The 57,055-nt window shown below is 61.8% G+C and carries 51 protein-coding genes and 1 riboswitch (2 of these 52 only partly in view); of the genes, 33 read left to right on the forward strand and 18 right to left on the reverse strand.

What is annotated here, in order from left to right:
* Positions 1-216 carry the 3' end of an NCS1 family nucleobase:cation symporter-1 gene (locus tag LIY36_RS04685; RefSeq protein ID WP_226454957.1) on the forward strand. Its footprint begins 1,227 nt before the window's first position, so 216 of the gene's 1,443 nt are visible here — the last part of the coding sequence; the start codon falls outside the window, past its left edge; its stop codon occupies positions 214-216.
* On the opposite strand, the gene LIY36_RS04690 is transcribed toward LIY36_RS04685, so the two are convergent.
* Positions 128-1,324 (reverse strand): MFS transporter, encoded by a 1,197-nt coding sequence (locus tag LIY36_RS04690; RefSeq protein ID WP_226454958.1) that lies wholly within the window; start codon positions 1,322-1,324, stop codon positions 128-130. The two genes, LIY36_RS04685 and LIY36_RS04690, sit on opposite strands and share 89 nt — an antisense overlap.
* Positions 1,325-1,426: 102 nt before the next feature.
* Between LIY36_RS04690 and ptrR the strand changes: the two genes are divergently transcribed.
* Both ptrR and LIY36_RS27665 read left to right on the forward strand, forming a co-directional pair.
* Positions 1,427-2,320, forward strand: a complete 894-nt coding sequence (ptrR, locus tag LIY36_RS04695; protein ID WP_192297077.1) for a putrescine utilization regulator PtrR — start codon at positions 1,427-1,429, stop codon at positions 2,318-2,320.
* Positions 2,321-2,462: 142 nt separating this feature from the next.
* Positions 2,463-2,585: a PA1414 family protein gene (locus tag LIY36_RS27665; protein ID WP_003193089.1), complete on the forward strand. Its 123-nt coding sequence runs from the start codon at positions 2,463-2,465 to the stop codon at positions 2,583-2,585.
* Between the two features lie 353 nt (positions 2,586-2,938).
* Here the strand turns inward: LIY36_RS27665 and LIY36_RS04700 are convergent, their stop codons facing one another.
* From LIY36_RS04700 to speB, 4 genes are read right to left on the reverse strand one after another with little or no spacing between them, the layout of a single operon-like run.
* Complete coding sequence (locus LIY36_RS04700; protein ID WP_192297076.1) at positions 2,939-4,321, reverse strand: sodium:solute symporter; 1,383 nt, start codon at positions 4,319-4,321, stop codon at positions 2,939-2,941.
* Positions 4,322-4,341: 20 nt separating this feature from the next.
* A complete protein-coding gene (locus tag LIY36_RS04705) occupies positions 4,342-5,913 on the reverse strand; it encodes a purine-cytosine permease family protein (protein ID WP_226454959.1) in 1,572 nt (523 codons plus the stop codon).
* Positions 5,914-5,934: 21 nt separating this feature from the next.
* Positions 5,935-6,357 carry a YybH family protein gene (locus LIY36_RS04710; protein ID WP_226454960.1) on the reverse strand — a complete coding sequence of 141 codons (423 nt, stop codon included), beginning with the start codon at positions 6,355-6,357 and terminating at the stop codon, positions 5,935-5,937.
* Positions 6,357-7,307, reverse strand: coding sequence for an agmatinase (speB, locus tag LIY36_RS04715; protein ID WP_003175388.1), 951 nt, complete (start codon positions 7,305-7,307; stop codon positions 6,357-6,359). The genes LIY36_RS04710 and speB overlap by 1 nt, the downstream gene beginning before the upstream one ends.
* A 179-nt stretch (positions 7,308-7,486) precedes the next feature.
* Here speB and LIY36_RS04720 point away from each other — a divergent pair, with 179 nt between their 5' ends.
* From LIY36_RS04720 to LIY36_RS04755, 8 genes are all read left to right on the forward strand, one after another.
* The gene (locus LIY36_RS04720; protein WP_226454961.1) at positions 7,487-8,380 is read left to right on the forward strand and encodes a LysR family transcriptional regulator; all 894 of its coding nucleotides are present in this window, start codon (positions 7,487-7,489) and stop codon (positions 8,378-8,380) included.
* 4 nt (positions 8,381-8,384) lie between these two features.
* Positions 8,385-8,975 carry a tRNA-uridine aminocarboxypropyltransferase gene (locus LIY36_RS04725; RefSeq protein WP_192297073.1) on the forward strand — a complete coding sequence of 197 codons (591 nt, stop codon included), beginning with the start codon at positions 8,385-8,387 and terminating at the stop codon, positions 8,973-8,975.
* Between the two features lie 72 nt (positions 8,976-9,047).
* Positions 9,048-14,969 carry an NEL-type E3 ubiquitin ligase domain-containing protein gene (locus LIY36_RS04730; protein WP_226454962.1) on the forward strand — a complete coding sequence of 1,974 codons (5,922 nt, stop codon included), beginning with the start codon at positions 9,048-9,050 and terminating at the stop codon, positions 14,967-14,969.
* 80 nt (positions 14,970-15,049) lie between these two features.
* Entirely contained in the window at positions 15,050-15,952 is a 903-nt protein-coding gene (gene cysM, locus LIY36_RS04735; RefSeq protein WP_192297071.1) for a cysteine synthase CysM, read from the forward strand.
* Entirely contained in the window at positions 15,952-17,304 is a 1,353-nt protein-coding gene (gene rlmD, locus LIY36_RS04740) for a 23S rRNA (uracil(1939)-C(5))-methyltransferase RlmD (protein ID WP_226454963.1), read from the forward strand. The genes cysM and rlmD overlap by 1 nt, the downstream gene beginning before the upstream one ends.
* A gap of 120 nt (positions 17,305-17,424) precedes the next feature.
* On the forward strand, positions 17,425-19,668 hold the full coding sequence (gene relA, locus LIY36_RS04745; protein WP_192297069.1) for a GTP diphosphokinase: 2,244 nt from the start codon (positions 17,425-17,427) through the stop codon (positions 19,666-19,668).
* Between the two features lie 167 nt (positions 19,669-19,835).
* On the forward strand, positions 19,836-20,669 hold the full coding sequence (gene mazG, locus LIY36_RS04750) for a nucleoside triphosphate pyrophosphohydrolase (protein ID WP_226454964.1): 834 nt from the start codon (positions 19,836-19,838) through the stop codon (positions 20,667-20,669).
* 25 nt (positions 20,670-20,694) lie between these two features.
* Positions 20,695-21,240 (forward strand): DUF2058 domain-containing protein, encoded by a 546-nt coding sequence (locus tag LIY36_RS04755; protein ID WP_105694808.1) that lies wholly within the window; start codon positions 20,695-20,697, stop codon positions 21,238-21,240.
* A gap of 94 nt (positions 21,241-21,334) precedes the next feature.
* Here LIY36_RS04755 and LIY36_RS04760 read toward each other — a convergent pair whose 3' ends face one another.
* The 4 genes from LIY36_RS04760 to purM form a co-directional block, all read right to left on the reverse strand.
* The gene (locus LIY36_RS04760; protein ID WP_017734626.1) at positions 21,335-21,523 is read right to left on the reverse strand and encodes a hypothetical protein; all 189 of its coding nucleotides are present in this window, start codon (positions 21,521-21,523) and stop codon (positions 21,335-21,337) included.
* Positions 21,524-21,878: 355 nt separating this feature from the next.
* Complete coding sequence (locus LIY36_RS04765) at positions 21,879-22,592, reverse strand: DUF3108 domain-containing protein (protein WP_192297067.1); 714 nt, start codon at positions 22,590-22,592, stop codon at positions 21,879-21,881.
* Positions 22,593-22,600: 8 nt separating this feature from the next.
* Complete coding sequence (purN, locus tag LIY36_RS04770; RefSeq protein ID WP_192297066.1) at positions 22,601-23,251, reverse strand: phosphoribosylglycinamide formyltransferase; 651 nt, start codon at positions 23,249-23,251, stop codon at positions 22,601-22,603.
* Positions 23,251-24,309, reverse strand: coding sequence for a phosphoribosylformylglycinamidine cyclo-ligase (gene purM, locus LIY36_RS04775; RefSeq protein ID WP_192297065.1), 1,059 nt, complete (start codon positions 24,307-24,309; stop codon positions 23,251-23,253). The genes purN and purM overlap by 1 nt, the downstream gene beginning before the upstream one ends.
* 340 nt (positions 24,310-24,649) lie before the next feature.
* On the opposite strand from purM, the gene LIY36_RS04780 reads away from it, so the two are divergent.
* From LIY36_RS04780 to LIY36_RS04800, 5 genes are all read left to right on the forward strand, one after another.
* Entirely contained in the window at positions 24,650-25,654 is a 1,005-nt protein-coding gene (locus tag LIY36_RS04780) for a DUF2066 domain-containing protein (RefSeq protein WP_226454965.1), read from the forward strand.
* A gap of 35 nt (positions 25,655-25,689) precedes the next feature.
* Positions 25,690-26,763 carry an AI-2E family transporter gene (locus LIY36_RS04785; protein WP_192297063.1) on the forward strand — a complete coding sequence of 358 codons (1,074 nt, stop codon included), beginning with the start codon at positions 25,690-25,692 and terminating at the stop codon, positions 26,761-26,763.
* Between the two features lie 203 nt (positions 26,764-26,966).
* A complete protein-coding gene (hda, locus tag LIY36_RS04790; protein ID WP_058422138.1) occupies positions 26,967-27,671 on the forward strand; it encodes a DnaA regulatory inactivator Hda in 705 nt (234 codons plus the stop codon).
* A 213-nt stretch (positions 27,672-27,884) separates the two neighbouring features.
* Positions 27,885-28,514: a C40 family peptidase gene (locus tag LIY36_RS04795; RefSeq protein WP_192297061.1), complete on the forward strand. Its 630-nt coding sequence runs from the start codon at positions 27,885-27,887 to the stop codon at positions 28,512-28,514.
* A gap of 144 nt (positions 28,515-28,658) precedes the next feature.
* Positions 28,659-29,195 (forward strand): C40 family peptidase, encoded by a 537-nt coding sequence (locus LIY36_RS04800; RefSeq protein WP_226454966.1) that lies wholly within the window; start codon positions 28,659-28,661, stop codon positions 29,193-29,195.
* Between the two features lie 149 nt (positions 29,196-29,344).
* On the opposite strand, the gene LIY36_RS04805 is transcribed toward LIY36_RS04800, so the two are convergent.
* The gene (locus LIY36_RS04805; protein ID WP_226454967.1) at positions 29,345-30,658 is read right to left on the reverse strand and encodes a PQQ-dependent sugar dehydrogenase; all 1,314 of its coding nucleotides are present in this window, start codon (positions 30,656-30,658) and stop codon (positions 29,345-29,347) included.
* Positions 30,659-30,757: 99 nt separating this feature from the next.
* Positions 30,758-30,992: riboswitch (cobalamin riboswitch) on the forward strand.
* Positions 30,993-31,072: 80 nt separating this feature from the next.
* Here LIY36_RS04805 and cobO point away from each other — a divergent pair.
* The 13 genes from cobO (at position 31,073) to LIY36_RS04870 (ending at position 42,390) form a co-directional block, all read left to right on the forward strand.
* On the forward strand, positions 31,073-31,684 hold the full coding sequence (cobO, locus tag LIY36_RS04810) for a cob(I)yrinic acid a,c-diamide adenosyltransferase (RefSeq protein ID WP_192297058.1): 612 nt from the start codon (positions 31,073-31,075) through the stop codon (positions 31,682-31,684).
* A complete protein-coding gene (locus LIY36_RS04815; RefSeq protein WP_226454968.1) occupies positions 31,681-33,072 on the forward strand; it encodes a cobyrinate a,c-diamide synthase in 1,392 nt (463 codons plus the stop codon). The genes cobO and LIY36_RS04815 overlap by 4 nt, the downstream gene beginning before the upstream one ends.
* The gene (gene bluB / locus LIY36_RS04820) at positions 33,069-33,719 is read left to right on the forward strand and encodes a 5,6-dimethylbenzimidazole synthase (RefSeq protein WP_192297056.1); all 651 of its coding nucleotides are present in this window, start codon (positions 33,069-33,071) and stop codon (positions 33,717-33,719) included. Before LIY36_RS04815 ends, bluB begins: the two co-directional genes overlap by 4 nt.
* A complete protein-coding gene (gene cbiB / locus LIY36_RS04825; RefSeq protein ID WP_192297055.1) occupies positions 33,716-34,624 on the forward strand; it encodes an adenosylcobinamide-phosphate synthase CbiB in 909 nt (302 codons plus the stop codon). Before bluB ends, cbiB begins: the two co-directional genes overlap by 4 nt.
* Positions 34,617-35,606, forward strand: coding sequence for a threonine-phosphate decarboxylase CobD (cobD, locus tag LIY36_RS04830; protein ID WP_226454969.1), 990 nt, complete (start codon positions 34,617-34,619; stop codon positions 35,604-35,606). The genes cbiB and cobD overlap by 8 nt, the downstream gene beginning before the upstream one ends.
* A complete protein-coding gene (locus tag LIY36_RS04835; RefSeq protein WP_226454970.1) occupies positions 35,603-37,054 on the forward strand; it encodes a cobyric acid synthase in 1,452 nt (483 codons plus the stop codon). The genes cobD and LIY36_RS04835 overlap by 4 nt, the downstream gene beginning before the upstream one ends.
* 51 nt (positions 37,055-37,105) lie before the next feature.
* On the forward strand, positions 37,106-37,627 hold the full coding sequence (gene cobU / locus LIY36_RS04840) for a bifunctional adenosylcobinamide kinase/adenosylcobinamide-phosphate guanylyltransferase (protein ID WP_226454971.1): 522 nt from the start codon (positions 37,106-37,108) through the stop codon (positions 37,625-37,627).
* Positions 37,624-38,679, forward strand: coding sequence for a nicotinate-nucleotide--dimethylbenzimidazole phosphoribosyltransferase (gene cobT / locus LIY36_RS04845; RefSeq protein WP_226454972.1), 1,056 nt, complete (start codon positions 37,624-37,626; stop codon positions 38,677-38,679). The genes cobU and cobT overlap by 4 nt, the downstream gene beginning before the upstream one ends.
* Entirely contained in the window at positions 38,676-39,251 is a 576-nt protein-coding gene (gene cobC, locus LIY36_RS04850; protein ID WP_226454973.1) for an alpha-ribazole phosphatase family protein, read from the forward strand. The genes cobT and cobC overlap by 4 nt, the downstream gene beginning before the upstream one ends.
* 2 nt (positions 39,252-39,253) lie before the next feature.
* Entirely contained in the window at positions 39,254-39,982 is a 729-nt protein-coding gene (locus LIY36_RS04855) for an adenosylcobinamide-GDP ribazoletransferase (RefSeq protein WP_226454974.1), read from the forward strand.
* Positions 39,983-40,024: 42 nt separating this feature from the next.
* Positions 40,025-40,429 carry a MarR family winged helix-turn-helix transcriptional regulator gene (locus LIY36_RS04860; protein WP_192297048.1) on the forward strand — a complete coding sequence of 135 codons (405 nt, stop codon included), beginning with the start codon at positions 40,025-40,027 and terminating at the stop codon, positions 40,427-40,429.
* A gap of 63 nt (positions 40,430-40,492) precedes the next feature.
* Positions 40,493-41,692 (forward strand): MFS transporter, encoded by a 1,200-nt coding sequence (locus tag LIY36_RS04865; RefSeq protein ID WP_226455219.1) that lies wholly within the window; start codon positions 40,493-40,495, stop codon positions 41,690-41,692.
* 149 nt (positions 41,693-41,841) lie between these two features.
* On the forward strand, positions 41,842-42,390 hold the full coding sequence (locus LIY36_RS04870) for a glutathione peroxidase (RefSeq protein WP_226454975.1): 549 nt from the start codon (positions 41,842-41,844) through the stop codon (positions 42,388-42,390).
* Between the two features lie 64 nt (positions 42,391-42,454).
* On the opposite strand, the gene LIY36_RS04875 is transcribed toward LIY36_RS04870, so the two are convergent.
* From LIY36_RS04875 to LIY36_RS04890, 4 genes are all read right to left on the reverse strand, one after another.
* On the reverse strand, positions 42,455-43,759 hold the full coding sequence (locus LIY36_RS04875; RefSeq protein ID WP_226454976.1) for an OmpP1/FadL family transporter: 1,305 nt from the start codon (positions 43,757-43,759) through the stop codon (positions 42,455-42,457).
* Between the two features lie 146 nt (positions 43,760-43,905).
* The gene (locus tag LIY36_RS04880; protein ID WP_192297045.1) at positions 43,906-44,388 is read right to left on the reverse strand and encodes a hypothetical protein; all 483 of its coding nucleotides are present in this window, start codon (positions 44,386-44,388) and stop codon (positions 43,906-43,908) included.
* 283 nt (positions 44,389-44,671) lie between these two features.
* Complete coding sequence (locus tag LIY36_RS04885) at positions 44,672-44,896, reverse strand: hypothetical protein (RefSeq protein WP_005790139.1); 225 nt, start codon at positions 44,894-44,896, stop codon at positions 44,672-44,674.
* A gap of 443 nt (positions 44,897-45,339) precedes the next feature.
* Positions 45,340-45,645 (reverse strand): hypothetical protein, encoded by a 306-nt coding sequence (locus LIY36_RS04890; protein ID WP_226454977.1) that lies wholly within the window; start codon positions 45,643-45,645, stop codon positions 45,340-45,342.
* Between the two features lie 457 nt (positions 45,646-46,102).
* Between LIY36_RS04890 and LIY36_RS04895 the strand changes: the two genes are divergently transcribed.
* Together LIY36_RS04895 and rmuC are read left to right on the forward strand one after the other, a co-directional pair.
* Entirely contained in the window at positions 46,103-46,426 is a 324-nt protein-coding gene (locus tag LIY36_RS04895; protein ID WP_192297043.1) for a sel1 repeat family protein, read from the forward strand.
* Positions 46,427-46,487: 61 nt separating this feature from the next.
* A complete protein-coding gene (gene rmuC / locus LIY36_RS04900) occupies positions 46,488-47,966 on the forward strand; it encodes a DNA recombination protein RmuC (RefSeq protein ID WP_412547860.1) in 1,479 nt (492 codons plus the stop codon).
* A gap of 140 nt (positions 47,967-48,106) precedes the next feature.
* On the opposite strand, the gene LIY36_RS04905 is transcribed toward rmuC, so the two are convergent.
* From LIY36_RS04905 to LIY36_RS04915, 3 genes are all read right to left on the reverse strand, one after another.
* The gene (locus LIY36_RS04905) at positions 48,107-51,577 is read right to left on the reverse strand and encodes a hybrid sensor histidine kinase/response regulator (protein ID WP_226454978.1); all 3,471 of its coding nucleotides are present in this window, start codon (positions 51,575-51,577) and stop codon (positions 48,107-48,109) included.
* A 119-nt stretch (positions 51,578-51,696) separates the two neighbouring features.
* The gene (locus LIY36_RS04910; protein ID WP_192297041.1) at positions 51,697-52,080 is read right to left on the reverse strand and encodes a YbaN family protein; all 384 of its coding nucleotides are present in this window, start codon (positions 52,078-52,080) and stop codon (positions 51,697-51,699) included.
* A 20-nt stretch (positions 52,081-52,100) separates the two neighbouring features.
* Entirely contained in the window at positions 52,101-52,688 is a 588-nt protein-coding gene (locus tag LIY36_RS04915; RefSeq protein ID WP_192297040.1) for a UPF0149 family protein, read from the reverse strand.
* A gap of 265 nt (positions 52,689-52,953) precedes the next feature.
* Here LIY36_RS04915 and recQ point away from each other — a divergent pair, with 265 nt between their 5' ends.
* Complete coding sequence (gene recQ / locus LIY36_RS04920) at positions 52,954-55,080, forward strand: DNA helicase RecQ (RefSeq protein ID WP_226454979.1); 2,127 nt, start codon at positions 52,954-52,956, stop codon at positions 55,078-55,080.
* Positions 55,081-55,201: 121 nt separating this feature from the next.
* Positions 55,202-55,636 (forward strand): MarR family transcriptional regulator, encoded by a 435-nt coding sequence (locus LIY36_RS04925; protein WP_192297038.1) that lies wholly within the window; start codon positions 55,202-55,204, stop codon positions 55,634-55,636.
* Positions 55,637-55,773: 137 nt separating this feature from the next.
* On the opposite strand, the gene LIY36_RS04930 is transcribed toward LIY36_RS04925, so the two are convergent.
* Positions 55,774-57,055 carry the 3' portion of a patatin-like phospholipase family protein gene (locus tag LIY36_RS04930; protein ID WP_226454980.1) on the reverse strand. 908 nt of this gene lie beyond the right edge of the window, so only the last 1,282 of its 2,190 coding nucleotides appear in the window; its start codon lies off the right edge, out of view; the stop codon is at positions 55,774-55,776.

The following is a 57,055-nucleotide window of genomic DNA, read 5'->3' on the forward strand; positions in this document are numbered from 1 at the left end:
GGCGGTCGTTATTACTTCGATGGCGGCGTGAACTGGACGGCGGTCAAGGCGCTGGTGCCAGCGACATTGGTCGGTGTCGCGATCACCTTCACCCCGGCGTTGCAAGGCATGGCCAACTTCGCCTGGTTCACCGGGTGCTTCCTGGGTGGGCTGTTCTTCCTGGTGCTGGCGCGTCGTGAACAGCTTCGTGTGCCTGTGCCCCTGGTTGCCGGCTGAGCAGCGCACCTGCCACCAGCAGGCCGCATCCGGCGATCACCAACGCCGGGTGCAGGCCGCCGCTCAGATGACTGCTCACCGAAGCCAGCAACGGCCCGCTCAACTGGCCCATGGCAAAACTGGCAGTCAGCAAACCGGTGCTGCGCTGGTAGCCGTGGGGCGCGATTTCTCTCAAGCGCGCCATTACCAATTGCATACACGCCAGGAACGGCGCACCACACAGCGACACGCCCAGCGCCAGACCCCAGCCATTGCCCAGCAAGCAGGCGAACACACCGGCACCCTGTAGCCACAGCGTGGTCATCAGCCAGCGCCGCGTGGTGTTCGGGTCCTTGCGGCGCAGGCTGGCGACAACCACGCCTAGCGCTGCTGCCAGGCCGAAACACGGCCAGAACAGATCGGCCTGCCAGGCGCCGCTGAACTGCGCACTGGCCATCTGTGACAGAAAGGTCGCCGGGATGATGTAGCCCAAGCCGAACAGAAAGTAGATCCAGCCCAAGTGGGCGATGCTCTGGTTGCGGCCAGCACTGGCAGTGGGTGCAGAGGTGGCTGTCGGCCGGGGCAGGTAGGGCAGCACGGCGAGCAACATCACCAGCGCCACGGCCCCATACACCAGCCACAAGGTGGCGCTATCCTGTCCCAGCAGGTTCGAAACCAGTGCCAGCAAGCCCGTCAGCAAGATCCCCAATCCCGGACCGGCAAATACCAACGCCCCCAGGCGCGGCTGGCCAGCGGCAAGCGCCAGGGGTTGGCTCAGGCTGGTGATCATCACCAGCGCCCAGGCGCTCGCAACGCCGGTGCCGAAGCGCAACAACACGTGCGGCCAGAAACCGTGGGCCCAGTACGACGCAAGTGTCAGCAGCACGCACAGCCACAGCCCGCCATACAGGCGGCCGCGTACGTGGTGATGGCTGCGGGCGAAGATCGAATCCACCGCGCCGACGAAATAGCCCAGGTAATTGGCAGCAGCGATCAGCCCGGCGCCGGTCAGGTCGATCTGCCCCTCACTCAGCAGGTGCGGCATTTGTGGGGTGAGGGCGAAGCGGCCAATGCCCATGGCCATCATCAGGGCGATAAAGCTGGCGAGTAGGCGGGTGCGGGCTGACATGCTGTGTTCCTGCGGGTTAGCGAGTGATCTTCAGCCTAAAGCGCATTGATTTTCTGTAAAATTGAATAATAGTGAGTAACTTGTTCAGTTTTGGAGAAAGGTATGGAGTTCAGTCAATTGCGCATTTTCCAGGCGGTGGCAGAGGAGGGCTCCATCACCCGCGCAGCTGAGCGCCTGCACCGTGTGCCGTCGAACCTGTCGACGCGGCTCAAGCAGATGGAGGAGCAACTCGGCGTTGAACTGTTCGTGCGAGAACGCCAGCGCTTGCAACTTTCTCCTGCGGGTAAGGTGCTGCTGGACTACAGCACCCGTCTGCTCGCGCTGCATGACGAAGCCCACGGCGCGGTCCAGGGCGGACAACCGGCCGGCGACTTTGTGCTGGGCAGCATGTACAGCACGGCAGCGGTGCATTTGCCTAAGCTGTTGGCCCGCTATCACAAGGCGTATCCGATGGTGAACCTTCAGGTGCAATCGGCGCCCAGCGGTGAGTTGCTCGAAGGGTTGATTACCGGTCGCCTGGATGCCGCCTTTGTGGACGGCCCAATTACCATCGCGAGTCTGGAAGGTGTGGCCCTGTGCGAAGAACGCTTGGTGTTGATTTGCGAGGCTGACCACCCACCTGTGCGCGGGCCGCAGGATGTGGCGGGGCGTGCGGTGTTCACCTTCCGACGCAGTTGCGCCTATCGCACACGGCTGGAAACGTGGTTTTCCCACGAACACGTGGCCATGGGGCGGGCAATCGAGATCGAGTCCTATCAGGGCATGCTGGCCTGTGTGATCGCCGGTTCGGGGGTGGCGCTGATGTCCGAATCCATGCTCGACAGCCTGCCGGGCAAGGACAGCGTGTCCGTTCATCCGCTGACAGGGCATTTTGCCACTGCGACCACCTGGCTGATGTGGCGAAAGGGTATGCTCGGCGCTAACCTCAATGCATGGATCGACCTGCAGCAAGAAGGCAAGGTCGGGCTCGAGCAAGACACACGCGCAAGTGCTTGAGCGATTCGTCAGGATTTCGATGAATTCAGTAATAGTTCGTTGTGGTTTCGTACAAGCAATGCGTAGGACTTAGGGCTACTATCCTGTAGGAAGAGGCGAAAGAATTGACCGCCGACCCGCATTACCCTCAAAGGGGGCAACCATGAAAGAGAAAATTCAAAACTGGCTCCATGACCTCGGTGTTGCACTGGGCCTGATCGAGCCGCCCCTGCAGCCGGTGCCGATCCGCACGGATGATGAGCAGCGCCGGCCGCGTCGCAGATAAACGCTGGTCGACATTGAATTAACAATGTGGGAGCGGGCTTGCTCGCGAAGGCGGCGTATCAGTCGATGAAAGATTGACTGGTGCACCGGCTTCGCGAGCAAGCCCGCTTCCACATTAATCTGGCTGCTGTTTCTCGGTACTTCAGATGGATTGTCGATAGTCCATGGCTCTGCCTACCATCAAATCGTGGCCGGTGGAACATATGCCGCAGGCGCGACACAGGGACGGGTATGGGCCTCTCTGGTCCCGGACTCCTCCAGGCCAGCCACAAGGCGTCAGTTGCAGGTAAAAAAAACGGGCACGACATCCGACGTCGTGCCCGCTGAAGAAACCGCTCTAAACCCGGTTGCGCATCACACCGCGCGAGCCGTTGCTGCCTGTGGCTTGCGCGACAGCACACTGACCAGCACAAAACTCACCAGCCCTATCGCCAGGCTGTAGTAGATCGGCGTGTTCGCGTCCAGGCCATCCTTGAACATGAACACCAGCGCCGTCACAAAGCCCAGGGTCATCGAGGTGATCGCGCCGGAGGTGGTCGCACGCTTCCAGAAAATCGCCCCGATCAGCGGGATCAACATACCGCCCACTAGCAGGTTGTAGGCCAGGGTCAGCGCGCTGATCACATCATTCACCACCAGCGCGATACCCAGCACGGCAACACCGGTCAGCATCGTGAACAAACGGTTGATCGCCAGGCTCGACTGTTTACCGCCACGCAGGCGCGGCAGCAGGTCTTCGGTCAGAACGGTGGAGGCGGCCAGCAAGCCGGCACTGGCGGTGGACATCATGGCGGCCAGTGCCGCAGCGATCACCAGGCCACGGATGCCATCGGGCAGCGAGACTTTGACGATGGCGGCAAACGCGTTGTTCACGTTGTCCAGGTCCGGGATCAGCACATGGGCGGCCATGCCGATCAACGCACAGGCCAGGCCGTAGAGGATGCAGTAGAAACCGGCGAAAGTGCCGGCGTACTTGGCGACCTTTTCGTCGCGGGCGGTGAACACGCGCTGCCAGATGTCCTGGCCGATCAGGATGCCGAAAAAGTAGATCATGAAGTAGGTGATGATCGTGTCCCAGCCGATCGCGGTAAAGCTGAAGTTCGACGCGGGCAGCTTGGCCACCAGTTCATCCCAGCCGCCGACGCGGTACAGGCAGATCGGCAGCAGGATAAACATCAGGCCGACGGTCTTGATCACGAACTGCACGATGTCGGTGAGGGTCAGCGACCACATGCCGCCAATGGTCGAGTACACCACCACCACGCCACCGCCGAGCAGCACCGAGATCCAGAACGGCAGGCCGAACAGCACTTGCAGCACGGTACCGATGGCCAGGATCGAGGTCACGCCGATCATCAGCGCGTAGGCCAGCATGATCACCGCGCTCGCTTGGCGGGCCATGGGGTTGTAGCGTTTTTCCAACACCTGGGTGACGGTGAAGATCTTCAGCTTGAGCAGCGGCTTGGCGAGGAACAGGTTCAGCGCAATGATCCCCATGCCCAATGCGGCGCACAGCCAGAAGCCGGAAATACCATGCACATAGCCCAGGCGCACGGTGCCGACGGTGGAGGCACCGCCCAACACGGTGGCGGCCATGGTGCCCATGTACAGCGACGGGCCGAGGTTGCGGCCGGCCACCAGGTAGTCTTCGTGGGTCTTGGCGCGACGCATGCCGTAATAGCCGAGCACGAGCATGCCGGCGGCGTAGATGAGTACGACGAATAAATCCAAAGCCATGACGGCGATTCTCCGATTTCTTATTGTGATGACGAAGCTTGGTGTGGCGAGGGCGCTTGTTCCCGCTCGCCTGCGAAGCTGGAGGCTGCTGTTTTAGGGCCGCTTCGCACCCCGGCGGGAGCAAGTTCCCTCGCCACAAAGGCCGGCCCATACACCGCAGCCGGCTCAGGAAACACACGCAGCAAGGTCAGGTACACCACCGACGCCAGCCCCAGCGTCACCGGCAGACTGATGTCGATGCCATCGGCCAGGTTGCCCAGTGGCCCAACGAACTGCCCCGGCAGGTTGACGAAGCACAGGCCCACCAGCGCACTCGGAATCCAGGCCCCCAGCCCGCGCCAGTTCCAGCCATGGCTGAACCAGTAGCGGCCGCCACTTTCACCACGGGTGAACACTTGCAAGTCATCCGGGCAATAGAAGCCGCGACGCACGATCAGGCCGATGATCATCATCACCATCCACGGTGTGGTGCAGGTGATGATCAGCACGGCGAAGGTCGACACGCTCTGCACCAGGTTGGCGGCGAAACGTCCGATAAAGATGAAGGCAATCGACATCAGCCCAATCAGCAGTGTCGCCTTGACCCGCGACAGCAGGCGCGGGAACACGCTGGACATGTCCAACCCCGTGCCATACAGCGATGTGGTGCCGGTGGACATGCCGCCGATCACCGCAATCAGGCACACCGGCAGGAAGAACCAGCTCGGCGCCACCGCGAGCAAACCGCCGACGTAGTTGTTGGCCGCGATGTAATCCGGTGCCTTGACTGCCACGATGGTCGCGGTGGCCAGGCCGAACAGGAACGGGATCAATGTGGCGATCTGGGCCAGGACCACGGCCAGCATGATGCGCATTTTCGGCGTCTCACGCGGGATGTAACGCGACCAGTCCCCGAGGAACGCGCCGAAGGAAATCGGGTTGCTCATGGCCACCAGCGCCGCGCCGATAAACGCCGCCCAGAAGCCGCTCTGGCCCATGGCGACGGTGCCGGCGAAGTGGCTGTCGAAGGTCGGCGCGAAGGCGAAGATCCCGAGTAAAAACAGGAGACTCGCCGCCCACACCGCGATGCGGTTGACCCACAGCATGAAGCGAAAGCCGTAGATGCATACGGTCAGCACCAGGATCGCGAACACGCCGTAGGCCAGGCCCAGGGTCAGGTCGGTTTCCGGTAGGCCTACCAGACGTTTCGCACCGCCCACCAGCGCATCGCCTGAACTCCACACCGACAGTGAGAAGAAGGCAATCGCCGTCAGCAGTGACAGAAACGAGCCGACAATCCGCCCGTGCACGCCGAAGTGCGCACCGGACGACACCGCGTTGTTGGTGCCGTTGATCGGCCCGAACAGGCCCATGGGCGCCAGGATCAGCGCCCCCACCAGCACGCCGAGCACAATCGCCCACACCCCGGCCTGGAACGACAGGCCGAACAGCACGGGGAAGGAACCCAGCACGGCGGTGGCAAAGGTATTGGCACCGCCGAAGATCAGGCGGAACAGATCCTTGGGCCCGGCGGTACGTTCATGGTCCGGGATCTGCTCGACCCCGTTGGTTTCTATCTTGCGAATACTTTTATCGTTGTTTTTATTATTCATGATCAGCTCCGATCACATTGGCTAAGGGGGCGGCAGCCCTTCCGGCATAGCGGACAAATGTTCGTGACAGGCCAGCCACAGGCCTTGTTTTTGTTCTGTGCGATTCCCTTGCCGTTTGAAGACAATGGTTTCGCGTTCCTGGCTAAAAAATTGCTCCCCGTTCATGCGCAGCTCGGTGGCCACGTCATGCATAAAAATCGCCACGTCACCTTGCAGGCTGACCACGGCGTTGCTCGACGTGCAGGACAGCACTTCGAAGCCCTCGTCCCGGCGCCAGCTGTCCCACAACGCCTGGTAGGCGTCGCGACTGAGCAGTGGCTGGGGCAGGGTGTAGAACACAAAGCTGGCATCGGCCGTGAACGCGCCGAAGTAGGCGGCGCGGTCATTGCGGGCGAAGGCCGCCACCAGGTCGGCGGCGGCTTGCAGCACCTCGCGCGTGCTCATCAGCGGTGCGCCACGCCAGGCAGTACGCAGAGCATCTCGTACAGCAGGTTGGCGCCGAGCAGCGAGGTGTTGCCGGTGGTGTCGTAGGGCGGCGAAACTTCTACCAGGTCACAACCAATCAGGTCGAGGCCCTGGCAGCCGCGGATGATCTCGATGGCCTGGATGGTGGTCAGCCCGCCGATTTCCGGGGTGCCGGTGCCCGGTGCCCAGGCCGGGTCGATGCCGTCGATGTCAAAGCTCAGGTACACCGGGCCGCCACCGACTTTTTCCCGCACTTCGGCCATCAACGGCGCAAGGGAGTGGTGCCAGCATTCTTCGGCCTGGACCACACGAAAGCCCTGCTTGCGGCTCCAGTTGAAGTCTTCGGCGGTGTAGCCCTGGGCGCGCAGGCCGATCTGCACCACGCGGTCGCAATCAAGCAAACCTTCCTCCACGGCGCGGCGGAAGGTGGTGCCGTGGGCGATTTTCTCACCGAACATATGGTCGTTCACATCGGCGTGGGCATCGATGTGCACCAGCCCGACCTTGCCGTGTTTCTTGTGGATCGCCCGCAGGATCGGCAGGGTGATGGTGTGGTCACCGCCCAGGGTCATGGGGATCACATTGTGTTCGAGGATCTCGTCGTAGGCTTCTTCGATGATGCGTACGGCGTCGAGCAGGTTGAAGGTGTTGATCGCCACGTCGCCGATGTCGGCCACCGACAGCGAGTCGAACGGTGCCGCGCCAGTGGCCATGTTGTAGGGGCGGATCATCACCGATTCGGCGCGGATTTCGCGTGGCCCGAAACGGGTGCCGGCGCGCAGCGAGGTGCCGATGTCCAGGGGCACGCCGATAAAGGCGGCGTCCAGGCCCTTGGCGGTTTGCAGGTGGGGAAGTCGCATCATGGTGGCGATGCCGGCAAAGCGCGGCATTTCGTTGCCGCCCAGTGGTTGGTGGAAAATCTTGTCCACGGGAGTGCCTCATCGTTGTTGTGTTTATTAGAGGCCGATTCTGCGAAATACCCCGAGGCGAAAGAATCGGCAGGGGCAAATACTTAGTTCAGATTTTTCTAAACTAATCCCTGAGGTAAACTCCGTTCAAATGTGGGAGCTGGCTCCCACAGGATTATGTGTGTGCCTTCGGAGACCCCATGGTCAACGCCTTGCCCGACCTGAAACTCTTGCGCATCTTCGTCAGCGTCGTACGCCACCAGGGGTTCGCCAGTGCCCAGCACGAGCTCAACCTGTCCACGTCGGCCATCAGCACCTATATGAGCCAGCTGGAGTCGGCGCTGGGTCTGGTGTTGTGCCACCGTGGGCGGGGCGGGTTCAGCCTGACCAGCAAGGGCGAGCTGTTCCATCAGGAAACCCTGCGCCTGCTCGGCGAGTTGGAAGGCTTCGAGCAGTACGCCGCGGCGTTGAAAGGCGAGTTGCGCGGTACCCTCAAGCTCGGCGTGCTTGACTCCACCGTCAGCGACAAAGCCTTGCCGTTCGCCGAAGTCATCGGCGCCTACAGCCTCGAACACCCGGCGGTGCACCTGCATTTGTCGGTGATGAGCCCTTACGAACTGCAACTGGGCGTGCAGGACAACCGTCTCGACCTGGCCATCGGCGCCTTCTCCAACCGCATGAGCGGGCTGATCTACATGCCGCTGTACCGCGAACAGCACTGGTTGTATTGCAGCACCCGCCACCCGTTGTTCAACGAGCGGCGCATCCCCGAGCAGGTGATCACCCAGCAGCGCATGGTCGGGCGCGGCTACTGGAGCCAGGCGGAACTGGCGCGCCACGGCTTCAAGCACAGCGCCGCCACGGTGGAAAGTATGGAGGCACAACTGATCCTGGTGCTGTCCGGTGCCTACATCGGCTACCTGCCCGAACACTACGCCCAGGCCTGGGCCGACAAGGGCGACTTGCGCGTCTTGCTGCCGGCGACCTTCGGCTACCAGGCGCCGTTCTCGATGATCATGCGCCGAGGGCGCAGCCGTGAGCCACTGATCCAGACCTTTCGCGACTTGCTCAAAACCCAGCTCAACCAGGCCTGAAACCATGTCCAGACCCCAATGCTCCCGTTGCCTCAGGCCTCTTGCCCATTGCCTGTGCCCACTGATACCCAGCCTCGACAGCCGCACCCGGGTGTTGCTGTTGCAGCACCCGAGCGAGGTCAACCACGCACTCAACACGGCACGGTTGGCGGCATTGGGGCTGAACAATGCGCAGTTGGTGGTGGGCGAGGTGTTTGCTGATTTGCCGGCGTTGTTGAACCCGCCGGGTTATCAGGCGCGGTTGTTGTTTCCCGGCGACGATGCCCAGCCATTGCAAGGGTATACACCTGACGATCAGCCGTTGTTGCTGGTGGTGCCTGACGGCACCTGGCGCAAGGCGCGCAAACTGTTGCACCTCAACCCGTTGCTGGCGGCGTTGCCCAGGGTGAGCCTGGCCGAAGGCGCCGTCTCCCGTTATCGGCTGCGCAAGGCGCCGGGACCGGGGGCGTTGTCGACGGTCGAGGCGATTGTGCAGGCCTTGCAGGTGCTGGAGGCGCCGACTTCGTTCGAGCCGTTGCTCCAGCCGTTCGAGGCGTTGATCGAAGGGCAGATCGCCGCGATGGGGCCTTTGGTCTTCGCCAAAAACCACGCTTGATGCGTGGCGCTACATAGCTACCGGAGCGGCTGATGGCGACTGGGTAGGCTCGTTCATTTAAGGAGCGTACCTATGGCTGAACCGAATTCCCCTGACACGTTGGCCGCGTTTATGGCGCAGCATCCCGGGCCGCTGATGTCGCGTGCGCAGTGGTCTGCCTTGCAGGCCCTGGACGGATACCGGGTAAAGTTCGATGCCTTTCTCGGTGAACTCAACGACGACGAGCGGTTTGAATACGTACGTCTGCAACGGGCGTGGGTTTCTGCGCAATACGCTCTGGAACAAGGCATTCATGAACTGACCCTGGCTTTCGAGCAACAGGCCCTGGCGTCGCTGCGCCAAGGCCTGAAATCCCTGACGGGTCAGGACATCGACCCGAAAGTCGCACAGATCCATACGCGTTACCTTCAATCGGCCAATCGTGTTCGCCGTGGCGCCGATGGCGATGTGATAAAAACCGCCAGCCTCACCCTGTGGGACGCCGCGTGCATCAACTACGACGGGCTGACCGGCTGGAGTTATCCCGGCCGCACGGGGTTGGCTGACGCCAGCTTTCTTGACGAGGGTATAAATGCCAACGCGGCTGATTTCATAGCGCTGGTGCGCAGGCTGGATCTCGGCGGGCAACTCAAGGCGCGTCTGGATCAGGCACTGTCGGCCTCCGCCGAGTTGGGCGGGCGGGTCATGGCACTGGCCGCGGCTGAGTTCGAATTCGCGCTGATCGAGGCCCTGAGAACCACTGCCGCAAGCCGGGTGGACAGGGCGTGTTATCAGGCCGTGAAGCAAGCGTTGGTGGGAGGGGTGCGCTGGGAGAACGTTGAGGAAATGCTGCTGTTTATCCCCCACGGGGTGGACAACCTCAGTTGGTTGCCGCAATCCCTGGGGTTCACCGGGCAATACGTCGGCCCGCCCCCCGGCGACAGCCTGAGCATTCCCCATATCGTGTTTTCCGTCAGTGGTTGCCGGGGCGCCTTCAGCTTCTTCCCGAATCGTCCTGGTGGCTCGTTGCGTCACCATGCCAGCCACCGCGAAGCCTGTGAGGAATTTCACGTCGCCTTCCAGGGCTTCTACCGCAGAGGCGAGGTCGATTGGCTGTATCAGATGATGTCACTGCGTGACTGTGCACGCGTAAAGCAGCTTGCCAAAGCTTCTGTCCGACCCCAGGGCCTCAATGACGTCGCCCAACTGCTTTACGCATTGGCGCAGTCCATTCCCTCGCTCGACAAGGCCCAGAGCATTGGCAGTGTGCGCACCCCGGTGCAGAAGGTGCCCGTGGTCTGCTTGAGCGCCTTCTACATCAAGCGTTGCCGCGCCAACCTGCAAGAACTGGCCAACGAGATGCCCGGGTTGATGCCGAGCGTGATCGAGGTGTTCCAGGCCTTGCTCAATGAAATCCTCAACCTGTTGTTGATTCCGGTGCCGGGAGCACCCAACGGGCTGGGGCGGGCACGCGTGTTTGGCATGTTCGTCGCGTTGACCCAGGGCTTGATCGGCGGGGGGCATCAGGCGTTGCAGGGGCGGCCAGGCGAACTGCTGCAGGCATTTGTCGATCTGGCCGATTTATTGATCAGCGGCCGCATGCATACCCGGCTGGCGTTCACCGTGCAGCGTCGGCATCAGCGTCTTTATCAGCAACTCTCGCGGTCGCACACGGTCATCGACCCTCAGCACCCGACGGGCCCGCAGTTGCTCGAACGAATGCTCGGCGCGAAGGATGTGCCTTCCCGTGCGCTGGACGCCGTGCTCGATTCAAGTGCCACCGCGCATGCTGCCCTGAACCAAGTGTGGGAGGGCGCGCCGCCTTCGGCGTCACTGGTTGAGGCGGTGCAGCGTTTCAACACTGACCGGTTGATCGACTGGGTAAGCCAGGGCGCCAATCCCGATCACCCTGCGCCCGTCGGTGCTGTTGAGGTCATGGCGCCGCTGCTCACCCAGTTGGCGAACTGGCCGGCAAACACCGCGTTGAGCATTGCCAATCAGCAAGGCCTGGAGCTGCGACGCTACAGCGCCAATACGATGGGACCGCCGACAGAAACGGTCACCGTCATCGCCCTGGAAAACTATCAATTCGCCTATGGGCCCACGAGTCGTCGCGTCGTGCATCTGCCGAATGCCATCGCCGCGCTGATGCCGACAGTTTTTGCCGCGGGCGCACCGCTGATTCGCCAGCAACTGGCGGCGCTGGCCAAGACCTTGAGCATCGAGTTGTTTGAGGCACTGACGCGCTTCGCCGGGGCCAGTCGCTCGACGGCCAAGGGGGTCAGCAGGGGCGTGCGGCAATTGTTGCCTGATCGCGTCGGCCACGAGTTGTCCATGCCGGCGGTGGTTGCGCAATTGCAGGCACTGCACCCACAGGTGAGCCTGGCGCGTTTGCTTGAGGTGCTGCGCGAACATCCGTTGTCGGCACACCAACAGATGCAGTTGCTGACTTCGCAATTGCAGCCTGAAGCGCTGTATGACGCCTTGCGCGCGGCCCGTCGGGGAGCGCGTCGGGAGGCCATTGTCGATGGCCTGTTCCACCGCCGCCGCTTTGACCGGCAAACCCAGAATTGGGCGGCCGCGTATGCCCATGGCGTGTTGAGTGATGGGCTCGGGCGAGCACTGGTCGTCAGCTGGGCCGAGCAGCCGGTGCCTTATGTTTCCAAGGGCACTCGAGATCGAACCCTGGTCGTGATCGATCATCGCCTTGGGCGGTTCGCGGCGTATGACGCACAGGCGCACCGTAGCGGCGAGATGTTCACTGGCGCCGACAGCTTCTACGCCCTCATCGTGAGCCAGTTGTCAGAGCAAGACCGCGCCCGCCTGGGGCTCTCGGCGGCGCAGGCCATCGGCGATCTGCGTCACCAAGTCGCCCAGGCGCTGGTGCGCAATCGTGCGCCCGACGGCACGTTCTATCCGTATCGACGTGAGATCGCGGCGTACGCCCGTAGCGACGATATTTCACGCATCGGCGCCGAGCCCGACGCGCTGGGCCTGTATGCCCTCGGCTCGGCGCGCTACCTGTTTATCGAAGGCGACTGTTTCAAGGTCGCCCAAGCGGACCCGGCACAGCCGTGGCGCATCCAGCACCCCTCGTTGAACGACGCTTACGCCCCGGCCCTCACCCATAACGGCGTCGGCGCGTGGCGCCATGAATGGGAAGACCCGCTGACTTGGGACGGCCAACGACCGTTTTATCGACTGGGGCCGTTGGCCCGTGCGCTGGGGCCGGATGCGATTGAACAGGTGCTGCGGATCAGCGGGGTGACAACAGACATGCTGCGCCGGGTGCATGTACGCAATGAGCTTCCCCCCGCCGTCCTGCTGGATACCCTTGAGCGCTTCACGGTCCATCAGCGGGTCAAGGCCGGTATGGACGTTGGTGCGGCTTTTTTCGAGCGGATGCTGGGCGAAGTCGGTGCCGATCGCGCCGATGCACTGGTGGGGCGCAAGGGCGTCGCGCATTCCGATCAGATCACCGTGCTGGAGGCAAAAGTGGCGCTGGACAAGCCGCAGATGGAACACATGTTCTTCGAGGCGTTGTGCCCTGATCGCCGGCATTCCAATGACCCACTGGCCCAAGTGCTGCAGCGTGACTACCCCGATTTGACCAACCGGGTCGCCGAAGACCTGGTGCGCGCTGTCACCCCGGCCGAGCGCCGCAGCCTGGAGAGCGGGGTGGTCCCGTTGACGCTGACCTCGGCGATCCGATGGTGGGTGCAATACCTGCGCAAAACCAGGATTCTGGAGAGCGCGCACCTGCCGGCCAGCGCCGATGAGAACAGTGCGACCGCGCTCCTGCATGCATTGGCGCAAATAGACGGTTGGCCGGCGCACCTTCGGGTTGAAGTGTGGCAAGGCGGTTTTATGCAGACCAGCGTCGGCCCGTTCGATGCAGCGCTCAAGTGCATGGTGGAGCGGGTATCCCACCAGTATCAGGCCTATCTCCCCCAGGCAAACGGGCGGCGACAGCCAGTGGGACGCCCGGGTCCATTCCTTGAGGTGTTACTGGCCGCGCTGCCGCTGGCCGAGCGGCAGTCATTGGGGTTCACCCAGGGCGCCGGGGAGGGGGAATTGCTCGAGCAGGTGCGTTGGCGTCTGCAACGCATATGGGAGTTTGCCGAGACCCAGAGGCGTGTGGGGCGCCGTCCGCATTTCCATCCGCCACAGCGTGTTGCGGATGGGCGCATCGCTTATCCGCTGAGTGGTAGAGGGCTGAGGCCGATGGAGCACGCCCAGGTAGCGCGCTTGCGCGCGTTGTATCCGGCGAGAACCGACGACGAGGTTCTACAGCTGTGGCGGGACGCCGGCGACTCGGTTCGAGAGCGCGATGGGATGATCGACTATCTCTACAACGAACGTGAGGCGATGAACGTTGCGCTGGGGCGATGGCTTCATGGCACGACGGGCCCCGCGCGGGAGGCCCGGGCGCAGGCGGTTGTACGTATCCAGCGATGTTGGGCCAGGGAGGCCTCGACTCACGGGACGGCCATGGTCAAGGAACTGAATCTCGATGGCCTGGACCTGACCGATCTGCCCACGTTGGGCGCGCATTTCGGACACGTGGAGGTATTGAGCCTGAAGCGAAACCAACTGTCTCAATTGCCTACGCGTTTCCTGCGCTGTTTCCCGGGCGTGACGCGGCTTTACCTGAGCGACAACAGGTTCGAGCAGATGCCGCCGGGGCTTTCCGAGGTCCCGCGGCTGAGGGCCTTGTACCTGGGTAACAATCGACTCAAGTTCAGGCTGGGCGATGTGATCCGGCTGAGTGAGCTGACGCAATTGCGCGTGTTGGATTTGTCCTCGAACCCCCTTCGCCAAGGACAGCGACTGAACTTGTCGGGTTTGAAACACCTGCGCTATCTGAACCTGCGCAACACTCAGTTGGAAAGCCTGCCCAAGGGGGCTGTCACCCTGAAATGGCTGGAGGTGTTTGACCTCGCAAACAACCGCATCCAAGTGCTGACTCGGTCTGACCTGTTTATCTACGCTGATGTCCATCGCGCCATGGACCTGTCCGGCAACCCCTTGTCGCAGGGCACGCTTCAGATGCTTCGTGTTTATCGCGAGCAGCCGGGGCGTTCTGGCATTTATTTCGGATTGCATCCGCATAATATTCCCGTTACTGCCGGTCCCGACCGCTGGTTGGCGGTGCTGGCGGTCAGGGACGTACCGTCGCACCTCGCGCTTTGGCAGGACTTGCAGGGGCGGGAGATTTTTGCGCGGTTTTTCACGCTGATCGAGCGTGTTGCCGCTGATCCCAAGTTTGTTGCCGTGGGTTACCGAGCCCTGCGAGAAGACCTCACCGGCAGAGTCTGGCGCTTGATCGAAGGGGCTGCCAACACCCCGCAACTGGCGACGATCCTGTTCGAGCATCGGTACGACATGAGCGCTGGCGTGAACGGTTGCATGGTGTCGCTCAACAATTTGGAGCTCAAGTTCAGAATGTTCGAACTGCTTACCGGGGGCGACGGCGATGGGATGCCGCTGCTCAGTTGTTTGCGGGCCAGCAGCCGCTTGGCGGCCATCACGAACGCTGTGCTTTTGTTCGATCCGCATCAGACACCGGAGCTGGCGGGCACACGCATACTGGCTTACCGAATTGCCTTGTCCGCGGCCCTGGACCTCCCCCTGGGCTTCGATCAACGGCTGGATCGGACGTTGGGCACCCCCAGCCCCGAGAGCGTTGCCGCGATGCTTAACGGCATCCTGGCGGGCGAGACGAGGTTGGACTGGCCTGGGTGGCTGATTGAGAAGACGTATTGGCGGCAGTTCCTGCAAGCCAAGTATCAGGTGCGTCTTCAAGCCACGCTGGGGCATTACGATCAGGCGCTGGAGGACGCCTTGGATAGAGTCAACCGTGCAGAACTGAGCGATGGGGCTTACCTGGCGTTGGCCAATGACCTGTCCAGCCGGCGCTCAGTCGATGAGGACCGCTTGCTTCTGGCGTTGACAGAAGGTGAGTGGGCCAACTTCACAGGTGCCGCCGATGTTGCTTATACCTATCAGCAATAAGCACCTTACTTTGCGTGATATGGCCCGCCGGGCTTTCCCGGTATGATGTCCGCCCCCGCAGTCTGGATTGCGAATACGCCATGACCTTGCAGTACCCTACAATTGCCGATTGCGTCGGCAACACGCCCCTGGTCCGCTTGCAACGCATGGCGGGAGAAACCAGCAATACCCTGTTGCTCAAGCTCGAAGGGAACAACCCGGCCGGCTCCGTGAAGGACCGCCCGGCGCTGTCGATGATCACCCGCGCCGAGTTGCGCGGGCAGATCAAGCCCGGCGACACCCTGATCGAAGCCACCTCGGGTAACACCGGGATCGCCCTGGCCATGGCCGCCGCGATCAAGGGTTACAAGATGATCCTGATCATGCCCGACAACGGCAGCGCCGAGCGCAAGGCGGCGATGACCGCCTACGGCGCCCAGTTGGTGCTGGTGACCCAGGAAGAAGGCATGGAAGGCGCCCGCGACCTCGCCGAGCGCATGGCCGCCGAAGGCCGTGGCCTGGTGCTGGACCAGTTTGCCAATGGCGACAACCCCGAGGCGCACTACACCAGCACCGGCCCGGAAATCTGGCGCCAGACCGGGGGCACCATCACCCATTTCGTCAGCTCCATGGGCACCACCGGCACCATCATGGGCAATTCGCGCTACCTCAAGGAGCAGAACCCGGCGATCCAGATCGTCGGCCTGCAACCGATGGAAGGCGCAGCCATCCCGGGTATCCGCCGCTGGCCCGAAGAGTATCTGCCGAAGATCTACAACGCGACGCGCGTCGACCGCATCATCGACATGGCCCAGCGTGAAGCCGAAGACACCACCCGGCGCCTGGCCCGTGAAGAAGGCATCTTCTGCGGCGTGTCTTCCGGTGGCGCCGTGGCGGGTATGTTGCGCTTGTCCCAAGAAGTGGAAAACGCGGTGATCGTCGCGATCATCTGTGACCGTGGCGACCGTTACTTGTCGACCGGCATTTTCGACGAACCCAACTGATGGCCAAGCACGAGAGAGGCCTGCGCTTCCAACCGACGGGCGGCAGCCGGGCCCCGCAGATTCCAGTGGGCAAGAAACAACGCCTGACCATCGAGCGCCTGGCCAACGATGGCCGTGGCATCGTGTTCTTCGAAGGCCGCACCTGGTTCGTGAACGGTGCGCTGGCCGGTGAAGAAGTCGAAGCGCGGGTGTTGGGGGCCCACGGCAAAGTGGTCGAGGCGCGCACCGAACGGGTGTTCAAGGCCAGCGAACTGCGCCGCCCGGCGCCGTGTGCCCACGTTGGCCGCTGTGGCGGTTGCAGCGTGCAGCACTTGCCCCATGGCGAACAACTTGCCCTGAAACAGCGCATGCTCGCCGAGCAACTGTCCCGCGTGGCGGGTGTCGAACCGCAGGAGTGGGCCGCACCTTTGAGCGGTCCGGAATTCGGCTACCGTCGCCGTGCCCGTGTAGCGGTGCGTTGGGATGCCAAGGCGAAAAAACTTGAAGTGGGTTTTCGCGCGGTCGCCAGCCAGGACATCGTCGCCATCGATGATTGCCCGGTGCTGGTACAGGCCTTGCAACCGATCATGCAGCGTCTGCCGAACATGCTGCGCCGCCTGAGCAAACCCCAGGCCCTGGGGCATGTGGAGCTGTTCAGCGGTACATCCATCGCCGTGCTGCTGCGGCATATGGCGCCATTGTCGGACGCGGACCTGCTGGTATTGAAAGAATTCTGCGCGTTCCATCAAGCCCAGTTGTGGCTGCATGGCGAGGGCCAGCCGGAGCCGGTGGATGCCGATGCCGCGTTGGGTTTTCAGCTGGAGCAGTGGGGCCTGGAACTGGCCTACCGTCCCGGCGACTTCGTGCAAGTCAACGCCGCTGTCAACGCGGCGATGGTGGCCCAGGCCCTGGAATGGCTGGCCCCACAGCCTGACGAACGCGTATTGGACCTGTTTTGCGGCCTGGGCAACTTTGCCCTGCCACTGGCCAGACAAGTACGCGAAGTGGTCGCGGTGGAGGGCGTGCAGACCATGGTGGATCGGGCGGCGCTTAATGCCGTCAGCAACAATTTGCATAATGCGCAGTTTTTTCAGGCCGATTTGTCCCAGCCTTTGACTGACGCAGAATGGGCCAAACAGGGCTTTTCTGCGGTACTCTTGGACCCACCCCGCGATGGTGCCCAAGAGGTTGTGCGCAAGCTCGCCACTCTGGGGGCCAAGCGCCTGGTGTATGTGTCCTGCAACCCGGCGACGCTGGCGCGGGACACGGTTGAGTTGGTCAAGCAAGGCTACCGGCTAAAACGTGCCGGGATCCTCGACATGTTTCCGCAGACAGCGCATGTCGAGGCCATGGCGTTATTTGAAGCGGGCTAGGATGCCCGTTTAATCCGACTGGCCTGCGTTCTCCAGGGCCTGTGATCTGCCACGGAGTTCGCAGTAAAGTCGGCGATGATTTTGGCGCATCAGAGGTGCGTCGTAGGGAAGGTAAGCAAGATGGTACAGGTGAGAGCACACCAGCCGATCAACACCGACGGCAGTATCAATCTCGAGGCATGGCTGGATCATGCCGTCAGTGTCGACCCGGCACTGGACCGTGAAGCCTTGAAGGCAGCCTGCGAGTTCGCTCGCGAGTCTGAGCAACAAGACAATGCGGCCAAGAACCTGTGGGCCGAAGGCACTTCGAGCTTTCGCACCGGGCTCGAGATCGCCGAGATCCTTGCCGATCTCAAGCTGGACCAGGATTCGCTGATCGCCGCCGTGCTCTATCGCGGCGTGCGTGAAGGGCATATCGCGTTGCCGCTGGTCAGCCAGCGTTTCGGCGCCGTGGTGGCCAAGCTGATCGACGGCGTGCTGCGCATGGCCGCCATCAGCGCCAGCCTCAGCCCGCGCCAGTCGATGGTGCTGGGCACCCAGGGCCAGGTGGAAAACCTGCGCAAGATGCTGGTGGCGATGGTCGATGACGTACGCGTCGCCCTGATCAAGCTGGCCGAACGCACCTGCGCGATCCGGGCGGTGAAGACCGCCGACGACGAAAAACGCAACCGTGTGGCCCGCGAGGTGTTCGACATCTACGCGCCGCTGGCACACCGCCTGGGCATCGGCCATATCAAGTGGGAGCTGGAGGACTTGTCCTTCCGCTACCTCGAACCCGATCAATACAAACAGATCGCCACGCTGTTGCACGAGCGGCGGCTGGACCGTGAGCGCTTTATCACCGATGTGATGAACCAGCTGCGCTCCGAGTTGCAGGCTACTGGCGTCGATGCTGACATCAGCGGCCGCGCCAAGCACATCTATTCCATCTGGCGCAAAATGCAGCGCAAGGGCCTGGCCTTCAGCCAGATCTACGATGTGCGCGCCGTGCGTGTGCTGGTGCCGGAAATGCGCGACTGCTACACCGCGCTGGGCATCGTCCACACCCTGTGGCGGCATATTCCCAAGGAGTTTGACGACTACATCGCCAACCCCAAGGAAAACGGCTACCGCTCGCTGCACACCGCCGTGATCGGCCCTGAGGGCAAGGTGCTGGAAGTGCAGATCCGCACCCACGCCATGCACGAAGAGGCCGAGTTGGGCGTGTGTGCGCACTGGCGCTACAAGGGCACCGACGTCAAGGCCGGGTCCAACCAGTACGAAGAGAAAATCTCCTGGCTGCGCCAAGTCCTGGAATGGCACGAAGAACTCGGCGACATTGGCGGCCTCGCCGAACAGTTGCGCGTGGACATCGAGCCGGACCGGGTCTACATCTTTACCCCTGACGGCCATGCCATCGACCTGCCCAAGGGCGCCACGCCGCTGGACTTCGCTTACCGCGTGCACACCGAGATCGGCCACAACTGCCGGGGCGCCAAGATCAACGGGCGCATCGTGCCGCTCAACTACAGCCTGCAAACCGGTGAACAGGTCGAGATCATCACCAGCAAGCACGGCACGCCGAGCCGCGACTGGCTGAACCCGAACCTGGGCTACATCACCACGTCGCGGGCGCGGGCGAAGATCGTGCACTGGTTCAAGTTGCAGGCGCGCGACCAGAACGTCGCCGCCGGCAAGACCCTGCTCGAACGCGAACTGGCCCGCCTGGGCCTGCCGCAGGTGGACTTCGACAAGCTGGCCGAAAAGGCCAACATGAAGATCGCCGAAGACATGTTCGCCGCCCTCGGTGCCGGCGACCTGCGCCTGGCGCAACTGGTCAACCTGGCGCAACAACTGGTCGAACCGGAGCGCGGCAGCGAGCAGCTGGAGTTGATCCCGCGCAAAGCCACCGGCTACAAGCCGGGCAAACGCGGCGACATCCAGATCCAGGGCGTGGGCAACCTGATGACGCAAATGGCCGGCTGCTGCCAGCCGTTGCCGGGCGACGCGATCGTCGGCTACATCACCCAGGGCCGTGGCGTGAGCATTCACCGCCAGGACTGCGCTTCGGTGCTGCAACTGGGCGGGCGTGAGCCGGAGCGGATCATTCAGGTCAGCTGGGGCCCGGTGCCGGTCCTTACCTATCCGGTGGACATCGTCATTCGTGCCTACGACCGTTCCGGTTTGCTGCGGGACGTGTCGCAAGTGCTGCTCAACGAGCGGATCAACGTGCTGGCGGTCAACACCCGCTCGAACAAAGAGGACAACACCGCGTTGATGTCCTTGACCATCGAGATCCCGGGCCTGGACGCGTTGGGGCGGTTGCTGGGGCGGATTTCCCAGTTGCCGAACATCATCGAGACGCGGCGTAACCGTACGCCATGATTAGCTGGATGAACGCGGGCTAACATGTGGGAGGGCTTTTGTGGGAGCGGGCTTGCTCGCGAATACGGTGTGTCAGTGCCAGATTCATTGGCTGACGCTACGCATTCGCGAGCAAGCCCGCTCCCACATTTGATCTTCTGCGTGCCCACTTGATCGGACAGAAACTGATGTATTCACTAGATGACCTGCTGCACCTGATGAACCGCCTGCGCGACCCGCAATACGGCTGCCCGTGGGACATCAAGCAAACCTACGCCACCATCGTCCCGCATACCCTTGAAGAAGCCTACGAAGTCGCCGATGCCATCGAGCGCGGTGACTTCGATCACCTGCAAGGCGAGCTCGGCGACCTGTTGTTCCAGGTGGTGTATTACAGCCAGCTGGCCCGGGAAGAAGGGCGTTTCGAATTTGCCGGCGTGATCGACAGCATCACGCGCAAGCTGATCCGTCGTCATCCCCACGTGTTCCCCAGCGGCGATCTGTACGCACCGCTGGATACCCCCCGGTTGAACGAAGAGCAGGTCAAGCACCGTTGGGAGCAGATCAAGGCCGAGGAGCGTGCGGAAAAGTCCTCCGTACCGGAGCAACTGTCCCTGCTCGATGACGTACCCACGGCGCTGCCATCCTTGTCTCGTGCCGCCAAGTTGCAAAAGCGCGCCAGCCAGGTCGGTTTTGACTGGCCATCCGCCTTGCCGGTGGTGGACAACGTCCGCGAAGAGCTGGATGAAGTACTCGAAGCCATGGCTGACAACGACCCAGCCGCCATCGCCGATGAAGTTGGCGACTTGCTATTTGCCGCGGTCAACCTGGCCCGTCACCTCAAGGTCGACCCGGAAACCGCGCTGCGTGGCGCCAATGCCAAGTTCGAACGACGTTTCCGATTTATCGAACAGGCATTGCGCGATACGCATCAATCCATAGAAGATTGCACCCTCGAAGAGTTGGACGCCCTGTGGGGTGAAGCCAAACGCCAGGAAAAGAACATGTCCAGCTGCGGTTGAGCGGCTGCCTAAGTGAGTAAGCACCATGAGCATTTCCCTTCGCGATCAGTTGCTCAAAGCAGGTCTGGTCAACCAAAAGCAGGCCAAGCAGGTCGGCAAAGAGAAACAGAAGCAGCAGCGCCTGGTCCACAAGGGCCAGATCGAGGCCGATGACACCCAGGCTCGCCTGGCTGCCGAAGCGAAGGCCGAGAAGGTCAAGCGCGATCAGGAACTCAATCGCCAGCAGCAGGAAAAAGCCGAGGCCAAGGCCCGCACGGCCCAGGTCAAGCAACTGATCGAGACCTCGCGCCTGCCCAAGCTGACCACCGAGGATTACTACAACTTCGTGGATGACAAGAAGGTCAAGCGCCTGTCGGTCAACACGTTGATGCGCAACAAGCTGAGCAACGGCTCCCTGGCGATCGTGCATCACGGTGGTGGTTACGAGGTGATCCCGCGTGAAGCGGCGCTGAAGATCCAGGAGCGTGCGCCAGAGCGCATCGTGCAGCTCAACATCCTCACCGAAAGCCAGGTGCCGGACGAGGATGATCCATACGCCGCCTACCAGATCCCGGATGATCTGATGTGGTAAGGCTGTAGAAACAACAAACCCCGCTCAAAAGGCGGGGTTTTTGTTGATAGGTACTCCGGCTGCGTGGGCTGGAGCACCTATAGGATTTCGATACTCAGGAGCTTTCTGCCTGGCGTTTCATCTCAAGCGACTCGAGCTCGTTCTTATAATTGTGAGCGTCACTCTCGTTGTGAAACATGCCGACCAGCAGGTCTTGTTGGTGTACATCCCAGATGTGAATCCCATGGCCCAGCGCTTCATGGGACATATGTGCATCGTCGCGTTCAGTTACTTTTACAGTCATCTGCTTGCTCCAATCTCTGGTGGGTCTGCGGCAAGTCGTCGCAGGCCTTTGTTATATGTTTTGTTAGCTTGCTAAGTAAACCGACTTTTCGCGCAACAATTCATTGCAGGAACTGCAACAGTGCTGCAGGCCTTGAGGATTGGGGGGTTGCGGTATGGGAGCTGGAGTTTTATGACAGAAGTTTCATGTTGAGAGCCCGCTATCGCCATCGCTGGCAAGCCAGCTCCCACAGGGGAATGCATTCCAAATGTGGGAGCTGGCTTGCCTGCGATGACTGCAGAAGCCTCTACATAGAATCCGCAGGCAAAAAAAAGCCCCGCAGTCAGCGAGGCTCTTTTTTTGACTCATCAGCCGATCAGCTACCTTTGACAGCCTTGCCGTCAACCGTACCGTCTTGCAGCATGATGTTGTATTCCTTGCCGTCAGTCTCGACCTGACGCAGGGCAACCAGGATGCCGCCCTGGTCCTTGGCAAACCACATCTGGGTGATGCGCTTGCTTTGGGTTGGGTCACGCACGCGCTCAACCTTGATCGCGTCGATGGAGCCGACCTTGGTCTGGACCTTTTCCGGGCCGATCACGCGGAAGTCGTAGGTGTCGACGTCGGTGCCTTCGACCACGTTGTAGCTCATGCTTTTCTTGCCAGCGGCAACGTCGCGCTGCAGGGCCAGCTGGTAGGTCGACTTGTCGAGCATGCCGCTTTGCAGGGCCACGTTGACCGGGTCTTTGTTTTCAAAACCGGTGACTTTCTTGGCGGTTTGATCAAAGTCCAGGTTGATCTTCTTGGCTTTGCCCAGGCCACCGCGTTCGAAGATGTAGCTCTTCGGTTGCAGGGTGTCCTTGTCAAACAGGATCACGCTGGTTTCGGTGAGGCTGGCGATCATCATGGAAGCCTTGAAGTTCAAGGTCCAGGTGCCGTCGCCATTCTTGGCCAGGCTGCGTTCAGCCGAACCACTCATGGGCAACTGTTTCCAGTCGGCGGTGTAGCTAACGGAGAAAGGGTGAAGGTCTGCCGCTTGCACGGCAGGCAAGGCAAACAGAGCAAAAGCGAAGAGCAAGGCGCGACGCATAAAATCTCCTAGGTTCGAATCAAGTGGCCGCTGGCCGCGAGTAACTGACCGTCCAATAATGCACCCTGCTCACCAAGAATCAACCGCCCCTCGGCAAACCAGCGCACTGCCAGCGGGTAAATCCTGTGTTCCTGGGCGTGAACCCGTTGCGCAAGGCTCTGCGCTGAGTCATCCGACTCTACCGGAACCACTGCCTGTACGACCAGAGGCCCGCCATCGAGTTCCTCGGTGACGAAGTGCACGCTGCAGCCATGCTCGCTGTCGCCGGCGTCGAGCGCCCGCTGGTGCGTGTGCATGCCTTTGTATTTAGGCAGGAGGGAAGGGTGGATGTTGAGCAGGCGCCCAGCGTAGTGCCGCACGAAATCAGCGCTGAGGATGCGCATGAAACCGGCGAGGACCACGAGTTTGGGATTGAAGGCGTCGATCAGTTCGACCAAGGCGGCATCGAAGGCTTCGCGGCCTTCGAAGGCCTTGTGATCCAGGGAGCGGGTGGCGATACCCGCGTCGCTGGCGCGTTGCAGGCCGAACGCGTCGCTGCGGTTGGAGATCACCGCAGCGATGCGCACCGGGCTGTCGCCGGTGCGCGTGCTGTCGATCAGGGCCTGCAAGTTACTGCCGGTGCCGGAGAGCAGCACCACGACATCACAGGTCTGGGACATCAATGAGCCTTGAGGTTCTTCAGTTCAACCTGGGCCGCGCCTTCCGGTGCGGTGGCGATCTGACCGATGACCCAGGGCTGCTCGCCCGCTTCACGCAGTACGTTCAACGCGGTTTCAACGTGCTCTTGGGCCACGCAGATGACCATGCCGACGCCGCAGTTCAGCACGCGGTGCATTTCGTTTTCGTTGACGTTGCCTTTCTCTTGCAGCCAATCGAAGACTGCAGGACGCTGCCAGCTGGCCACGTCGACAATCGCCTGGGCGCCTTTTGGCAGCACGCGCGGGATGTTGTCCAGCAGGCCGCCACCCGTGATGTGGGCCATGGCCTTGACGGCGCCAGTGTCCTTGATCAGCTTGAGCAGTGGCTTGACGTAGATGCGGGTCGGGGCCATCAGCAGGTCGGTCAGCGGTTTGCCGTCGAGCTGGATGTTTTCGATGTCGGCGCCGGACACTTCGATGATCTTGCGGATCAGCGAGTAGCCGTTGGAGTGCGGGCCGGACGATGGCAGGGCGAGCAGGGCGTCACCGGCGGCAACCTTGGAGCCGTCGATGATCTCGGCTTTCTCGACCACACCGACGCAGAAGCCGGCCAGGTCGTAGTCTTCGCCTTCGTACATGCCTGGCATTTCAGCGGTTTCGCCGCCGACCAGGGAGCAACCCGACAGTTCGCAACCGGCGCCAATGCCGGTCACAACCTGGGTGGCGGTCTCGACGTTGAGCTTGCCGGTGGCGTAGTAGTCCAGAAAGAACAACGGCTCGGCGCCGCACACCACCAGGTCGTTGACGCACATGGCCACCAGGTCGATGCCGATGCTGTCGTGCTTGTTCAGGTTCAGTGCCAGGCGCAGCTTGGTGCCCACGCCGTCGGTGCCGGAGACCAGCACTGGCTGTTTGTAGCCGGCCGGGATCTCGCAGAGGGCGCCGAAACCGCCCAGGCCGCCCATGACTTCGGGGCGCGCAGTGCGCTTGGCGACGCTCTTGATGCGTTCGACCAATGCTTCACCGGCGTCGATGTCTACACCGGCGTCCTTGTAGCTCAGGGAGGGTTGCTTGCTCATGATCCAGGCCTTTAGGGGGGATTCAGGGGTAACGACCGGGCGGGCGGGGGCTTTTATAAAGGCCACGCCGTTGACGGTCTGCGAAGGCGCGCGATTTTATCAGGCTTGAGGGGCAGCGGCCATCCTCGGGCCGACGGGCAGAGGCATATGGGTTAAAAAAATGCTAATCCGGTCTGCTTTGGTACGTATTAAGGTATAGCCTTGAACCCGCTATCGTTATGACAGTACGAAAACTTACCGATACCCGTGAATGTTTTGCCAGCCGCTGTGGTCACAGCCTTGGTAAGCCGAATTCACGCGGTCTGTTCCAGCCGCTAAATTTGTCGTTCGGGAATCTTCCATGCGTCTGTGTAAATTCTTCTTTGTAGGCTGCTTGTCGTTGGTCAGCCTGGCGAGTCATGCCGAAACCCTCAATGGCCTGTATCAAGTGCTTGAACCCGTCAGTAGCCAGTCGCCGCAAGAGCGCGACCAGGCGACCCAGCGTGCCGTGCAAACCCTGGTGATCCGCCTGACCGGCGACGCCAAGGCCGCCGATGGCCCGGGCCTGGCGGCGGTTCGCAAGGACCCGCAGCAAATCATCACGCAATACGGCTACGACGCCGGCCCGCCGGAAAGCCTGCAAGTGGATTTTGACCCGGTCAGCACCGACCGCGCCTTGCGTGATGCGGGTCTGTCGATCTGGGGCAGCAACCGGCCGTCGATCCTTGGCTGGTGGCTGAATGACTCTACCGAAGGCAGCAGTCTGGTCGGTGATGGCCAAAGCGTCGCCCAGGCACTGCGTCGCGCGGCGCAGCACCGTGGGCTGCCGTTGCGGCTGCCGCTGGGTGACTTGGAAGAGCAGGTAGTGGCCACCGCGTCCAACCTGGAAAGCGCCGACGCCACGCCACTGCGCGCCGCCTCCGAGCGCTACGGCGCGGATGCCCTGTTGGCCGTGCATGCACGCCAGGAAGGCAACCAGTGGCAGGCCAAGTGGCGCTTGTGGCTGGGCGACAAGAGCGAGCAGGGCAGCGTCCAAGGCGCCGATACGGGCGCGGTGGCCGATGCCGTCATGCTGGCGGTCAGCCAGAAGCTGGCACCGCGCTTTGCGGTCAAGGCCGGGGTAAGCAGCGAGCAGTTGCTCGAAGTACAAGGCATGAACCTGGAGCGCTATGCCGCCCTGGGGCATCTGCTCGAGCCGTTTGGTGGCCAGCCGCAGTCTGTGGATGGCGACCGCATCGTCTATCGCGTCAACGGCAGTGTCGATCAATTGCGTACCCAGTTGGGCCTGGCCAAGTTGCAGGAGGTTGGGCCTGGTGAAGCACCGGCGGCAGCAACGCCTGCGGCGCAACTGCGGTTTCGTTGGTAACAGTTCTTCCTTATATAGAAGCAATGGAGTGGTTTATGGCGGATACGCGTCGTTGGGTGTGGCTTGGTGGGCTGGTCCTGCTGTGCGCGTTTGTTTTCTTGCTGCATTCGATCCTGACGCCGTTCCTGGTTGCGTTGCTGCTGGCCTACCTGTTTGATCCGGTGGTGGATCGCCTGGAGAAGGTCGGCTTGTCACGGACCTGGGGCGTGGTGACGGTTTTCGCCTTGTTCACCCTGATCATCACGGCGTTGGTGCTGGTGCTGGTGCCGATGTTGGCCAAGCAATTGTTCCGCCTCTATGAACTGGCCCCGCAGATGCTGGATTGGCTGCAGCACACGGCGATGCCGTGGGCCCAGGCCAAGCTGGGTCTGGCGGATGGGTTCTGGAAGTTCGACAAGGTCAAGGCCGCGATCAGCGAGCATATGGGGCAGACCACCGATATTGTCGGCGTCGTACTCAGCCAGGCCACGGCGTCTAGCCTGGCGCTGATCGGCTGGTTGACCAATCTGGTGCTGATCCCGGTGGTGGCGTTCTACCTGCTGCGCGACTGGGACATCATGATGGCCAAGATCCGCAGCCTGCTGCCGCGCAACCGTGAAGAGCGCATCGTCTCGCTGGCAGAGGAGTGTCATGAGGTGCTGGGTGCGTTTGTGCGCGGTCAGTTGCTGGTGATGCTGGCCCTGGGGGTTATCTATGCTGCCGGCCTGATGGCGATCGGCCTGGAACTGGGCTTGTTGATTGGCCTGATCGCCGGCCTGGCGGCCATCGTGCCGTACATGGGCTTTGTGATTGGTATCGGCGCGGCGCTGGTGGCCGGGTTGTTCCAGTTTGGTGGCGACCTGTACCCGATGCTCGGGATTGTCGCAGTGTTCATGGTCGGCCAGGCGCTCGAAGGCATGGTGCTCACGCCGTTGTTGGTGGGGGATCGGATCGGTCTGCACCCGGTGGCGGTGATCTTTGCGATCCTGGCGGGCGGAGAGCTGTTCGGTTTTACTGGCATCCTGCTGGCGTTGCCGGTGGCGGCGGTGATCATGGTGCTGGTGCGCCATGTGCATGACTTGTACAAGGATTCGGATGTGTACACGGGGGTCGAAGACCCTGATCTGTAAACGTTGCGTCACAAACCCGGCCTTGGTCGGGTTTGTTGTTTCTGGGGGTGGGGCGTCAAACAATCCGCGCAAAACCGGTAAGTTAACGCAAACCTTTGATTTTGCTTGTGGTCTGCTGCATTGTGCGCCCGGCGTCACGGGTATAAACTTTGCAAACTTTACACAGAGGCCACTAGCGGTTCGTTTGGAGCCGTTCAGTCAGCATGAAACCGATTCAGCTGCCCTTGGGTGTGCGTCTGCGTGACGACGCCACCTTTATCAACTACTACCCAGGCGCCAATGCCGCTGCACTCGGCTATGTCGAGCGGCTCTGCGAAGCCGACGCCGGGTGGACCGAAAGCCTGATCTATCTGTGGGGCAAGCACGGCGTAGGGCGTACTCACCTGTTGCAGGCCGCGTGTTTGCGTTTTGAACAGATGGGCGAGCCGGCGGTTTATTTGCCGTTGGCCGAGTTGATGGATCGCGGTATCGGTATCTTCGACCACCTCGAGCAATATGAGCTGGTCTGCCTGGACGATCTACAGGCCATCGCCGGCAAGGCGGAGTGGGAAGAGGCGTTGTTTCATCTGTTCAACCGTTTGCGTGACAGCGGCCGGCGCTTGCTGATCGCTGCATCCACCTCGCCGCGGGAGCTGCCGGTCAAGCTGGCGGATCTCAAGTCTCGCCTGACCCTGGCGCTGATCTTCCAGATGCGTCCCCTGTCTGACGAGGACAAATTGCGTGCCCTGCAATTGCGGGCCTCCCGTCGCGGCCTGCACCTCACCGATGAGGTCGGGCACTTCATTCTGACCCGCGGTACCCGCAGCATGAGCGCGTTGTTCGATTTGCTCGAACAGCTCGATCAGGCCTCTCTGCAAGCCCAGCGCAAGCTGACGATTCCTTTCCTCAAGGAAACCCTCGGCTGGTAGCCAGCCCTTTGTTTTCGGGGCTTTCGGCAAATTCCAGGCGCCAGAAAACCTGCGTTTGGGCCGGGTTGGCCACGCAAATCGGTCGCATAGGGTGTTAAGGGCTTAGATGTCATCGTCCAAACAAGAAGTCACATAGATCACGATTGAATTTGCAAATCGATCTGATAGCGGGCATAGTCTCGGCTTCTTTACACATCAGCCACGGTCGTGCCCATGCTAAATCGCTTCGCACCCCTCGTGCCTCTCGCACTCGTTACCTTGTTGTTTGGTTGCGCCTCCCACCCTCAACAGGTGGCCGAGCAGCAAAAACCTCAGGTTCAAAATCAGGCAAAATTCGTCGCTGCACAGTCTGCTTCTGTTTATGAAGAAGAGCTGGCGACTGAAAAGGAACTGGGCGCCTTCTCCGGCAACAAGCCTTACCAGCTTCCAGTCCTGGCCGACAGCATTCTCGAACGCGGCATGTCCCTGATCGGTACCCGTTACCGTTTCGGTGGTACCTCTGAAGCCGGTTTCGACTGCAGCGGCTTCATCGGCTACCTGTTTCGTGAAGAAGCTGGCATGAACCTGCCACGCTCCACTCGCGAAATGATCAACGTGAATGCACCGTTGGTCGCACGCAACAACCTCAAGCCCGGTGATCTGCTTTTCTTTAGTACTGCTGGCCGTGGTCGCGTAAGCCATGCCGGTATCTACCTGGGCGATAACCAGTTTATCCACTCCAGCAGCCGTCGCAGTGGCGGTGTCCGAGTCGACAACCTGGGCGATAGCTACTGGAGCAAAACCTTCATCGAAGCCAAGCGTGCACTCGCCATGGCCCCGACGACGGTTACCGCTAGCAAGTAAACTTAAAGTGATACTTGAAGTTTGACGTGTAAGCGCTAGAATCCCTGGATATTGTTGTAAACCGTACGCGCGAGCTCTGCTTGCGCGTTCTGGTTTTCAGCGTTCGGCAGCGAAAGCCGCATCCAGACCAGGATTGTTCTGCACATGTCGACCTCGGCCCGCCTGATTCTTATTGTTTGCGCCGCGCTCCTCAGCGCCTGCGCCAGCCGTCCACCGCCCGCTCCCGTAGCGGTGAAGCCCAAGCCGGTGTTCAACTATTCCACCCAGAATTTCTCGCCAGTCGCCGAAGACGTACTCTTTCGCGCGCTCGGCCTGGTCGGTACGCCTTATCGCTGGGGCGGCAACACGCCGGACTCAGGCTTTGATTGCAGCGGCCTGATCGGTTTTGTCTACCGCGATGCGGCCGGCATCTCCCTGCCACGCACCACCCGCGAACTGATCGTGATGCGCGCCCAGGATGTGAGTGAAGAGAACCTGCAAACCGGTGATCTGCTGTTCTTTGCCACCGGCGGCGGCTCACAGGTCAGCCATGCCGGCATCTATGTGGGCGAGGGCCGCTTCGTGCACGCGCCGCAAACCGGCGGCACGGTGAAGCTGGACACCTTGTCCAAGGCGTATTGGCAGAATGCTTACCTGAGCGCCAAGCGCGTGTTGCCAGGGAATCTGGCACGTAATCCCTGAGCTGACAGAGATCTGAGTGTGGGAGCGGGCTTGTGTGGGAGCGAGCTTGCTCGCGAAGGCGCCGGATCAGACCACACATCTGTGACTGACACACCGCCTTCGCGAGCAAGCCCGCTCCCACATGGGTTTTGTGGTGGTCTGAAGCCTGTCTACTTAGCCGCCGACACCCGCCACACCTTATTTCCCACATCATCTGCCACCAGCAAATCCCCCTGCTGATCAATCACCACGCCCACCGGCCGGCCCATGGCTTTCTCGTCTTTGTCGAGGAACCCGGTCAGCACATCCACCGGCTGTCCCTTGGGCTGGCCAGCCTCGAACGGTACGAAGATCACCTTGTAGCCACTGTGGGGCTTGCGATTCCACGAACCATGCTGGCCGATGAATGCGCCATTCGTGAAGGGGGCGGGCAATTTGCTGTTCTCGGCAAACGTCAGTCCCAGCGAGGCGGTATGCGGGCCTACGGCGTAGTCTGGTGCAATTGCCTTGGCCACCAGGTCGAGGTTTTGCGGATTGACTCGCGCATCCACATGCTGCCCGTAGTAGCTGAACGGCCAGCCATAGAAGGCGCCATCCTGAACCGAGGTGATGTAGTCCGGCACCAGGTCGCTACCGATTTCATCGCGCTCGTTCACCGCTGTCCACAGCTTGCCGCTTTGTGGTTCCCAGGCCATGCCGTTAGGGTTGCGCAGACCCGAGGCGAAAATGCGGTGCTGGCCGCTGGCGCGGTCTACTTCCCAGATCGCCGCCCGGCCTTCTTCTGCCTGCAGGCCGTTTTCACCAACGTTGCTGTTGGAGCCTACGCTTACATACAGCTTGCGGCCGTCTTTGCTCGCCACCACGTTCTTGGTCCAGTGGTGGTTGATGCTGCCGCCGGGTAGGTCGACCACCTTGGTACCGGCTGCCTTGATCGTGGTTGCTCCCGGTTGGTAGGGGAAGCGCAGCAGCTTGTCCGAGTCCGCCACATACAGATCATTGCCCACCAGGGTCATGCCGAAGGGCGAATTGAGGTTTTCAAGAAATACTGTCCGGGTCTCGGCGATGCCATCGTGGTCGGCATCGCGCAGCAACGTGATGCGGTTCGGGCTAGGCACACCTGCACCGGCTCGGCCCATGACCTTTTCCATCACCCAGCCACGAATGCCCTTTGAGTCATCGGGTTTGGGCGGCGCATTGGTTTCTGCCACCAGTACGTCGCCATTGGGCAGCACATACAGCCAGCGCGGGTGGTCCAGGCCCTCGGCAAACGCCGCCACCTGGGTGCCCGCGGCGGGAGTTGGCTTCGCACCCGCAGGCCAGCCGATGGCTGGCGCGATGTTTACCGTGGGGATCAGGGTCTTGTTCGGCTCCGGTAGCTTGGGGGAAGGCCCGGTTCCGTCAGACACTTGCAAGGTCGAACTTTCACCGCAGGCGGCGAGGGCGCCTGCGAACATGATCAGTAGGGCAAGTCGGGTCTTGTGCATGTTTTTCTCCTGGGTACCTGCAAGGGTAGAGGCATGCAGCGGTCCGATGGTTCAAGTGCGAAGCCGGCTTTAATTGACGCTCCACCCCCAACCCTCTACCCTTCGCGACTTGTTCCAGGTGCTCTGTGACCCACGGGTCGACCGAGTGAAACAGGGAAGCCGGTGAGTGAGCGCACTTGTACACAGTGCTGCCGCGATCCCGGCGCTGCCCCCGCAACGGTAAATGAGTCAAGACCCTGCTTTCTGCCACTGTATCGCCCCGCGATATGGGAAGGCGCAGCGTCGGCGATCGCCACTCATGAGCCCGGAGACCGGCCTGAAACATCCAACAGCATCACGGTGGGCGATGCTTGGCTGTCTGTTTTGTCTTTTTCCTGCCCGCCGTTTTTTGTCCAGCCCCAACGGAGAGCTGCCATGACCGATTCCCCTGAACGCGACGAACGCCACCTGGCGCGCATGCTGCGCAAAAAAGCCGTGATCGACGAGCGCATCGCCAACTCGCCCAACGAATGCGGTTTACTGCTGGTGCTCACCGGCAACGGCAAAGGCAAGAGCAGCTCTGCGTTCGGCATGCTGGCTCGGGCCATGGGCCACGGCATGCAGTGCGGTGTGGTGCAGTTCATCAAGGGGCGCAACAGCACGGGCGAAGAGCTGTTCTTCCGCCGCTTCCCTGAGCAAGTGCGTTTTCACGTCATGGGCGAAGGCTTCACCTGGGAAACCCAGGACCGCCAACGTGACATCGCCGCCGCCGAAGCCGCCTGGGCGGTGTCCCGCGAGCTGCTGCAAGATCCCGCCATCGGCCTTGTCGTCCTTGACGAACTGAACATCGCCCTCAAACACGGCTACCTCGATCTGGACCAAGTGCTCAGCGACCTGCAAGCCCGTCCGCCGATGCAACACGTGGTGGTCACCGGCCGTGGCGCCAAGCCCGAACTGATCGAAATGGGCGATACCGTCACTGAAATGGGCATGCTCAAGCACGCGTTCCAGGCCGGTATCAAGGCACAGAAGGGCGTCGAACTTTGAATCAGCCCCGTCATTGCCCGGCCGTCTTGATCGCCGCACCGGCGTCCGGCCAGGGCAAAACCACCGTCACCGCCGCGCTCGCCCGTTTGCACCGCAACCTGGGGCGCAAGGTGCGCGTGTTCAAATGCGGGCCGGACTTTCTCGACCCGATGATCCACGAGCGCGCCAGTGGTGCGCCGGTGTATCAATTGGACATGTGGATGGTGGGAGAGCAGGAAAGTCGTCGCCTGTTGTGGGAAGCCGCCGGCGAGGCTGACCTGATCCTCATTGAAGGCGTGATGGGCCTGTTCGACGGCACGCCGTCCAGCGCTGACCTGGCGCGCCACTTTGGCGTGCCGGTGCTCGGTGTGATCGACGGCACCGCCATGGCCCAGACCTTCGGCGCCCTCGCGCTGGGCCTGGCGCGTTATCAGCCGGACCTGCCGTTCGCCGGCGTGCTGGCCAACCGCGTGGGCACGCTGCGCCACGCACAATTGCTCGAAGGCAGTCTGACCGAAGGCCTGCGTTGGTACGGGGCGCTGTCCCGCGAGACCGGGATCGAATTGCCCAGCCGCCACCTGGGCCTGGTACAAGCCAGCGAACTGAATGACCTCGACCTGCGCCTCGATGCCGCCGCCCAAGCCCTGGGCAGCAGTTGCGAAGTCGCATTGCCGCCGCCGGTGACGTTCGCTGCGCCGCAGATCATTGAGGCCGAGCCGTTGCTCAACGGCGTACGCATTGCCGTGGCTCGCGACGAAGCCTTCGCCTTCACCTACGGCGCCAGCCTCGATCTGTTGCGGGCGATGGGCGCCGAGTTGCACTTCTTCTCGCCGATCCATGACCGCCAATTGCCTGACGCCGACAGCCTGTATCTGCCGGGTGGTTACCCGGAATTGCATCACCAGGCGCTGTCGGAAAATACCGCGATGCTCGATGCGATCCGTGCCCATCACGCTGCTGGCAAACCACTGCTCGCCGAGTGCGGCGGCATGTTGTACCTGCTGGACTCGCTCACCGATGTCGACGGCCAGCGTGCCGAGTTGCTCGGTCTGCTGCAGGGCGATGCCGTGATGCAAAAGAAACTGGCCGCCCTGGCCCTGCAAAATGTCGAACTGCCGGAAGGCACATTGCGCGGTCACACCTATCACCACTCCCTGACCAGCACCGACTGCACGCCGATTGCCCGTGGCGTGAGCCCCAACGGTGGGCGTGGTGCCGAGGCGGTTTTCCGACAGGGGCGGATGACGGCTTCCTACGTGCACTTTTACTTTCCGTCGAATCCGGCGGCGGTGGCGGCACTGTTTGCGCCAGACCGGGAGGGCGCTATCGCAGGCAAGCCCGCTCCCACAGGGGATCGCGTCGAAACCCAATCCAATGTGGGAGCGGGCTTGCCCGCGAAGAGGCCATGACCGACAACGCCTTCCCAGAAGCCGACCGCCAGGCCGTCTACCGCGCCATCGCCGAACGCCGCGACATGCGCCACTTCAGCGGCGGCACCGTCGCGCCTGAATTGCTGCAGCGCCTGCTCCAGGCCGCACACCAGGCGCCCAGCGTCGGCCTGATGCAACCCTGGCGCTTCATCCGTATCAGCGACCGCCAACTGCGTGGGCAAATCCAGCAACTGGTGGAAGAAGAACGCATCCGCACCGCCGAAGCCCTGGGCGAGCGCTCCGACGAATTCATGAAGCTCAAGGTCGAAGGCATCCACGATTGCGCCGAGGTATTGGTAGCAGCGCTGATGGACGACCGCGAGCGCCACATCTTCGGTCGTCGCACCTTGCCGGAAATGGACATGGCCTCGCTGTCCTGTGCAATCCAGAACCTGTGGCTGGCTGCCCGCGTCGAAGGCCTGGGCATGGGCTGGGTCTCGCTGTTCGAGCCCCAGGCCCTGGCCGACCTGCTGGGCCTGCCGCCCGGCGCCAAACCCCTGGCCGTGCTGTGCCTGGGCCCGGTCGCTGCGTTCTACCCGGCGCCGATGTTGCAACTCGAAGGCTGGACCGAGCCGCGGCCGCTGAGTGACATGCTGTACGAAAATTCTTGGGGAGTGAGTCAATGAGTGTGGCCTTGCTGTGTGTCGCCGCAGTCGCGCTGGATGCGCTGCTGGGCGAACCCAGGCGCTGGCATCCGCTGGTGGCGTTCGGCAATTTCGCCGGGCGCATCGAGCAACGCTTCAACAGCGGTGGCCGGGGCTGGCGCAGCCATGGCGTGACCGCGTGGTTTATCGCCGTGGTGCCGTTGACCCTGCTGGCCACGGCTTTGTCGTGGGCGCCGTATATCGGCTGGATCTTGGAGATCCTGGCGTTGTACTGCGCCCTCGGCATGCGCAGCCTTGGCGAGCACGTGATCCCGGTCGCCCAGGCGCTGCGCAGTGATGACCTGGACGAAGCGCGAAAACGTGTGAGTTACCTTGTCAGCCGTCAGACCAGCGAACTGGACCGTACCGAAGTCGCCCGCGCCGCCACCGAGTCGGTACTGGAGAACGGCAGCGACGCGGTATTCGCCGCGCTGTTCTGGTTTGTCGTTGCCGGTGTGCCGGGCGTGGTGCTGTACCGCCTGAGCAACACCCTCGACGCCATGTGGGGCTATCGCAACGAACGCTTCGAACGTTTCGGTTGGGCGGCGGCCAAGATCGACGACGTGCTGAACTATATTCCTGCGCGCCTGGTGGCATTGACCTACGCGTTGCTGGGCAAAACCCGCCTGGCGTTGAAGTGCTGGCGTACCCAGGGCCCGACGTGGGACAGCCCCAACGCCGGCCCGGTGATGGCGGCCGGCGCTGGTGCGCTGGGTGTCGAATTGGGCGGCGCCGCGATTTATCACGGCGAAGTACATCAACGTCCGCAACTGGGCGAAGGCCCGGCGGCGGATGCGGACTCCATCGACCGAGGCTGGCAACTGGTGCAGCGCGGCGTATGGTTGTGGCTGCTGATCCTATGCGCGGGGGCGCAATTCTATGCTTGAGCACGGTGGCCGGCTGCGCAAGGCAGCGATTCAATACGGGATTGCCGAGGCCGATTGGCTCGACCTGTCCAGCGGCCTCGCGCCGTGGCCGTGGGCGATCCCGGAAATTCCGCTGCGGGCCTGGGCGCGCTTGCCGGAAACCGACGACGGCCTGGAACGCGCCGCCAGCGAATATTACGGCGCCGCCCATTTGCTGCCGGTGCCGGGCTCCCAGGCGGCGATCCAACTGTTGCCGCGCTTGCGGCGGGCGGGCAAGGTCGGCGTGCTGTCGCCGTGCTATGCCGAACACGCCGAAGCCTGGCGCCGCGCTGGTTATGTGGTGCGCGAAGTGCTGGAGCAGGAAGTCGACTTCTTTCTCGACAACCTCGACGTGCTGGTGGTGGTCAATCCGAACAATCCCACCGGCCTCAGCCTGAGTCCGCAACGCCTGCTGGACTGGCACGCGCGGCTGGCGCAGCGGGGCGGCTGGCTGGTGGTGGATGAAGCCTTCATGGACGTCACGCCGCACCTGAGCCTGGCGAGCCAGGCCCATCAGGTCGGGTTGATTGTGTTGCGCTCGTTCGGCAAGTTCTTTGGGCTGGCCGGTGTGCGCCTCGGTTTTGTCCTGGCCGAGCGCAAGTTGCTCAGGCTGCTTGCCGAGCAGGTGGGACCCTGGGCCGTCAGCGGCCCCACCCGCGTGCTGGGCCAAGTCTGCCTGGCGGATACTGCCGGGCACACGCGCCAGCGCGAGCGTTGTATCGAGGCCAGCCAGCGGCTGTTCGACCTGCTTGAGCGCCACGGCTTCCAACCTCACGGCGGCTGTGCCTTGTTCCAATGGCTGATCACCCCGCATGCCGAGCGCATGCACGAATTCATGGCGCAGCGCGGCATCTTGCTGCGCCTGTTCGTTCACGACAGCAGCCTGCGTTTTGGCCTGCCTGATAGCGCCGACGATTGGCTGCGCCTTGACGAAGCGCTGACAGCCTACAAGGACGCTGCATGAGTACGCTGATGGTGCAAGGCACCACCTCCGATGCCGGCAAGAGCACCCTGGTCACCGCGCTGTGCCGTTGGCTGGTCCGTCAGGGCGTGGCCGTGGCGCCGTTCAAGCCGCAGAACATGGCCCTCAACAGCGCCGTGACGGCCGAAGGTGGCGAGATCGGCCGCGCCCAAGCCGTGCAGGCCCAGGCCGCCAACCTGGCGCCCCATACCGACATGAACCCGGTGCTGCTCAAGCCCAACAGTGACACCGGTTCCCAGGTGATCATCCACGGCCGTGCCGTCACCAGCATGAACGCCGTGGCCTATCACGATTACAAAGCCATCGCGATGCAAGCCGTGCTGGCCTCCCATGCACGCCTGAGCGATGCCTATCCGGTGGTGATGGTGGAGGGCGCGGGCTCCCCGGCGGAGATCAACCTGCGCGCCAACGACATCGCCAACATGGGCTTCGCCGAAGCCGTGGATTGCCCGGTGCTGCTGATCGCCGACATCAATCGTGGCGGCGTATTCGCGCACCTGGTCGGCACCCTGGAATTGCTGTCGCCGAGCGAACAGGCGCGGGTCAAAGGCTTCATCATCAACCGTTTTCGCGGCGATATTGCGTTGTTGCAACCCGGCCTGGATTGGCTGCAAGCGCGCACCGGCAAGCCTGTGGTGGGCGTATTGCCCTACGTGATGGACCTGCACCTGGAAGCCGAAGATGGCATCGACAAGCGCCAGATCGACAAGGCCGCCCAAGTGCTCAAGGTGGTGGTGCCGGTGTTGCCGCGCATCAGCAACCACACGGATTTCGACCCGCTGCGCCTGCATCCCCAGGTGGATTTGCAATTTGTCGGGCCGGGCCAGCCGATTCCGCCTGCCGACCTGATCATCCTGCCGGGCTCGAAAAGCGTGCGCAGCGACCTGGCCTACTTGCGTGCCAACGGCTGGGACAGCGCCGTGGCGCGACATTTGCGCTATGGCGGCAAAGTGCTTGGCATTTGCGGCGGCTTGCAGATGCTCGGCGAGCAGGTTCACGACCCGTTGGGCCTGGAAGGGCCGTCGGGCTCCAGCCATGGCTTGGGGCTGCTGGCCTTCAGCACCACGCTGGAAGAAGAAAAGCAGCTGCGCAACGTGCGCGGGCGCCTGCTGTTGGAAAACGCCGAGGTCAGCGGGTATGAGATCCATGCGGGCGTGACGTCTGGCAGCGCGCTGGCGAACGCCGCCGTGTTGTTGGATGACGGTCGCCGCGACGGCGCCCAGAGTGCGGATGGGCAGATCCTCGGCACCTACCTTCACGGCCTGTTCGAAACCCCGGCCGCGTGCAGCGCGTTGCTGCGCTGGGCGGGCTTGCAGGATGTGCAAAGCGTGGATTACCACGCGTTGCGCGAGCGTGACATCGAGCGGTTGGCGGACTTGGTGGAGAACCACCTGGACACTGAATTGCTGCGCACGCTGTGTGGGATTTAACTGTATGTGGGTTTCAACTGCTGCACTGCTCCCACAGGAAGGTGTGACCTTATGCTGCAACTGATCCTCGGCGGCGCCCGCTCCGGCAAAAGCCGTCTCGCCGAAAAGCTCGCCAGCGACAGCGCGTTGCCGGTCATCTACATCGCCACCAGCCAGCCGCTGGACGGTGAGATGAACGAACGCGTCGCCCTGCATCGCCAGCGTCGCCCCGACCACTGGGGGCTGATCGAAGAACCCGTCGAACTCGCCCGCGTCCTGCGCGAAAACGCCGCCGCCGGCCGCTGCCTGTTGGTGGATTGCCTGACGCTGTGGCTGACCAACCTGCTGATGCTCGAAGACCCCCAGCGCCTGGCGTTCGAGCGCGATCAACTGCTGGAAACCCTGGCCGCGCTGCCGGGTGAAATCATTTTTGTCAGCAACGAGACCGGCCTCGGTGTCGTGCCGCTGGGCGAATTGACTCGCCGCTATGTGGATGAAGCCGGTTGGCTGCATCAAGCTTTGGCTGAGCGTTGTCAGCGTGTTGTCCTGACGGTTGCCGGCCTGCCCCTGACTTTGAAAGGTACTGCGTTATGACTGACATCTGGTGGCTCAACCCATGTAAGGCGATTGACACTGCGGCGTACGAACAAGCCTTGGCGCGTCAGCAGCAATTGACCAAACCGGCGGGTTCCCTTGGCCAGCTGGAAGCGTTGGCCGTGCAATTGGCCGGCTTGCAGGGGCAGGTCAAACCTTCGGTGGATCAACTGTGGATCGCGATCTTTGCCGGTGATCATGGTGTGGTCGCCGAAGGCGTGTCGGCGTTTCCCCAGGAAGTCACCGGGCAGATGCTGCATAACTTTGTCACCGGCGGTGCCGCTATCAGCGTACTGGCGCGGCAGTTGGACGCGCAGTTGGAAGTGATCGACCTCGGCACGGTCACGCCGTCGCTGAACCTGCCTGGGGTACGTCACCTGAACATCGGCGCGGGCACCGCCAACTTCGTCAACGGTCCGGCGATGACTGGAGCCCAGGGGCGGTTGGCGTTGCAAGCCGGTCGTGACAGTGCGCGTCGCGCACTGGCGAGCGGTGCGCAGTTGTTTATCGGCGGTGAGATGGGCATCGGCAACACCACTGCCGCCAGTGCGCTGGCGCGTGCGTTGCTCGATTGCCCGGTCAGCGATCTGACGGGGCCGGGCACCGGCTTGAATGCCCAAGGCGTCAGTCACAAGGTTGCGGTGATCGAGCGGGCACTGGCGGTGCACGCCGGGCAGCGCGATGACGTGTTGCACACCCTGTTCAATCTCGGCGGCTTTGAAATTGCAGCGCTGGTCGGCGCATACCTGGCCTGCGCCCAGGAAGGCATCGTGGTGCTGGTGGACGGGTTTATCTGCAGCGTCGCCGCGCTGGTGGCCACACGCCTGAACCCGGGCTGCCGCGAATGGCTGGTGTTCGGCCACCGGGGCGCCGAGCCAGGCCATCGTCTCGTGCTGCAAAGCCTCGACGCACGGCCGCTGCTGGAGCTCGGCCTGCGTCTGGGCGAAGGTAGCGGTGCGGCCCTGGCGGTGCCATTGTTGCGCCTGGCGTGTGCCTTGCACGGCCAGATGGCCACCTTCGCCGAAGCCGCCGTGGCAGACCGCCCGGCATGACTTTGCACCTGGACCTGTTGCGCCACGGCGAGACCGAGCTGGGCGGCGGCCTGCGCGGCAGCCTGGACGACGCGCTGACCGCCAAGGGCTGGGAACAGATGCGCGCCGCCGTGGTGGCCCAGGGGCCGTGGCATCGGCTGGTCAGCTCGCCTTTGCAGCGTTGCGCACGTTTTGCCGAAGAGTTGGGCGCTCAATTGCAGGTGCCGGTCAGCCTGGAGCCGGATCTGCAAGAGCTGCACTTCGGCGCCTGGGAAGGCCAAAGTGCTGCGGCGCTGATGGAGACCGATGCCGAAGCGCTCGGCTTGTTCTGGGCAGATCCCTACAGCTTTACACCGCCTGAGGGCGAGGCGGTCAGCGACTTTTCCGACCGCGTTCTGGGTGCCGTCGCACGCTTGCATCAAGCGCACGCCGGTGAGCGGGTGTTGTTGGTCAGTCACGGCGGCGTGATGCGCTTGTTGCTGGCGCGGGCGCGGGGCTTGCCCCGTGAGCAATTGCTGAATGTCGAAGTCGGCCATGGCGCGCTGTTCAATCTGCAGGTCGCGGCTGACGGCGTGCTGAAGGAAGGAATCTGACGATGTTGCCGTTCTGGATCGCCCTGCAATTTCTCAGTAGCTTGCCGATTCGCCTACCGGGCATGCCGCAGCCGCAGGAGCTGGGGCGCTCGTTGCTGTTTTATCCGCTGGTCGGCCTGTTGTTCGGCTTGCTGTTGTGGGGCTTTAACGCGTTGTTGATGGGCGCCCCGTTGTTGCTGCATGCCGCGTTGTTGCTGACCGCCTGGGTGTTGCTCAGTGGCGGCTTGCACCTCGATGGCCTGGCCGACAGCGCCGATGCCTGGCTTGGTGGCTTCGGCGACCGCGAGCGCACGCTGACCATCATGAAGGATCCGCGCAGTGGGCCGATTGCCGTGGTCACGCTGGGTCTGGTGCTGCTGCTCAAGTTCACCGCGCTGGTGGCGTTGATCGAGCAGCATAACGGCGCAGCGCTGATCCTGGCGCCACTGATCGGGCGCGCATCGATGCTGGGCTTGTTCCTGACCACGCGCTACGTGCGTGCCGGCGGGTTGGGGCAGGCGCTGTCGGATCATTTACCGAGAGTTGTGGCCCAACAGGTGCTGATCCTCAGTGGCCTGGCGTGCCTGCTGATCGGTGGTTTCAGCGGCGGGATCGCGGTGCTGCTCGCGGCGCTGTGTTTTGTCGGTTTGCGCCACCTGATGGTCAAGCGCCTCGGTGGCACCACGGGCGACACTGCCGGGGCCTTGCTGGAACTGCTGGAAGTCGCGGTTCTGGTCGGTTTGGCGCTGTAACACTTTCTTGCAAATCCTTAATCGCGGGTATATACACGTTCCATGCTTGCCTCCCAATGTTTATGCACCAACCTGCGACGTGCCGCCCGTGGCGTCAGCAGGCATTACGACGGCGCTCTCGACGGCTTCGGGATCAACGTTGCCCAGTATTCTTTGCTGTGCAACTTGCAGCGTCTGGATCAACCGAGCATTTCCAGCCTGGCGGAAGCCATGGGCCTGGACCGCAGCACCTTGGGGCGCAACCTGCGGGTGCTGGAAGGCGAAGGGCTGGTGCAACTGGTGGAAGGCAATGACCTGCGCAACCGCCTGGTGCTGTTGACCGAGGCCGGTGCGCAACGATTAGCCGCGGCGTTACCGGCGTGGGAAGCAGCGCAGCAGAAATTGATCGATCAACTCGGCGCAGATAAACGCGAAACCTTGTTGGCCTTGCTGGACGAACTCGCCTGACGGCGGGTCTGTTCCAATACAAGCGGGTATATACCCGCGAACGGAGAATAAGAAATGACCTCGATGTGGCGCACCAGTGGTTGGATCCTTGTGGGGAGTGCGCTGATCCTGGCGTTGTCCTTGGGCGTGCGGCATGGCTTCGGCCTGTTCCTGGCGCCGATGAGCGCCGAATTCGGTTGGGGGCGCGGCACCTTCGCCCTGGCTATCGCCTTGCAGAATCTGGTGTGGGGCCTGGCGCAGCCGTTTGCCGGTGCGTTGGCGGACCGTTTCGGTGCGACCAAAGTGGTGTTTGTCGGTGGGGTGCTGTACGCCGTGGGCCTGGTATTCATGGGCTTGTCCGACTCGGCGTGGTCGTTATCCCTCAGTGCAGGCTTGCTGATTGGTATCGGCCTGTCCGGCACCTCATTTTCGGTGATTCTCGGCGTGGTTGGCCGTGCCGTCGCGCCGGAAAAACGCAGTATGGCGATGGGGATCGCGAGCGCGGCCGGTTCGTTTGGCCAGTTCGCCATGGTGCCAGGCACTTTGGGCTTGATCAGTTGGTTGGGCTGGTCCGCTGCGTTGCTGGCGTTGGGCCTGATGGTGGCGTTGATTCTGCCGCTGGTCGGCATGCTCAAGGATCGCCCGCTGCCGGCGATGGCGGGTCAGCAAACCTTGGGCGAAGCGTTGAAAGAAGCGTGCGGCCACTCAGGGTTTTGGCTGCTGGCGTTTGGTTTTTTCGTCTGCGGCTTCCAGGTCGTGTTTATCGGCGTGCATCTGCCGGCCTACCTGGTGGACCAACATCTGCCTGCAACCACAGGTACCACGGTGCTGGCGTTGATTGGCCTGTTCAATATCATCGGCACCTACACCGCTGGCTGGCTCGGTGGGCGTATGTCCAAACCGCGCTTGTTGACCGCGTTGTATCTGCTGCGCGCCGTGGTCATCGTCTTGTTCCTGTGGGCGCCGGTGACCCAGGCCAGCGCCTACCTGTTCGGCATGGCGATGGGCTTGTTGTGGCTGTCCACCGTGCCGCTGACCAACGGCACGGTCGCGACGCTATTTGGCGTACGAAATCTCTCGATGCTTGGCGGGATTGTGTTCCTGTTCCATCAGATCGGTTCCTTCCTTGGTGGTTGGCTGGGCGGGGTGGTCTATGATCGAACCGGTAACTACGATTTGATCTGGCAGGGCGCAATCGCGTTGAGCCTGCTCGCGGCGGCATTGAATTGGCCCGTGCGCGAGCGGCCGGTGGCACGTTTGCAGGCGCAGATGGAGGCGGCATGAGCATAGCGGCAAGGGGTTTGCTGATCGCGGCGGGGTTGGTCCTGACGCTGCTCGCCTGGTGGGGTTGGCAGCACGGTGGCCTGGCGTTGATGCAACTGGGTATGTCGATCTGTTAAGTTCGGACTCTGACTTTTTCAAGGACACACGACATGCAGATGCGCTGGCTCGCTGTACCCGTGCTGATGGCGATTGGCAGTGCCGCAATGGCTGCCGATTGCCCGCCGTTGCTGGAGGGCCAATTGCCCAAGCTGCGGGCCAAGGAATCCATCGACTTGTGCCAGCGTTTTGCTGGAAAGCCCCTGGTGATCGTCAATACCGCGAGCTTCTGTGGGTTCGCCCCGCAGTTCAAAGGCCTCGAAGCCTTGTATCAACGTTACAAGGATCAAGGGCTGGAAGTGATCGGTGTGCCTTCAGATGACTTCAAGCAAGAGGCCAAGACCGGCGAGGAGACTGCCAAGGTCTGCTACGTGAATTACGGCGTGACCTTCACCATGACCGAACCGCAGAAGGTCAAGGGGCCGGATGCGGTGCATTTGTTCAAGGTATTGGCGCAGCAGAGTAATGCGCCGAAGTGGAATTTCTACAAGTATGTGGTCGACCGCCAGGGCAAGGTGATTGCTGATTTTTCCAGCCTGACCAAGCCGGACAGCCCGGATTTGATCGAAGCGGTGGAGAAGGCGTTGGCTTCGAAGCCCTGATCGTCAGCCATTAAAAGCCCCGCGTTCCTGCAAAGGAAGCGGGGCTTTTTTGTGCAGCGTTGGATTAGAACTTGTACGTCACGCCCAGGCCGAAGCCGTTGGCGCTGTTTTCGTATTTGGCCGCGTAGGTCTGGCCCAGCGCGTTCTGTTTGTTGACCTTGACAGGCTCTTCCTTGAGGTAGGAATAGGCGAGGTCGACGGTCATGTTAGGCATCACTGCGTAGCCCAAGCCAACACTGAAGATGGTCCGGTCGCCGGTAGGAATGCGCGGCGAACGATCAGTGTTGTTGGTTGGCGACTGGTCGAAAGTCAGACCGGTACGCAGTACCACTTGCTTGGTGACCTGGTACGAAGTACCCACGGCGTAAGCCCAGGTGTCGTGCCAGTTCTGCGGTTCGGTAATCTGCCCGACGATCTGAGGTGCGAGCCCACCGCCATTGGCTGCCGTGACGCCTTTGTTGTTGACGGTAATGTCTTTCAGGCGGCTCCAGCGAGTCCAGGTTGCACCGCCGTACAATTTCCACGCGTCGCTCAAGTCTTGGGTGACCGAGGCATCCCAGGACTCTGGGGTGTCGACTTTCAGCGAAGCGTCGTAACGGGAACCTATCAGGTAGGGGGCAGGTACGCGAGCGCCAGGTGTGACTTCTGTGTGACCTTCGAGTTTGTATTTCACTTTGGAGTGATAGGTCAGGCCCACACGGGTCGTGTCGGTAGCCTGCACCAGGATGCCGGCGTTGAAACCAATAGCGGTATCGTCGCCTTTGACCTTGATCTTGTTATCACCGGTGTTCGCAAGGCCTGGGCGTGGTACCAGGCTCAGGTTTGGTTGCGACTCCAGTGTGCCGTCAATGCGGTTGATGGTCGGACCGAAGCCGATCGATACCCTGTCATTGAAGGCGTAGCTGACGGTCGGTTGGAAGGTGATAACCGACACTTCACTTTTGCTGCCAAACGCACGGCCTTGGAAGCCGCGCTCGTAGTCGGTCTTGAGGCCGAAGGGTGCGTAAACGCCGAAGCCGATAGCCCACTGGTCGTTAAGCTTGTTGGTGTAGAAACCAAAAGGAACGGCAGTGAACGGCACCATGTCGCCTTTGTTACTGCCGCTGGAGCGACCGCTGGCGTCTTTGATGTCTGTTGTTGCGTCGATAGCGGCAACGCCACCCGTAATCTGCTGCCCTTCAAGGCGAGCCATACCGGCGGGGTTACCATAAACAGTGCTGGCGTTTTCGGCAGAGGAAGAGCGACCTGCGAAACCTGTCCCCATTCCTGCGACGTCTTGTTCGTTAAGGGCAAAGCCACTTGCAAAGACGTGGGAAGAGGCCATGGCAACGGCGAGGCTAAGTGTGGTCTTGAGCATTACTTTTTTCATTATTAGAACTCCGTGGTGATCACCGCTGCGGAAAGTATCAATAAATCTCACATCGCGCTATAGGCTGTAATGCAGGAGATAGAGCGGTTTTGTAGGACAATCCGACCAAAATTCGGGTTTTTTGGCGAATCTTGCAAATTGCCCGGTCAGCAAACCGCGTGATTCATGGGTGAAACACAGGTTTGCCAGGTTTGCGTGAAATCGCGCAGCCTTCCTTGGGGATGAAATATTTCTTTCCAGATACGTGCCATGGCTAAAACATCGCCGGGAGGGGGCAGGGCGGGGTGATGTTGTTCCACCAATAGCCAGGCAATGGCGGTGGCGTAACGCAGGTTTACGGTGAGTTCCAGTTGGGGAGCACTGAGAAAGGCATGTTGGCTGGCCAGGCCGCGTACCAGGCTGGCGCGTTCGGGGTCCAGCGCCAGGTAGTTGTCCCACAGGGCGCGATGGCGAGGTTCGGTGATGCTGTACAGGCCATGGCCGCGCCGGTCGTGCAAGGCGGAGCCGAGTTCCGACTGGCTGGCCGCGATGCCCAGTAGCAGGGCTTCAGCCGTCTGGTTGTGGCGGCCCAGGTACATCAACGTTGGCCGGATCACATAACGACACAATTCGCTGGCAGCGATACCCATACAAGCCTCAATCCGTGACGGAAGTGGTCGACGAGGCCTGAGAGGTGGGGGCTTGGCAGCGGTGGATCGGATCTCAGGCTCGCCGGAAGCGGATCATGCCGCTTGAGTTGAAGTGTAGTGTCATATTCATGATGTAAAGGACTGTTTTTAAAACATCTTATTCATTTAGTTATATCGTTTATATCTGTTTGAACTTAGTAAAAAAGCCGAATCTACACATTCAAGGCAATAAAAAACCCTGTGTTTTAAACAGGGTTTTTTGTGTTTCAGCGACTCGGGTCGATCAGGCAGTCAGTGCCTGACGGGTACGCTCGATCACGGCCTGCAGCGGCTCGGCGCTGGAGTATTGATCGGGGTACAGGCGTTCGCTGTGACGAGCGATGCCGTGTTCGTTGACCAGGGTGAAGCTGAAGCAGCCTTTGCGAGCAGCCATGATCAGGCAATTCATTGGTGCAAAAGCGTTGGTGAGGGTGCGAATGGCATCCTGAGTATGGATTTGAGCGTTCATATTATTGGTGTTCCTACAAATGACACGGATAAGAACCGTGCAACGTTAAAACGTTCCAGTAACGTTGATCACCATTGATCAAACGAAGAACCCGACTGGAACAAAGCAGCCAGTTTGAAGCGCTAATAAGTTAGGCGCGCTTGGGCTGGCAGGTAGGTACTTAGGAGGGCAGGCAACACAACAGGGGCAAAGGTTCTGGGCCCAGGGTGAAGATCCTGATCAATTTGCAGGTTGGTTCGGTCAGAGTATTGAAACTTCGCGGCACCCTTTGCTTGTTCAAAGGCAGTGTCGTCGCAAGTGATACCTGGAAACCATCGAGGTGGTCGGTCCCGCGTTGTTCGGGGGAGTTGTTCGACCAGAATTGACTTTCAGCTTGGTACTAACGCCGCGGATAGTAACGGATTGAAACAAGGAAAGAAAGTGTGCTAGCCAAAAAACTTCAATCAACCCCCTATCAGGCTGCGATAGATCAGCACCGTAGCGGCTGCGGCCAGGGAGCAACCCAAGGCGTACGCCGCCAGGGTCAGGCGCCAGGACTGGCCGGCTTCAATCACCTGCATCACGTCGCGCATGTCGTTGATCCTGCCGTCACCCAACTCGATGCACAGGCTTATGGCAGTAAAGGCGGCCGACAGCAGGATGGCGATGGCAAACAACGCGCCGTCAGGCGCGGGCAGGGCCGCGTTGATGCCCAGGGCGGTTGCGCAGATTGCGAGCAGCAGGAGTGCGAATAACAGAATTCCTTTCATGGGCGGTGCACGCTCGCGTTATGGGTAGAGCAGTGTGGCCAGCCCGTATCGATTTGGAAAGTCCTCCCACGCGACTCGCCGGTAACGTTTTTCGTAGAAGTCGCAGCAAAAAAAGCCACCGATATAACCGTCTGATCGGGACTTGTGCACATTAGTTGCGGAGTGTGTAACCAACCTGTCAACTCCTTCGCAGGGCCGCCTTTAGCCTGCAATGGAAATTTAAGTCAATGAAAAATCTCGCTTTTTTTAATTGGTGAAAAAATCGTCAGTTTGACTGCGGCCCCCGTTCCACGGGCCTTTGCGCGGGTTAAAGGGGGGTTGTCCACTGAGTTATCCACAGCTTCTGTGGATTGTCCCTAGCGCTTGCTCTAGAACGGGCGTGCTGAGATTTTTCAGCTTTACCTGTACGAAAAAAAGAGTAGAGTGGCGCGCCTTCCGATCTGCCCCACAGTGCTTTATGAAGTTTCGCTCAGTATCACCTTCTGTTACCGACACCCCCCAGACTGTTACCGCACCCAAGCGTTTCTCCTTGAAGGTTGCCTTGTGGCTGCTCGACAGCCCGCGCCTGGGGCACAGCACCAACGTCAAACACTTCGCCGGGCGTTTGCTCAAGCAGCCTGCCCGTGATGGCGTGGTGGCCGCCCAGAGCCGCTTGGGCCAGCTGATGTGCCGTGAATGCGGTAACGCCCGCGACCGCCGCATCGGCCATGACCTATTGCGCCAGGCTGCCCGCGCCGGTGATCGTCGCGCCCAACGCGAACTGGGCCAGGTCGAAGACTGAGCTGTCGTCAGACCCTGTGCTCCGTTAACCTTGCTCTTTTTCGGTAATGGCAGAAATGGCTATGGTTTTTGACTGGACCAGTGTTGCCCTGGGCCTTGCTGGCGCCGCGTTGCCTCTGTTGGCCGTGTGCTGGCAGCTTCAACGGCGGCTGACCGCCCGCACCACCGGCTGGGAGCTGCTCGAAGAGCGCCTGGCGACTGCGCAACTGGCCCAGGAAGGCCTGGCGGCTCAACTGGACGCCAGTCGCGACGAAATCAGCGACCTGAGCCACGCCAACGCCGCCAAGCAAGCTGACTTGGCCGCCTTGCGCCGTGAAGTCGAACTGTTGCAGATCGACCGCGACAATGCCCGCGACGCCGCCCACGCCTGGAACCTCGACCGCAACGCCAAGGACACCGAGCTACGCCGCCTCGATGCACTGTCGGCGGCCTTGCGCGCCGAGTTGCGCGAGCAACAGGACAGCCACCAGCAACGCCTCACCGACCTGCAAGGTTCGCGTGACGAGCTGCGTGCGCAGTTCGCCGAACTGGCCGGCAAGATCTTCGATGAGCGCGAACAGCGCTTTGCCGAGACCAGCCAGGAACGCCTCGGCCAGTTGCTCGACCCGTTGAAGGAACGCATTCAATCCTTCGAAAAACGTGTGGAAGAAAGCTATCAGAATGAAGCCCGCGAGCGCTTTTCCCTGGCCAAGGAACTGGAGCGCCTACAGCAATTGAACCTGCGTCTGTCGGACGAGGCCACCAACCTGACCCGCGCCCTCAAGGGCCAGAAAACCCAGGGCAACTGGGGCGAACTGATCCTTGAGCGGGTGCTGGAGCACGCTGGCCTGGAGAAGGGCCGTGAATACCAGACTCAGGTCAGCCTCAAGGGCCCGGACGGTGAGCGCTTCCAGCCCGACGTGCTGATCATGTTGCCCGGCGACAAGCAGGTGGTGGTCGACTCGAAGGTCAGCCTGACCGCCTATCAACAGTATGTCGGCGCGGACGACGAAGTGATCGGCCAAGCGGCGCTCAAGCAACACGTATTGTCCCTGCGCAATCACGTCAAAGGCTTGGCCGGCAAGGATTACAAGCGCCTCGAAGGCTTGCATAGCCTGGATTTCGTGTTGTTGTTCGTGCCGATCGAGGCGGCGTTTTCCGCCGCGCTGCAGGCTGAACCGAACCTGTTCCAGGAAGCGTTCGACCGCCATATCGTGATCGTCAGCCCGACCACTTTGCTCGCCACCTTGCGGGTGATCGACAGCCTGTGGAAGCAGGAGCGTCAGAGCCAGAACGCCCGTGAAATCGCCGAGCGTGCCGGTTGGCTGTACGACAAGTTCGTGTTGTTTATCCAGGACCTGGATGAAGTAGGCAATCGTCTGCAGCAGTTGGATAAGGCTTACAGCTCGGCGCGGAACAAGCTTACAGATGGCCGCGGAAATCTGGTCAGCCGTACCGAGCAGTTAAAGTTGCTTGGTGCGCGTGCCAGCAAAAGTCTCCCTGCCGACCTGCTGGAACGGGCAATGACCGATTCCGATGGCGTTGCCCATCTGCCTGAATAGACACAGGACGCATCTGTGGGAGCGGGCTTGCTCGCGAAGGCGGAGTGTCAGTCACCGAATAATTGACTGAGCCACCGCCTTCGCGAGCAAGCCCGCTCCCACATAAACCCCGCCCACAATTCAGATCGAGCACGGCCTGGCTACAGTGGCAAATGCCTACTCAGCAACGCGCGCAACGCTGCCGGCTTCACCGGCTTGGCCAGATAATCCAGCCCGGCCGCGTGCACCTCGGCCACCATCTCCGGACGGCCATCGGCGCTGATCACCACGCCGGGAATCGGCTCGGCCAATTGCGCGCGCAACCAACCCATCAACTCGGTGCCGGTTTCGCCATGGTCCAGGTGGTAATCCACCAAGGCCAGTTGCGGACGCACGCCGTCTGCCAGCAGTGCCGCGCATTGCGCCTGGTCGGTAGCCGTCCACACCTGGCAGCCCCAACGACTCAGCAGGCTGCGCATGCCGATCAGGATGCTCTCTTCGTTGTCCACGCACAGCACTTGCGCGCCACTCAGCGGCTGGCCGTTCTCCGGTGTCGCCAACACCCGTGGGCTGGCCTGGTTGCGCGCCAACGGCACACTGACGCTGAACACACTGCCCTTGCCCGGCCAGGAACGCACGCGCAAAGGGTGGCCCAGTACGCGACACAAGCCATCGGCAATTGCCAGGCCCAGGCCCAGGCCCTTTTCCGCGCGGGTCTGGTGGCTGTCGAGACGCTTGAACTCTTCGAAGATCACCTTCTGTTTATCCAGTGGAATGCCGGGGCCACGGTCCCAGACTTCCAGGCATAGCTCGCCCTCGCGGCGACGTACGCCAAGCAGCACCGGGCCGTCGGCATAGCGGAAGGCGTTGGTGAGAAAATTCTGCAAGATTCGCCGCAGCAGCTTGATGTCGCTGTCCACCCGCAAACGGCTGCCGCGCACGCGAAAGCGCAAGCCTTGTTCCTGGGCCAGGGCCTTGAACTCGGCGCCGAGGGTGTCGAACAGCTCATTGAGTGCAAAGGGTTGGCGCTGCGGGTTGATCTTGCCGTTTTCCAGGCGCGAGATGTCCAGCAGGTCGCTGATCAGGTCCTCGGCGGAACGCAGCGAGCTGTCCAGATGCTGCACTAATTGCCGGGCTTCACTGGACATGCCGTCGTTCTGGTGTGACAGCGCGGCGGAAAACAGCCGGGCGGCGTTGAGTGGTTGCATCAGGTCATGGCTGACCGCCGCGAGGAAACGGGTCTTCGACTGGCTGGCGGATTCGGCCACGCCCTTGGCGTCAGTGAGTGCCACGTTGAGCTGCGACAGTTCATGGGTGCGCTCGGTCACCCGCTGCTCAAGGCCCTCGTTGGCCTCAGTGAGCGCTTGCTCGGCTTCGCGGAACGCGGTGATGTCGGTGAAGCTCATGACGAAACCACCGCCAGGCATCGGGTTGCCGATCAGCTCGATCACCCGCCCGTTGGGGAACAAGCGCTCTGAGGTGTGCGCGCGGCCCTGGCGCATCCAGTGCAGGCGACGCGCCACATGGACTTCGGCCTCACCCGGCCCGCACAGGCCGCGCTCGGCGTTGTAACGGATGATGTCGGCAATCGGCCGGCCGACGCTGATCAGGCCTTCCGGGTAGTTGAACAGCTCCAGGTAGCGCCGGTTCCACGCCACCAACTTGAGAGACTGGTCCACCACGCTGATGCCCTGGGTAATGTTTTCAATCGCACCTTGCAGCAGGGCCCGGTTGAATTGCAGCACCTCGGAGGCTTCGTCGGCGATACGTACGACGTCCTCCAGTTGCATTTCCCGACCTTCAATTGCGGCTTTTACTACAGCGCGTGTCGACGAAGCGCCGAGCACACCGGCCAGCAGGCGTTCGGTGTGGGCGATCCAATCGTTGTCGGCGTTCTGGTTGGGGTTGAAACCTTTGCCCTGGCGATAGGCGAAGCGGATAAAACTCTGCTGGGCGCGTTCTTCGCCGACAAAACGTGCGGCCAGGCTGAGCAGGTCGCTGATCTGTACCGACAGCATCGAGCGTGCGTTGGCGCGCTGGCTGATTTCCTGGCCGATAAAACGCCCAGCCTGCCAGTGCTCGGACACCCGTGTGCGCGACAGCATCGACACCCACACGAACAGCGTGAAGTTGCCTGCCAGGGAGAACACGGTGCCCAGGGTCAATGAGGTCACGGACAAGCCAAACGGATGGGAGTGCATCCACGTCAGGCCAGGGAAAAGACTTAGCGACCAGCCGAGACTTTTCGCCGTCACAGGTAGGACCAGGGTGTAGAACCACAGGAAAGTCCCCGCCGCCAAGCCGGCAAACACGCCGCGCCGGTTGGCCTGCTTCCAATACAACGCACCCAGCATCGCCGGTGCCAGCTGGGTCACGGCGGCAAAGGCGATCTGGCCGATGGTCGCCAGGCTCGCGGTGGAGCCCAGCAAGCGATAGCTCACGTAGGCCAGCAGAAGGATGATCACGATGCTGACCCGGCGTACCGAGAGCATCCAGTGCCGGAACACTTCGAACGGCCGCTCTGCGCTGGAACGGCGCAACAGCCAGGGTAGCAACATGTCGTTGGAGACCATGGTCGACAGGGCGATGCTCGCCACGATCACCATGCCGGTGGCTGCCGAGGCGCCGCCGATAAACGCCAGTACGGCGAGGGCCGGATGCGCTTCGGCCATGGGCAGGCTGATTACGTAGGAGTCCGGCAATACCGAACCGGGCAACAGCATCTTGCCGCCGAGGGCGATAGGGACGACGAACAGTGCGGCGAGGATCAGGTAGGCGGGGAATACCCATTTGGCCAGGCGCAGGTCCTGCGGGTCGATGTTCTCCACCACCGTCACATGGAACTGCCGGGGCAGGCAGATGATCGCCATCATGGCCACGCCGGTCTGCACCACCATCGACGGCCAGTTGACTGTCTCTTTCCAATATTCGTCGAGGCGCGGTGCAAGCATCGCCTGGCTGAACAGGTCGCCGAAACCGTCATACAGGCCGTAGGTCACAAACGCGCCGACCGCGAGAAAGGCGAACAGCTTGACCAGCGACTCAAACGCAATCGCCAGCACCATGCCACGGTGGTGCTCGGTGGCGTCGAGGTTGCGGGTGCCGAAGACGATGGTGAACAGGGCCAGAACCAGTGACACGATCAGCGCCGTGTCCTGGGCGCGGGTGCCCGTGGTGTCGGCACCTGCGCCGATCAGCAGGTTCACCCCCAGCACGATGCCTTTGAGTTGCAGGGCGATATAGGGCAGTACGCCGACCAGGCAGATCAGCGCCACCACCACGGCCAGGGATTGGGATTTGCCGTAGCGTGCGGCGATAAAGTCGGCGATGGAGGTGATGTTTTCCTGCTTGCTGATCAGGATCATCTTTTGCAGCACCCAAGGTGCCAGCACCAGTAGCAGCACCGGTCCCAGGTAGATCGGTAAAAACGCCCACAACTGTTCGGCAGCTTGCCCTACAGAGCCAAAGAAGGTCCAACTGGTGCAGTAGACTGCCAGCGACAGGCTGTACACCCAGGCACGCATGCGGGGCGGCAGCGGCGCACGGCGGCGGTCACCATAAAAGGCGATGGCGAACATAATGGCCATATAGGCCAGGGCAACGGCGGCGATCAGCCCGCTGGACAGCGTCATGGTAACTCCGAGCATAAGAACGCCCGGGCATTTCAGGCCCGGTTGGACAGTCTCGCATGATGCATGGGGTTAGTCAGTGTCGACCAAGGTCGTGTGAGGGAGAATGTCGCAGGGCGTGTCTAGCGCGGCGGCAGGGTTTTCTGGCGCAGGATGTAGATCGACACCAGCACGGCACTGGTCAGCATGAAGCCGCGTGCCCACGGTAGAGGTACCAGATAGCAGGACAGGCCGATACTCAGCCACATCAAACCGATGGCGTAGACCTTGCCCTTGAGGGGGATGCCGTTGCCGTCCAGGTAATCGCGAATCCACGGGCCCAGGCGCGGGTGTTCCACCAGCCAGTGGTAGAAGCGCGGAGAGCTGCGGGCGAAGCAGGCGGCGGCGAGGAGCAGGAAGGGCGTGGTCGGCAACACCGGCAGGAAAATGCCAATCACCCCCAGCGCTACGCTCAGCCAGCCGATGGCCAGCAGCACGTAACGCAGGAGAGGCGAGCGATTGCCCATGGGTGTCACGGGCAAACGACTCAGTGGTGACGTGGCTTGAGGATCGCCGGTTTTTCGTCAGGTGCGTTGCACAGCAGGTACAGGGCGGTCAGGGCTTCCGGGATCTGTACGATCATGTCGTCCATCAGGTTGGCGTCGGAGGCGATGTCGGCGAACTCTGGCTGGTCGTCGAACAGGCCCGAACCGACCATGATCGGCAGCAGCATCTCGCTGACTTCTTCCTCGGCGGTTTCGAACCAGGCGGCTTCGCGCAGGAACACGCCTTCCATGAAGCCGATGCACCAGCCGCGCAAGTCGGAGTCGTCCGGCTCTTCGCCCAGGTCCAGGTCGCACGGCAGCTCGAACTCCTCGTCGGAGGCCAGTTGGCGACCGATGTGGGCTTTGAGGGCGATCAGGGTCGATTCGATTTCTTCGCGCTGGGCGGCGTCGGCGTAGTGCGGCTCTTCGGCGAACAGGGCGTCGATCCATTCACGATCAGGAACAGGCTCGGCACAGATGGACAGGGCGGTCAGGTAGCCGTGGGCGGCCACGTAGTCCAGCGCCTCGTCATGCAGCTCATCGGCGTCGAGGAAGGCTTGCAGGCGGGTTAGTTGCTCAGCGAAGGACATTGAAGGACTACCTTGGGAATAAACGATGCTGAATTCTAGGCTTTCTTGAGCGCCCAGGCCAGCCGCATGGCAGATTAGATCGCCGCCGCTATTCGTCAGCCGCGCCCTTTGCCGGGTGTCGCTCGGGTATACTGCCGCGTTTTGTGATGCCCCTGCAGGCCAAGCGCCAACCCGCGAAAACTTCGCTTCCGGATTATTTCCCGTGAGGACGGATTTTTTCGGCCAGCCTGTACAGAGGGATTTCGGCGATATTTTGGAGTTTTACATGCTCGAGCAGGCTCAACGCGTCCTCAAGGACATCTTCGGCTACGACAGTTTTCGTGGCCGCCAGGGTGCGATCATTGAGCGCGTGGCCAGTGGCGGTGATGCCCTGGTACTGATGCCTACCGGCGGCGGCAAGTCGTTGTGCTTCCAGGTGCCGGCGCTGTTGCGCAACGGGCTGGCGGTGGTGGTGTCGCCGCTGATCGCGTTGATGGACGACCAGGTTGCGACCCTGGAAGAACTGGGCGTCGCCGCAGCGTCCTTGAACTCCACCCTCAGCGCCGAACAGCAGCGCGACCTGGCCGCGCGGATCAAGCGCGGTGAGGTGAAGATGCTCTATCTGGCGCCCGAGCGCCTGGTACAGCCGCGCATGCTGGCGTTCCTGCAGAGCCTGGAAATCGCCCTGTTCGCCATCGATGAAGCCCACTGCGTATCGCAATGGGGCCACGATTTCCGGCGCGAATACCTGCAACTGGGCCAGTTGGCCGAGCTGTTTCCCGATGTGCCGCGTATCGCCCTGACCGCCACTGCCGACAAACGGACCCGCGAAGAAATCGTCGAGCGCCTGCATTTGCAGAACGCCGAGCGTTTCCTGTCGAGCTTCGACCGCCCGAATATTTTCTACCGCATCGTGCCCAAGGAGCAGCCGCGCAAGCAGCTGCTCGCGTTCCTCTCCGAGCGGCGCAGCGATGCGGGCATCGTCTATTGCCTGTCGCGCAAGAAGGTCGATGAAGTCGCGGCGTTCCTCTGCGAGCAGGGCTACCCGGCGTTGCCGTACCACGCAGGCTTGCCCAACGAAACGCGTTCGGCGCACCAGAAGCGCTTCCTCAACGAGGAAGGCCTGATCATGGTCGCCACCATTGCGTTTGGCATGGGGATCGACAAATCCAACGTGCGCTTTGTGGCGCACATGGACCTGCCCAAGTCCCTTGAGGCGTACTACCAGGAAACCGGCCGTGCGGGCCGTGACGGCCTGCCGGCGGATGCGTGGATGGTCTACGGCCTGCAAGACGTGGTGATGCTCAAGCAGATGCTGCAAAACTCCGAAGGCGACGAGCGTCACAAGCGCCTGGAACAGCACAAGCTCGACGCCATGCTCTCGCTGTGTGAAGAAACCCGCTGCCGCCGCCAGACGTTGCTCGCCTATTTCGACGAAGACATGCCCGAGCCCTGTGGCCATTGTGACAACTGCACCGATGGCGTGCAGACCTGGGATGCCACCGAGCCGGCACGCCAGGGCTTGTCCGCCATCTATCGCACCGGCCAGCGTTATGGCGTTGGCCATTTGGTGGATGTGCTGCTGGGCAAGGACAACGAAAAGGTCCGCAGCTTCGGTCATGAAAAACTCTCGGTCTATGGCGTTGGCAAGGCCCGCGCCGAAGGGGAGTGGCGCTCGCTGTTCCGGCAGATGGTCGCGCGTGGCCTGGTGGACATCGACATCGAGGGCTATGGCGGCCTGCGCTTGAATGACAGTTGCCGGCCGCTGCTCAAGGGCGAAGTCAGCCTTGAATTACGCCGCGACCTCAAGCCGCAAACCACTGCGAAGACCAGCACCAGCCAGGCCAGCCAACTGGTGCGTGGCGAAGAGCGTGAACAGTGGGAAGCCTTGCGCACCCTGCGGCGCAAATTGGCCCAGGAACACAGCGTGCCGCCGTACGTCATCTTCCCCGACTCCACCTTGCTGGAGATGCTGCGCGAGCAGCCGACAACGATGGCGCAAATGGCCCGGGTCAGTGGCGTGGGTGCGCGCAAGCTGGAGCGTTATGGGCAGGCGTTCCTCGAAGTGCTCGGTGGCCAGGCCGAAGCGCCGAAGGAAGTCGCGGATATTCGCCACGAACTGATCAGCCTGGCGCGCGCCGGCATGACGCCGATGCAGATCGCCGGCCAGTTGCAATGTTCGGAGAAGAACGTCTACACCCTTTTGGCGGAGTCCATTGGCGCCCAGCAGCTGTCGCTGGAACAGGCACTTGATCTGCCGGAGGATCTGCTCGGCGAAATCCAGGACGCGTTCCTTGACGGAGAGGGCGAATTGCCACCTGTGGCGGAGATCGCGCCGTTGTTCACCGGGCGTGTGCCTGAAGGGGTTTTGTACTGCGTACGTGCCGCTTTGCAGTCTGAATTCGAAATTTAGTGTGCCAATTACGACAATGTAACGAATCAGTACATAGCACCTCTTGCCTGTTGGCAGGGCTCATGCTTAGCTGACTAATAATTAGCCACACTTTATTTTCAGTCTAAACCATGAGTTTTTTATGCCGTTAACCGATCAACACCGCTTTGGCATGCAGTTGGCGCAAATGTCCCGAGGTTGGCGCGCCGAACTGGATCGCCGTCTGGCGGGGCTGGGGTTGTCCCAGGCACGCTGGCTGGTGCTGTTGCACCTGGCCCGGTTCGAAGAAGCCCCTACCCAGCGTGAGCTGGCACAAAGTGTCGGCGTAGAAGGGCCAACTTTGGCCAGGCTGCTCGACAGCCTGGAAAGCCAAGGCCTGGTGCAACGCCAGGCAGTGGTCGAAGACCGCCGTGCCAAGCGTATCCTGCTGTGTGATACCGCGCGCCCGTTGATCGACCAGATCGAGACAATTGCCACGCAATTGCGCCGTGAGCTGTTTGTAGGTGTGGATGAAGAGGATATGCGCGTGTGCATGCGGGTGCACGGGCACATCCTGGCGAACCTGGAAAAGTCCTGATTTCGGATACGACTAATTGATCAAACTGTGGGAGCGGGCTTGCTCGCGAATGTGGTGTGTCAGTCAACAGGTTCATTGGCTGAGCCACCGCTTTCGCGGGCAAGCCCGCTCCCACATTTGGTTTTGTGTTCGGCTTTCTAGAAGGTTTGGCCCAGGTTCAGGTACACCGCCTTCTGATTGTCATCATTGAACCCATAGCTGAAATTCAGCGGCCCCAACGGCGTATCGAAGCCCAGGAAAACGCTCGCCGCGTTGATATACCCACTGTCGAACTCGTTGTCGTTGTTCCACGCCCGCCCGCGTTCCACTGACGCACCCAGGTACAGTGGGAAATCCAGCGGCAAGTACGAGCGCGGCGTCAGCCGGCGGTAATACACCGCGCGCATCAGGCTGATGTTCTGTCCCGAGATGGCATCCTCGCGAAACCCCGACAACTGTCGCGCGCCACCCAGCAGGAAGCTGGAAATCACCACGTCGGATTTATCCAGCGTACGCCCGTAGCGCCCGCCCAGGATCAGGGTGTCCGGGCCGCTGCTCATGGCCTTGTCCAGCTTGAACTCCCACTGGCGGTAGCGCTGGTCCGAGCCGAGCCCCGGTTCGAATTCCCGGTAGGCCAGGCCGATGTCTTCGCCGGTATGGGGGAAGTACACGTTATCCAGGGAGTCGAAGGAGTACTTCAGCTCATAGAAGCCTTCGCTGAAGCTCACGCTCGGCAGGTCGCGGTCGCCGATGCGCACATCCGCCTTGCCCCAGGCTTCGCCGACGCCAAAGCGGATTTCGCCGCTGTTGCCGATCTGGCGCCCCAGGTTCAAGCCGAAGCCGTAGCGTTCCAGGCGGTATTCGGAGATAGGGTCGTTATCGAGGATCAGTTCCACGTTCTGCGCCTGGGCGCTGATATAAGGCGCGACGAAGTAGCGTGAACCGGTATCCAGCGGCTGATAGAACTCGCTGTACAGCTCCTGGCGATCACCGATCTGCACGCGCGTCAGCCATTCGGCGCCGAGGCGGTTGATGCCGTTCATGCGGTAGCTGGCGCCGAGGTTGAAGGCGCTGTCGCCGCGCATGTCGTCCGACAGGTTCAGGCCCAGGCGCAGGTAGTCGGTGCCGGCGCGCTTGCCCCGTGCGCTGATGACCAAGGTGTTGTCCTGGCCCTTTTTCACCACGCGATATTGCACTTGCTCGAAGTAATCCAGGCCGTACAAGGTGCCCATGTCGGTTTGCAGGCGCCCCAGGTTGAGCGGTTCGCCCAAGGGTTGGCGAATGTAGTAGCGGATGACGTCGTCGCTGACTTTGGAGTCGTTTTCCACGTTGATCGCGGTAATCACTGGCGTGCGCTCGCCCGGCGTGCGTGCAGCGATCAAGTGCGCGTCGATGGGGGCGGCGGGACGCAGGTGCGCCAGGCGTAAGTCGAGGGCGCGG

Origin of the sequence: Pseudomonas sp. AF03-9, from assembly GCF_020515815.1 — a bacterium.
Lineage (GTDB): Bacteria > Pseudomonadota > Gammaproteobacteria > Pseudomonadales > Pseudomonadaceae > Aquipseudomonas.

Bases quoted from the DNA above. Each gene is read 5' to 3' on its own strand.
- cbiB (WP_192297055.1), top strand. From the start codon at position 33,716: ATGAGTGTGGCCTTGCTGTGTGTCGCCGCAGTCGCGCTGGATGCGCTG.
- LIY36_RS04905 (WP_226454978.1), bottom strand. From the start codon at position 51,577: ATGACGCTGTCCAGCGGGCTGATCGCCGCCGTTGCCCTGGCCTATATG.
- purM (WP_192297065.1), bottom strand. From the start codon at position 24,309: ATGAGCAAGCAACCCTCCCTGAGCTACAAGGACGCCGGTGTAGACATC.
- LIY36_RS27665 (WP_003193089.1), top strand. From the start codon at position 2,463: ATGAAAGAGAAAATTCAAAACTGGCTCCATGACCTCGGTGTTGCACTG.
- LIY36_RS04875 (WP_226454976.1), bottom strand. From the start codon at position 43,759: ATGAAAAAAGTAATGCTCAAGACCACACTTAGCCTCGCCGTTGCCATG.
- cysM (WP_192297071.1), top strand. From the start codon at position 15,050: ATGACCTTGCAGTACCCTACAATTGCCGATTGCGTCGGCAACACGCCC.
- LIY36_RS04690 (WP_226454958.1), bottom strand. From the start codon at position 1,324: ATGTCAGCCCGCACCCGCCTACTCGCCAGCTTTATCGCCCTGATGATG.
- LIY36_RS04890 (WP_226454977.1), bottom strand. From the start codon at position 45,645: ATGAAAGGAATTCTGTTATTCGCACTCCTGCTGCTCGCAATCTGCGCA.
- LIY36_RS04910 (WP_192297041.1), bottom strand. From the start codon at position 52,080: ATGGGCAATCGCTCGCCTCTCCTGCGTTACGTGCTGCTGGCCATCGGC.
- rlmD (WP_226454963.1), top strand. From the start codon at position 15,952: ATGGCCAAGCACGAGAGAGGCCTGCGCTTCCAACCGACGGGCGGCAGC.
- LIY36_RS04885 (WP_005790139.1), bottom strand. From the start codon at position 44,896: ATGAACGCTCAAATCCATACTCAGGATGCCATTCGCACCCTCACCAAC.
- LIY36_RS04915 (WP_192297040.1), bottom strand. From the start codon at position 52,688: ATGTCCTTCGCTGAGCAACTAACCCGCCTGCAAGCCTTCCTCGACGCC.
- LIY36_RS04710 (WP_226454960.1), bottom strand. From the start codon at position 6,357: ATGAGCACGCGCGAGGTGCTGCAAGCCGCCGCCGACCTGGTGGCGGCC.
- mazG (WP_226454964.1), top strand. From the start codon at position 19,836: ATGTATTCACTAGATGACCTGCTGCACCTGATGAACCGCCTGCGCGAC.
- LIY36_RS04760 (WP_017734626.1), bottom strand. From the start codon at position 21,523: ATGACTGTAAAAGTAACTGAACGCGACGATGCACATATGTCCCATGAA.
- LIY36_RS04700 (WP_192297076.1), bottom strand. From the start codon at position 4,321: ATGGCTTTGGATTTATTCGTCGTACTCATCTACGCCGCCGGCATGCTC.
- cobD (WP_226454969.1), top strand. From the start codon at position 34,617: ATGCTTGAGCACGGTGGCCGGCTGCGCAAGGCAGCGATTCAATACGGG.
- cobT (WP_226454972.1), top strand. From the start codon at position 37,624: ATGACTGACATCTGGTGGCTCAACCCATGTAAGGCGATTGACACTGCG.
- ptrR (WP_192297077.1), top strand. From the start codon at position 1,427: ATGGAGTTCAGTCAATTGCGCATTTTCCAGGCGGTGGCAGAGGAGGGC.
- LIY36_RS04855 (WP_226454974.1), top strand. From the start codon at position 39,254: ATGTTGCCGTTCTGGATCGCCCTGCAATTTCTCAGTAGCTTGCCGATT.
- LIY36_RS04725 (WP_192297073.1), top strand. From the start codon at position 8,385: ATGTCCAGACCCCAATGCTCCCGTTGCCTCAGGCCTCTTGCCCATTGC.
- LIY36_RS04720 (WP_226454961.1), top strand. From the start codon at position 7,487: ATGGTCAACGCCTTGCCCGACCTGAAACTCTTGCGCATCTTCGTCAGC.
- relA (WP_192297069.1), top strand. From the start codon at position 17,425: ATGGTACAGGTGAGAGCACACCAGCCGATCAACACCGACGGCAGTATC.
- hda (WP_058422138.1), top strand. From the start codon at position 26,967: ATGAAACCGATTCAGCTGCCCTTGGGTGTGCGTCTGCGTGACGACGCC.
- LIY36_RS04805 (WP_226454967.1), bottom strand. From the start codon at position 30,658: ATGCACAAGACCCGACTTGCCCTACTGATCATGTTCGCAGGCGCCCTC.
- LIY36_RS04925 (WP_192297038.1), top strand. From the start codon at position 55,202: ATGCCGTTAACCGATCAACACCGCTTTGGCATGCAGTTGGCGCAAATG.
- LIY36_RS04765 (WP_192297067.1), bottom strand. From the start codon at position 22,592: ATGCGTCGCGCCTTGCTCTTCGCTTTTGCTCTGTTTGCCTTGCCTGCC.
- bluB (WP_192297056.1), top strand. From the start codon at position 33,069: ATGACCGACAACGCCTTCCCAGAAGCCGACCGCCAGGCCGTCTACCGC.
- LIY36_RS04795 (WP_192297061.1), top strand. From the start codon at position 27,885: ATGCTAAATCGCTTCGCACCCCTCGTGCCTCTCGCACTCGTTACCTTG.
- LIY36_RS04895 (WP_192297043.1), top strand. From the start codon at position 46,103: ATGAAGTTTCGCTCAGTATCACCTTCTGTTACCGACACCCCCCAGACT.
- LIY36_RS04730 (WP_226454962.1), top strand. From the start codon at position 9,048: ATGGCTGAACCGAATTCCCCTGACACGTTGGCCGCGTTTATGGCGCAG.
- LIY36_RS04780 (WP_226454965.1), top strand. From the start codon at position 24,650: ATGCGTCTGTGTAAATTCTTCTTTGTAGGCTGCTTGTCGTTGGTCAGC.
- LIY36_RS04705 (WP_226454959.1), bottom strand. From the start codon at position 5,913: ATGAATAATAAAAACAACGATAAAAGTATTCGCAAGATAGAAACCAAC.
- cobO (WP_192297058.1), top strand. From the start codon at position 31,073: ATGACCGATTCCCCTGAACGCGACGAACGCCACCTGGCGCGCATGCTG.
- LIY36_RS04880 (WP_192297045.1), bottom strand. From the start codon at position 44,388: ATGGGTATCGCTGCCAGCGAATTGTGTCGTTATGTGATCCGGCCAACG.
- cobC (WP_226454973.1), top strand. From the start codon at position 38,676: ATGACTTTGCACCTGGACCTGTTGCGCCACGGCGAGACCGAGCTGGGC.
- recQ (WP_226454979.1), top strand. From the start codon at position 52,954: ATGCTCGAGCAGGCTCAACGCGTCCTCAAGGACATCTTCGGCTACGAC.
- LIY36_RS04860 (WP_192297048.1), top strand. From the start codon at position 40,025: ATGCTTGCCTCCCAATGTTTATGCACCAACCTGCGACGTGCCGCCCGT.
- LIY36_RS04835 (WP_226454970.1), top strand. From the start codon at position 35,603: ATGAGTACGCTGATGGTGCAAGGCACCACCTCCGATGCCGGCAAGAGC.
- purN (WP_192297066.1), bottom strand. From the start codon at position 23,251: ATGTCCCAGACCTGTGATGTCGTGGTGCTGCTCTCCGGCACCGGCAGT.
- LIY36_RS04785 (WP_192297063.1), top strand. From the start codon at position 25,690: ATGGCGGATACGCGTCGTTGGGTGTGGCTTGGTGGGCTGGTCCTGCTG.
- LIY36_RS04800 (WP_226454966.1), top strand. From the start codon at position 28,659: ATGTCGACCTCGGCCCGCCTGATTCTTATTGTTTGCGCCGCGCTCCTC.
- rmuC (WP_412547860.1), top strand. From the start codon at position 46,488: ATGGTTTTTGACTGGACCAGTGTTGCCCTGGGCCTTGCTGGCGCCGCG.
- LIY36_RS04755 (WP_105694808.1), top strand. From the start codon at position 20,695: ATGAGCATTTCCCTTCGCGATCAGTTGCTCAAAGCAGGTCTGGTCAAC.
- LIY36_RS04865 (WP_226455219.1), top strand. From the start codon at position 40,493: ATGTGGCGCACCAGTGGTTGGATCCTTGTGGGGAGTGCGCTGATCCTG.
- cobU (WP_226454971.1), top strand. From the start codon at position 37,106: ATGCTGCAACTGATCCTCGGCGGCGCCCGCTCCGGCAAAAGCCGTCTC.
- LIY36_RS04870 (WP_226454975.1), top strand. From the start codon at position 41,842: ATGCAGATGCGCTGGCTCGCTGTACCCGTGCTGATGGCGATTGGCAGT.